57 protein-coding genes and 1 tRNA gene (1 of these 58 running past the window's edge) are annotated in these 55358 nt (G+C 65.3%); 21 read left to right on the plus strand and 37 right to left on the minus strand.

Annotated elements, in window-relative coordinates; genetic code table 11:
* Nucleotides 1–499 precede the first annotated feature (499 nt).
* From MMB92_RS17005 to MMB92_RS17020, 4 genes are all read left to right on the plus strand, one after another.
* Nucleotides 500–1717, plus strand: a complete 1218-nt coding sequence (locus tag MMB92_RS17005) for a DUF2863 family protein (RefSeq protein WP_059721334.1) — start codon at nt 500–502, stop codon at nt 1715–1717.
* 216 nt (nt 1718–1933) lie between these two features.
* Nucleotides 1934–2770 carry a response regulator transcription factor gene (locus MMB92_RS17010; protein ID WP_006496994.1) on the plus strand — a complete coding sequence of 279 codons (837 nt, stop codon included), beginning with the start codon at nt 1934–1936 and terminating at the stop codon, nt 2768–2770.
* A 76-nt stretch (nt 2771–2846) separates the two neighbouring features.
* Nucleotides 2847–3521 carry an energy-coupling factor ABC transporter permease gene (locus MMB92_RS17015; protein WP_006484865.1) on the plus strand — a complete coding sequence of 225 codons (675 nt, stop codon included), beginning with the start codon at nt 2847–2849 and terminating at the stop codon, nt 3519–3521.
* A 142-nt stretch (nt 3522–3663) separates the two neighbouring features.
* Nucleotides 3664–4320 carry a hypothetical protein gene (locus MMB92_RS17020; RefSeq protein ID WP_034201515.1) on the plus strand — a complete coding sequence of 219 codons (657 nt, stop codon included), beginning with the start codon at nt 3664–3666 and terminating at the stop codon, nt 4318–4320.
* 87 nt (nt 4321–4407) lie between these two features.
* Here the strand turns inward: MMB92_RS17020 and MMB92_RS17025 are convergent, their stop codons facing one another.
* A complete protein-coding gene (locus tag MMB92_RS17025) occupies nt 4408–5562 on the minus strand; it encodes a M14-type cytosolic carboxypeptidase (protein ID WP_034201514.1) in 1155 nt (384 codons plus the stop codon).
* Nucleotides 5563–5701: 139 nt separating this feature from the next.
* Nucleotides 5702–6484, minus strand: a complete 783-nt coding sequence (yaaA, locus tag MMB92_RS17030; RefSeq protein WP_062884413.1) for a peroxide stress protein YaaA — start codon at nt 6482–6484, stop codon at nt 5702–5704.
* A gap of 57 nt (nt 6485–6541) precedes the next feature.
* Between yaaA and MMB92_RS17035 the strand changes: the two genes are divergently transcribed.
* Complete coding sequence (locus MMB92_RS17035; RefSeq protein WP_006484880.1) at nt 6542–7039, plus strand: putative toxin-antitoxin system toxin component, PIN family; 498 nt, start codon at nt 6542–6544, stop codon at nt 7037–7039.
* Nucleotides 7040–7072: 33 nt separating this feature from the next.
* On the plus strand, nt 7073–8245 hold the full coding sequence (locus tag MMB92_RS17040) for a pyridoxal phosphate-dependent aminotransferase (RefSeq protein ID WP_020979891.1): 1173 nt from the start codon (nt 7073–7075) through the stop codon (nt 8243–8245).
* Between the two features lie 39 nt (nt 8246–8284).
* Here the strand turns inward: MMB92_RS17040 and MMB92_RS17045 are convergent, their stop codons facing one another.
* Entirely contained in the window at nt 8285–8941 is a 657-nt protein-coding gene (locus tag MMB92_RS17045; protein ID WP_006496998.1) for a glutathione S-transferase, read from the minus strand.
* A 202-nt stretch (nt 8942–9143) separates the two neighbouring features.
* Between MMB92_RS17045 and MMB92_RS17050 the strand changes: the two genes are divergently transcribed.
* Nucleotides 9144–9935, plus strand: a complete 792-nt coding sequence (locus MMB92_RS17050; RefSeq protein WP_062911304.1) for an enoyl-CoA hydratase — start codon at nt 9144–9146, stop codon at nt 9933–9935.
* Between the two features lie 219 nt (nt 9936–10154).
* Nucleotides 10155–10847, plus strand: a complete 693-nt coding sequence (locus MMB92_RS17055) for a glutathione binding-like protein (protein WP_006484871.1) — start codon at nt 10155–10157, stop codon at nt 10845–10847.
* 47 nt (nt 10848–10894) lie between these two features.
* Here the strand turns inward: MMB92_RS17055 and MMB92_RS17060 are convergent, their stop codons facing one another.
* From MMB92_RS17060 to MMB92_RS17195, 28 genes are all read right to left on the minus strand, one after another.
* Nucleotides 10895–11371, minus strand: a complete 477-nt coding sequence (locus tag MMB92_RS17060) for a MaoC family dehydratase (protein WP_006496999.1) — start codon at nt 11369–11371, stop codon at nt 10895–10897.
* A complete protein-coding gene (locus MMB92_RS17065; protein WP_006484884.1) occupies nt 11368–11829 on the minus strand; it encodes a MaoC family dehydratase in 462 nt (153 codons plus the stop codon). The genes MMB92_RS17060 and MMB92_RS17065 overlap by 4 nt, the downstream gene beginning before the upstream one ends.
* 38 nt (nt 11830–11867) lie before the next feature.
* Nucleotides 11868–13001, minus strand: coding sequence for an acyl-CoA dehydrogenase family protein (locus MMB92_RS17070; protein WP_048984886.1), 1134 nt, complete (start codon nt 12999–13001; stop codon nt 11868–11870).
* A gap of 19 nt (nt 13002–13020) precedes the next feature.
* Nucleotides 13021–14217: an acyl-CoA dehydrogenase family protein gene (locus MMB92_RS17075; RefSeq protein ID WP_006484866.1), complete on the minus strand. Its 1197-nt coding sequence runs from the start codon at nt 14215–14217 to the stop codon at nt 13021–13023.
* A 54-nt stretch (nt 14218–14271) separates the two neighbouring features.
* Nucleotides 14272–14694, minus strand: a complete 423-nt coding sequence (locus tag MMB92_RS17080) for a DUF1178 family protein (RefSeq protein ID WP_006484892.1) — start codon at nt 14692–14694, stop codon at nt 14272–14274.
* Nucleotides 14695–14830: 136 nt separating this feature from the next.
* Nucleotides 14831–15421 (minus strand): NUDIX hydrolase, encoded by a 591-nt coding sequence (locus MMB92_RS17085; protein WP_006484889.1) that lies wholly within the window; start codon nt 15419–15421, stop codon nt 14831–14833.
* 39 nt (nt 15422–15460) lie between these two features.
* Nucleotides 15461–15757, minus strand: a complete 297-nt coding sequence (locus tag MMB92_RS17090) for a DUF2818 family protein (RefSeq protein WP_006484867.1) — start codon at nt 15755–15757, stop codon at nt 15461–15463.
* Nucleotides 15757–17211 carry an NADH-quinone oxidoreductase subunit NuoN gene (gene nuoN, locus MMB92_RS17095; protein WP_171983970.1) on the minus strand — a complete coding sequence of 485 codons (1455 nt, stop codon included), beginning with the start codon at nt 17209–17211 and terminating at the stop codon, nt 15757–15759. Before nuoN ends, MMB92_RS17090 begins: the two co-directional genes overlap by 1 nt.
* Nucleotides 17212–17247: 36 nt before the next feature.
* Nucleotides 17248–18738, minus strand: coding sequence for an NADH-quinone oxidoreductase subunit M (locus tag MMB92_RS17100; protein ID WP_006484881.1), 1491 nt, complete (start codon nt 18736–18738; stop codon nt 17248–17250).
* 16 nt (nt 18739–18754) lie between these two features.
* A complete protein-coding gene (nuoL, locus tag MMB92_RS17105) occupies nt 18755–20809 on the minus strand; it encodes an NADH-quinone oxidoreductase subunit L (RefSeq protein ID WP_006484887.1) in 2055 nt (684 codons plus the stop codon).
* Nucleotides 20810–20826: 17 nt separating this feature from the next.
* Nucleotides 20827–21132: an NADH-quinone oxidoreductase subunit NuoK gene (nuoK, locus tag MMB92_RS17110; RefSeq protein WP_006478272.1), complete on the minus strand. Its 306-nt coding sequence runs from the start codon at nt 21130–21132 to the stop codon at nt 20827–20829.
* A gap of 18 nt (nt 21133–21150) precedes the next feature.
* Nucleotides 21151–21801, minus strand: coding sequence for an NADH-quinone oxidoreductase subunit J (locus MMB92_RS17115; protein WP_006484877.1), 651 nt, complete (start codon nt 21799–21801; stop codon nt 21151–21153).
* A gap of 105 nt (nt 21802–21906) precedes the next feature.
* On the minus strand, nt 21907–22395 hold the full coding sequence (nuoI, locus tag MMB92_RS17120; RefSeq protein WP_006484869.1) for an NADH-quinone oxidoreductase subunit NuoI: 489 nt from the start codon (nt 22393–22395) through the stop codon (nt 21907–21909).
* Nucleotides 22396–22405: 10 nt separating this feature from the next.
* Complete coding sequence (gene nuoH, locus MMB92_RS17125) at nt 22406–23473, minus strand: NADH-quinone oxidoreductase subunit NuoH (protein WP_006484885.1); 1068 nt, start codon at nt 23471–23473, stop codon at nt 22406–22408.
* Entirely contained in the window at nt 23474–25804 is a 2331-nt protein-coding gene (gene nuoG, locus MMB92_RS17130; RefSeq protein ID WP_058901652.1) for an NADH-quinone oxidoreductase subunit NuoG, read from the minus strand.
* Nucleotides 25805–25886: 82 nt separating this feature from the next.
* On the minus strand, nt 25887–27197 hold the full coding sequence (nuoF, locus tag MMB92_RS17135; RefSeq protein ID WP_006478267.1) for an NADH-quinone oxidoreductase subunit NuoF: 1311 nt from the start codon (nt 27195–27197) through the stop codon (nt 25887–25889).
* Entirely contained in the window at nt 27194–27679 is a 486-nt protein-coding gene (nuoE, locus tag MMB92_RS17140) for an NADH-quinone oxidoreductase subunit NuoE (RefSeq protein ID WP_006478266.1), read from the minus strand. Before nuoE ends, nuoF begins: the two co-directional genes overlap by 4 nt.
* Before the next feature lie 172 nt (nt 27680–27851).
* The gene (locus MMB92_RS17145) at nt 27852–29105 is read right to left on the minus strand and encodes an NADH-quinone oxidoreductase subunit D (RefSeq protein WP_006478265.1); all 1254 of its coding nucleotides are present in this window, start codon (nt 29103–29105) and stop codon (nt 27852–27854) included.
* Nucleotides 29106–29114: 9 nt separating this feature from the next.
* Nucleotides 29115–29717 (minus strand): NADH-quinone oxidoreductase subunit C, encoded by a 603-nt coding sequence (locus MMB92_RS17150; RefSeq protein WP_006478264.1) that lies wholly within the window; start codon nt 29715–29717, stop codon nt 29115–29117.
* Nucleotides 29718–29738: 21 nt separating this feature from the next.
* Nucleotides 29739–30218 (minus strand): NADH-quinone oxidoreductase subunit B, encoded by a 480-nt coding sequence (locus tag MMB92_RS17155; protein WP_006398799.1) that lies wholly within the window; start codon nt 30216–30218, stop codon nt 29739–29741.
* A 62-nt stretch (nt 30219–30280) separates the two neighbouring features.
* The gene (locus MMB92_RS17160) at nt 30281–30640 is read right to left on the minus strand and encodes an NADH-quinone oxidoreductase subunit A (protein WP_006398798.1); all 360 of its coding nucleotides are present in this window, start codon (nt 30638–30640) and stop codon (nt 30281–30283) included.
* 153 nt (nt 30641–30793) lie between these two features.
* Nucleotides 30794–30878 (minus strand) — tRNA-Leu (locus tag MMB92_RS17165).
* A 111-nt stretch (nt 30879–30989) separates the two neighbouring features.
* Nucleotides 30990–31367, minus strand: a complete 378-nt coding sequence (gene secG, locus MMB92_RS17170; RefSeq protein WP_034201508.1) for a preprotein translocase subunit SecG — start codon at nt 31365–31367, stop codon at nt 30990–30992.
* 72 nt (nt 31368–31439) lie between these two features.
* Nucleotides 31440–32195, minus strand: a complete 756-nt coding sequence (gene tpiA / locus MMB92_RS17175) for a triose-phosphate isomerase (protein WP_006484882.1) — start codon at nt 32193–32195, stop codon at nt 31440–31442.
* A 140-nt stretch (nt 32196–32335) separates the two neighbouring features.
* On the minus strand, nt 32336–33355 hold the full coding sequence (locus MMB92_RS17180) for an NAD(P)H-quinone oxidoreductase (protein WP_034201507.1): 1020 nt from the start codon (nt 33353–33355) through the stop codon (nt 32336–32338).
* A gap of 148 nt (nt 33356–33503) precedes the next feature.
* Entirely contained in the window at nt 33504–35651 is a 2148-nt protein-coding gene (gene pnp / locus MMB92_RS17185) for a polyribonucleotide nucleotidyltransferase (RefSeq protein WP_034178497.1), read from the minus strand.
* 290 nt (nt 35652–35941) lie between these two features.
* Nucleotides 35942–36211, minus strand: coding sequence for a 30S ribosomal protein S15 (gene rpsO, locus MMB92_RS17190; RefSeq protein WP_006398792.1), 270 nt, complete (start codon nt 36209–36211; stop codon nt 35942–35944).
* 106 nt (nt 36212–36317) lie between these two features.
* Nucleotides 36318–37577: a branched-chain amino acid ABC transporter substrate-binding protein gene (locus MMB92_RS17195; protein ID WP_109341535.1), complete on the minus strand. Its 1260-nt coding sequence runs from the start codon at nt 37575–37577 to the stop codon at nt 36318–36320.
* 165 nt (nt 37578–37742) lie between these two features.
* Here MMB92_RS17195 and MMB92_RS17200 point away from each other — a divergent pair, with 165 nt between their 5' ends.
* From MMB92_RS17200 to MMB92_RS17210, 3 genes are all read left to right on the plus strand, one after another.
* A complete protein-coding gene (locus MMB92_RS17200) occupies nt 37743–38255 on the plus strand; it encodes a hypothetical protein (protein ID WP_006484895.1) in 513 nt (170 codons plus the stop codon).
* Nucleotides 38256–38638: 383 nt separating this feature from the next.
* A complete protein-coding gene (locus MMB92_RS17205; RefSeq protein ID WP_006497012.1) occupies nt 38639–39280 on the plus strand; it encodes a carbonic anhydrase in 642 nt (213 codons plus the stop codon).
* 40 nt (nt 39281–39320) lie between these two features.
* Nucleotides 39321–40871 carry a SulP family inorganic anion transporter gene (locus tag MMB92_RS17210; protein WP_277562807.1) on the plus strand — a complete coding sequence of 517 codons (1551 nt, stop codon included), beginning with the start codon at nt 39321–39323 and terminating at the stop codon, nt 40869–40871.
* 71 nt (nt 40872–40942) lie between these two features.
* On the opposite strand, the gene MMB92_RS17215 is transcribed toward MMB92_RS17210, so the two are convergent.
* The 6 genes from MMB92_RS17215 to MMB92_RS17240 all read right to left on the minus strand — a co-directional run bounded on the left by MMB92_RS17215 (nt 40943) and on the right by MMB92_RS17240 (nt 47959).
* Complete coding sequence (locus MMB92_RS17215) at nt 40943–42487, minus strand: 2-isopropylmalate synthase (protein ID WP_006491031.1); 1545 nt, start codon at nt 42485–42487, stop codon at nt 40943–40945.
* A 323-nt stretch (nt 42488–42810) separates the two neighbouring features.
* Complete coding sequence (gene pssA, locus MMB92_RS17220) at nt 42811–43683, minus strand: CDP-diacylglycerol--serine O-phosphatidyltransferase (protein ID WP_006491034.1); 873 nt, start codon at nt 43681–43683, stop codon at nt 42811–42813.
* A 15-nt stretch (nt 43684–43698) separates the two neighbouring features.
* Nucleotides 43699–44343 (minus strand): phosphatidylserine decarboxylase, encoded by a 645-nt coding sequence (locus MMB92_RS17225; RefSeq protein ID WP_006497014.1) that lies wholly within the window; start codon nt 44341–44343, stop codon nt 43699–43701.
* A 127-nt stretch (nt 44344–44470) separates the two neighbouring features.
* Entirely contained in the window at nt 44471–45487 is a 1017-nt protein-coding gene (gene ilvC, locus MMB92_RS17230; RefSeq protein ID WP_006491032.1) for a ketol-acid reductoisomerase, read from the minus strand.
* A gap of 105 nt (nt 45488–45592) precedes the next feature.
* A complete protein-coding gene (ilvN, locus tag MMB92_RS17235; RefSeq protein WP_006398781.1) occupies nt 45593–46084 on the minus strand; it encodes an acetolactate synthase small subunit in 492 nt (163 codons plus the stop codon).
* Between the two features lie 111 nt (nt 46085–46195).
* Nucleotides 46196–47959 carry an acetolactate synthase 3 catalytic subunit gene (locus MMB92_RS17240; protein ID WP_012492736.1) on the minus strand — a complete coding sequence of 588 codons (1764 nt, stop codon included), beginning with the start codon at nt 47957–47959 and terminating at the stop codon, nt 46196–46198.
* 354 nt (nt 47960–48313) lie between these two features.
* On the opposite strand from MMB92_RS17240, the gene MMB92_RS17245 reads away from it, so the two are divergent.
* The 10 genes from MMB92_RS17245 to MMB92_RS17290 form a co-directional block, all read left to right on the plus strand.
* Nucleotides 48314–48877, plus strand: a complete 564-nt coding sequence (locus MMB92_RS17245) for an RNA polymerase sigma factor (RefSeq protein WP_006491033.1) — start codon at nt 48314–48316, stop codon at nt 48875–48877.
* Nucleotides 48874–49293: a DUF3619 family protein gene (locus MMB92_RS17250; RefSeq protein WP_006497015.1), complete on the plus strand. Its 420-nt coding sequence runs from the start codon at nt 48874–48876 to the stop codon at nt 49291–49293. The genes MMB92_RS17245 and MMB92_RS17250 overlap by 4 nt, the downstream gene beginning before the upstream one ends.
* Nucleotides 49294–49319: 26 nt before the next feature.
* A complete protein-coding gene (locus MMB92_RS17255) occupies nt 49320–50087 on the plus strand; it encodes a DUF3106 domain-containing protein (RefSeq protein WP_020979871.1) in 768 nt (255 codons plus the stop codon).
* Between the two features lie 6 nt (nt 50088–50093).
* Entirely contained in the window at nt 50094–50600 is a 507-nt protein-coding gene (locus tag MMB92_RS17260; protein ID WP_006488204.1) for an RDD family protein, read from the plus strand.
* 226 nt (nt 50601–50826) lie between these two features.
* On the plus strand, nt 50827–51765 hold the full coding sequence (locus MMB92_RS17265; protein WP_006478246.1) for a UDP-2,3-diacylglucosamine diphosphatase: 939 nt from the start codon (nt 50827–50829) through the stop codon (nt 51763–51765).
* A gap of 28 nt (nt 51766–51793) precedes the next feature.
* Nucleotides 51794–52828, plus strand: a complete 1035-nt coding sequence (locus tag MMB92_RS17270; RefSeq protein WP_006497019.1) for a glycosyltransferase family 1 protein — start codon at nt 51794–51796, stop codon at nt 52826–52828.
* Nucleotides 52825–53358 carry a diacylglycerol kinase gene (locus MMB92_RS17275; protein WP_006488206.1) on the plus strand — a complete coding sequence of 178 codons (534 nt, stop codon included), beginning with the start codon at nt 52825–52827 and terminating at the stop codon, nt 53356–53358. The genes MMB92_RS17270 and MMB92_RS17275 overlap by 4 nt, the downstream gene beginning before the upstream one ends.
* Before the next feature lie 201 nt (nt 53359–53559).
* Nucleotides 53560–54318, plus strand: a complete 759-nt coding sequence (locus MMB92_RS17280; RefSeq protein ID WP_006488215.1) for a TetR/AcrR family transcriptional regulator — start codon at nt 53560–53562, stop codon at nt 54316–54318.
* The gene (locus MMB92_RS17285) at nt 54315–54896 is read left to right on the plus strand and encodes a TIGR00730 family Rossman fold protein (protein WP_006497020.1); all 582 of its coding nucleotides are present in this window, start codon (nt 54315–54317) and stop codon (nt 54894–54896) included. The genes MMB92_RS17280 and MMB92_RS17285 overlap by 4 nt, the downstream gene beginning before the upstream one ends.
* 22 nt (nt 54897–54918) lie before the next feature.
* Nucleotides 54919–55358 carry the 5' portion of an SDR family oxidoreductase gene (locus tag MMB92_RS17290; RefSeq protein WP_006488202.1) on the plus strand. Its footprint extends 322 nt past the window's final position, so the window shows 440 of its 762 coding nt (coding positions 1–440); the start codon lies at nt 54919–54921; its stop codon lies off the right edge, out of view.

Below are 55358 nucleotides of genomic sequence, written 5' to 3' on the forward strand. Positions count from 1 at the left end.
TTCATAAACCTGACTTACTTTAGTGTGAGACTCTTGATACTTTTGCTATCTGATCCGAGGATCAGCTCGCTGTCATCAAGCGCCCACACTTATCGGCTGTTAATTTTTAAAGAGCATGTCTGCGAGGAATCTTGAACCCCTCAGCAGCGCTGCGTTCTCAGCAGCAGAGAAGCGAGATTATGAACCGTGTTTCGCAGTTCGTCAACAACTTTCTGAACGACTTCGTTGCGACTGCGGGGCTCAACTTCCGTACCGCCGAGGCTCGCTACCTTCCGAACTCCAACGGCACTGCTTCCCTTCCTTCCACGCCGTGTTTCCGTTAGCGCGAAAGAGGCGTGATTCTATGCAGCTCACGGCGATCGCGCAAGGGGCTTGAAGCAACTTTTTTACGAGCGCCGCATTTCGGCCGTCCGGCCATGCCTGGGCACGAGGCCGCTTATGGTGCAAAGAACGGACTAGAATGTGAGGTTCTTCGCCTCTTTCTATATACGTCTTTAATATGCGCCAGCGAATCGCCAAACGCCTCCCCCCCGATGCCGACAAACTGGTCGGTCTGTCGCTTGCGCTCTTCGCGTCGGGCAGCCGCATCGAGGATCGCTTCTGGGAAGCGAAGCTCGACGCGCTGCTCGCCAAGATCGTCCGCAACGGCAATCAGACCACGCTCGACGCCGCGCTCGACCATCTTCAGCAGAATCATCCCGACGCCTACGGCGCGCTCGCCGACATGGCCGAGACACACAGCGAGTCGATGGTGATCGACCACGACGGCCAACCGTACGATGCGCTGCTGGTCGCCGTCCCGGTGCTCGCCTGGACGCGCTACATGATTCCGTCGGGCCCGCTGAAGGGCGACGTTGCCGACGCGCTGCGCACGCACCTGCAGGCGCACGTGCTCGCAAACGGCACCCTCGTCGGACTTGCTCCCTTCCTCTACAGCATCGACCAGCTGCCGCGGCACCACGTGGAAACCTACCGGCTGGCCCAGCAGCTCGCGCATGCGGCGATCGGTCAGCACACCCCGAAGCTGAGCTTCGGCGACCTGCCGGAAACCTCGCCGATCCTGGCCGATCCGCGCTTCCTGCTGGCGGTCGTCGCCGCGCCGACCGGCGCGGCGCTGTTCCGTTGGCAGGAAGAAGAAAACGGCAGCCGTATCGAGCGCGGCCAGTGCCTCGAACAGTGGACGGCACAGGGCGGCCCGAACCTGTCGATCGCGCTGCCCGGCTGCGAGTTCGAATGCCTGCTTCCGGACGCGTACTACTCGGCCTGTCGCGATGCGGACGAACGCGTGCGTCCACACACCGTCCGAACGGCCATTCGTTATCTATTCGACACACTTGGTGCAGCGCCGCAGGAGTTGCGCGCGGTGGTCGCCGGCTTCGGCGAACGCCGTATCGACGAGTATCGGGTCGGCTTCACGCGGCGTGCCAGCAACGATGTGATCTACGGCGTCGTGTGGCCGCTCTACGGCCGTGAAAACGGCGACGTTTCGATCGACAGCGCGACGCTCGAAGGCGAAGCGCCGATCGAAGGGCCGCTCGAGGAAATCGTAAGCCTGCTGAAGGAATGCGGCGTAACCGACGTCCGCCGGCACGCGGGCCGCTTCGAACCCGAATACTGCGACGACTGCGGTGTGCCGCTGTACGCCGATCCGCTCGGCGAAATCGTCCATGCGGAAATGCCGGAAGACGCGTCGCCCGCGCAGCCGCATTTCCACTGACTCGCCCCCGCAGGCCCTGCAGCCTGCCCCGCCAAAAGCCGCTTCCGGTGCCTGCCGAAGCGGCTTTTTTTCTTGTCCGATGTTCTGTCGCCCAAAATTTCGAACTTTTCCTAAGCCTTTCAGCCAAGCAGACATCGTGTAAGGTCTTTGTCATTATCGGGGCCAGCTTATATCCCCCCCGACAGCAGTCAATGACTCACCTTATGGAGATTGAATATGCGATTCTTGGTGCTTAACTCAGACGCCGAACGGCGTGACGGACTGAAGGCCCTGTTGCGGCAGATCGACCGGCACGCCAGCATCAACGATGCGCCTGACGGTTTCCAGGCGCGCCGGCTGCTGCGCACCCAGCGTTTCGACCTCCTCGCGATCGACTGGCTCGACGTGGGCCGGCTCAGCGAGCTTCAGGCGCTCGGCAACGCGTGCTCGCCGACACCGGTCGCCGTCCTGGTCGACGAGATCTCGCCCGAAGCCATCCAGCGTTTCTTCAACTACGGCGTCGCGGGCGTGATCCCGCATTCCACGCGGCCGCACCTCATCGTGCGCGCGCTGGAGATCGTCCTGCTGGGCGGGCACTACATTCCGCCGATCGCCCTCAGCCTGCTACCGTCCACGGCGACGGCGCGCCACGATGCCCATTTCCAGACGCTCGCCGGCTCGCTGCCCCGCCGCCCGCCGAGCGGCCTCCTGTCGCCGCGACAAGCGCAGATCATGCGGTTCGTCCACATGGGCAGCACGAACAAGATGATCGCGCGTACGCTCGGCATCAGCGAAGGCACCGTGAAGATCCACCTCGCGAGCATCTTCCAGCAGCTTGGCGCCGCAAACCGCGCCGCCGCGGTCGCGATCTACAACGGCTGGCTGTCGCCCCATCTCGAGGTGCTGCTGGCGAACCGCAACCGCGCCCGCAAGCCGGCCATCGGCGAACACGGCCCGGTTCCGCTGCGGACACAACGGCATGACCGTCCGTACCCGTTGCCTACCGCGAATGCCGGCACGCACGATCTGCCGCTCGCCGCCGAGCCACCGGCACGGTTCCGGCGCGGACGCTAGGCAAACAGTCTCGATATTGCGACGGTCGCGCATGCGCCGGCTCCCACCTTTGATGCTCAACGAGTAATATGGACGCATGGGTTTTCTTTTCACACCGCTTCCGCTCTGGGTTGGCATCGGTGGCTGGATCGCCGCCGTGGCCCTGCTCGCGCTCGCGATCTGGAATCGCCCGTTCGTACGCCTGCAAGACGCCACGCTTCAGCACGTGTGGCTCGCACTCGTCACTGCGATCACGGTCCTGTGGGCTTCGAACGCATGGCTCGAAGACGGCATCGTCATGCATCTGCTTGGCGCAACGCTGCTCGTCACGCTGTTCGACTGGACGCTCGCCCTGGTTGCGATGGGCGCCGTCACGGCGATTGCCGCGGTCATCTTCGACGCGCCGTGGCAAGGCATCGGCCTGACCTATCTGATCTACGGTGCGCTGCCTGTCGCCGTGTCGGCGTTGCTGCAACGCGCCGCGCTCGCGTGGCTGCCGCACAACCTCGCATCGTTCATCACGGGGCAGGGCTTCCTGTCGCCGGCCATCGCGATCGTCGCGGTCGCCGCTGCGGCGGCCGGTGTCCAGCTCGCGCTTGCCGACGGCGTGCCCGTCGTGATTCCGGCCGGCTATCTGCTGAACACCGCGCTGCTCGCGCTCGGCGAAGCGTGGTTCACCGGCATGGCGACGGCACTCATCGCCGTCTATCGCCCCGCGTGGGTCACGACCTTCGACGTCCGGCGCTACCGCCTCGGCGGCCCGCGCGCCTGACTTTCCCCTCCGGACCAGCTCGGCGCACACATGTGCCGGCGGCACCGTCCACGACGCGCGCCGAATACGCCACCTACTGCCGCACAACTTTTTTACGCTAAGATTGAACTCCTGTTCTTCATCGGGCATCTATACGTGCCCGATGTCTCCTTCGCTCCTCACCAATAACCAGATGGACAGCTCACCTGCCTCGCTCCGGATTTTCCGGGCGCTCGGCAAGCTGGCAGCCTGTATCGCGGGCCTGTCGCTTGCGCTTCCCGCTCCGGTATTCGCCGACCTGCTCGACCAGCGCTCCGAACTGATCAACAAATTCGTCAACGAGATGCATGCCGATCCGCTCGCCGCCGATTGTGCGGCGCACGGCAGCTTCATCGCCAGTACGTCGACCGCGTTCGACCGCGTCGAGTTCGCGCCGAACGCATTCGACAGCGGCAATGCGACCATCACGCCGTGGAACGACTCGTTCGACCAGGGCAAGCAGCGCGTGAAGGTCGACAACATCGTCACCGTCGACGGGCTCGGCATCCACAGCAACGGCAGCGATCCGACGCCGCTGAAATTCCGTTGCGGCTATGTCGGCCAGCAAATGCTCGCGTTCAGCTGGAACGACCCGGTCCCGCCGCTGAAGCCGCGCGTCGAACGCTCGTCGTCTTCGACGAAGAAGTTCAAGGGCAAGTCGCACCGCGGCAAAGCCAAGGCGAAGGCATCGAGCCGCACCGGCAGCAAGAAGGCCGTCGCGACGAAGAAATCCAGCGGCCAGAAGAAGGCCGTGAAGAAAAAAACCGCGAAGAAGTCCTGATACGACGGAGCGGCAACGACAGCGGCAAAAAAGCCGGCGCATCACGAGATGCGCCGGCTTTTTTCATGCGACGACGAACGGCTGCGCTTACGCGAACGTGTCGACGTGCACCAGGATCGCAGCCAGCATCGCCGCGCCGAGCGCCGCGCTGCGCTCGCCGTTCCAGCCGACGCGCTCGTCGGGCAGGTTCGCGTTGTCCTTGAACGGCATTTCGAGCGTCAACGACAGGCAGCCGAACTGATGGCCGATGTACTTCGACGCGAGCTTCAGCGCATCTTCCTTGTACTTGCTCGCCGCGTAGCCATGCTCGGTCTGGAAGTCGGGGCTGGCGACCTTGAACGCGTCGATGAACGCGGCCTGCTCCTTGCCCTGCTGCTCGGTAAAGCTCGGCAGCATCTCCGAGCCGGCGACGAACACGTACGGCAGATCCTCGTCGCCGTGAATGTCGAAGAACATGTCGCAGCCGATCGCGTGGATCGCATCGCGCACGGCCAGCACTTCGGGGCTGCGCTCGGCATCGGGCGCCATCCACTCGCGGTTCAGGTTCGCGCCGGCCGCATTGGTGCGCAGGTTGCCGTGCACGCTGCCGTCCGGATTCATGTTCGGGACGATGTAGAACGTCACGCGATCGTAGAGCTTGCGCGCCACCGGATCGCCGGCCCAGTCGCCCCATCCCGCCAGCCGCTTGACCAGGCCTTCGACGAACCACTCGGCCATCGACTCGCCCGGATGCTGGCGCGCGATGATCCATACCTTCTTCTTCGGCGCATCGTCGGTTTCCGGCGTGCCGAGCGTCAGCAGCGACATCGGACGGCCTTCGACCGTGCGGCCGAGCTCGACGATGCTCGCCTGCGGCAACTGCTGGACCGCGCCGAGAAACGCCGCGTGACGCTCTTCCGAGTACGGTTCGAAATACGCGTAGTAGATGCTGTCGAACTCGGGTGTATGGTCGATGGTCATCGTCTTGCCGTCGAACGTCGTCGGCACGCGGAACCAGTCGACCCGGTCGTAGCTCGCCACCGCGTGATAGTTGCGCCAGCCCGACGGGTATGCGCATTCGGCTGCGTTCTCGAACGTCATCACGCACCGCTCGCCACGCGCGCCCGTCAAGCGGTAGTAAAACCATTGCGCGAACTCCGACCGATTGTCGCCGCGCACGCGCAGCCGGATCGCGTCGGGGCGCTCGCACGACACGACGTCGATGGCGCCTGCGTCGAAATTACTGGTGATCGAAAGGGTCATCTGTCTCTCTCCGTTATCGACCGGCGTTAGCGCTTTAGCGCTTACGCCGGCCCCATGCAAAGCGGTTGACCGAAGCACGCGGCGTACCGCCTGTCCGGCCTCATGCAGGCGCCGGCCGTCTCGTGAACGGCCGGCAGGGTCACTCGCCGATGCGCCGGCGATATACGTAAGTCGAATCGTTCGACGCCGCCGCATCGAACGCATAGCCTTCGGTCGCGAATGCCTTCAGCGCCTTCGGGTCGGTGATACGGTTCTCGACGACAAAACGCGCCATCAGGCCGCGCGCGCGTTTCGCATGAAAGCTGATGATCTTGTAGCGGCCGCCCTTCCAGTCCTCGAATACCGGCGTGATGACCGGTGCGGCCAGCAGCTTCGGCTTGACCGACTTGAAGTATTCGGTCGACGCGCAGTTGACCAGCACGCGTGCGGCGCCGCTGCGCGTCTCCAGCTGCTCGTTCAGCGCCCGCGTGATGCGGTCGCCCCAGAACGCATACAGATCCTTGCCGCGTGCGTTCGCGAACCGCGTACCCATCTCGAGCCGGTACGGCTGCAGCAGGTCGAGCGGACGCAGCAGCCCGTACAGGCCCGACAGCACGCGCACGTGCTGCTGCGCATAGTCGAGATCGGTGGACGACAGCGATTTTGCGTCGAAACCCTCGTAGACGTCACCGTTGAACGCCAGCACGGCCTGCTTCGCGTTGGCCGGCGTGAAGGTCGGCGACCAGTCGGCGTAGCGCTGGAAATTCAGGCGCGCGAGCGGATCGGAGATATCCATCAGCGTCGCGATGTCCTGCGGCGACAGCTTGCGCAGGCCGCGGATCAGTTCCGACGCGTCGTCGACGAATGCAGGCAACGTGTAAGACGGGACGTGCGCGGGCGTATCGTAGTCGAGGGATTTGGCGGGAGAGAGAACGATTATCATAGAGGCTCGCTGGCACGCCGTGCCTTGCGGTCAGACGAAAACCACCGATTGTAACGAATGAGCCGCTCTCTCGCCCCGCATGCCGCGCACCGCGTCGTGCTCGACTCGAACGTCTGGATCGACATCCTCGTATTCGACGACCCCGCTACGCGCCCGATCCGCGCCGCGCTGGAATGCGGCACGCTGGCCGCCGTGATCGACGGCCGCTGCCTGACCGAGCTCGAATACGTGCTCGACTATCCGCAGTTCCAGTCGCGCGCGATCGACAAGGCGGCCGCGCTCGCGACCGTCGCCCGTCTCGCGAACCTCGTCGAACCGCCGCCCGTCGACGCCGGCGCGCCGCCGCTGCCGAAGTGCAAGGACCGCGACGACCAGAAATTTCTCGAGCTTGCCCGCGCCGCGCAGGCCGACTGGCTCGTGTCGAAGGACCGCGCGCTGCTGAAGCTCGCGAAACGCACCGCACGCGACTTCGGTTTCCGGATCGCGCAGCCCGCTCCCTTTACCGAGGCCTGCGCGCTCGACGCGACGCCGGCCGCCCCGACCACGCCAGCCTGACGCACACGGCCCCACCCGATTTCGACCGTATCGATGAACGCTCCTTCAGATATGCCAACGACGCCCGTTTTCCCCTCGCGCCTGCCGAACGTCGGCACGACGATCTTCACGGTCATGAGCGCGCTTGCCGCCGAAAAAGGGGCGGTGAACCTCGGCCAGGGTTTCCCGGATTTCGATTGCGATCCGCGCATCGTCGATGCGGTCTCGGCCGCGATGCGCAACGGGCACAACCAGTATCCGCCGATGGCCGGCGTCGCGCCGCTGCGCGACGCGATCGCCGACAAGATCGCGCAGGTGTACGGCCGGCGCTACGATCCGGCCAGCGAAATCACCGTGACGGCCGGCGCGACGCAGGCGCTGCTGACGGCGATCCTGTGCGCGGTGCATCCGGGCGACGAAGTGATCGTCGTCGAGCCGACCTACGACAGCTACCTGCCGTCGATCGAGCTCGCGGGCGGCAAGCCGGTGTTCGTCACGCTGGAGGCGCCCGACTATGCGATCCCGTTCGACCGCCTCGCGGCCGCGATCACGCCGAAAACGCGGATGATCCTGATCAACACGCCGCACAACCCGACGGGCACCGTGTGGCGCGAGGCCGACATGCGCAAGCTCGAGGACATCGTGCGCGGCACCAACGTGCTGATCCTGTCCGACGAGGTGTACGAACACATGGTCTACGACGGCGCGCGCCACGAGAGCGTCGCGCGCTACCCGGAACTCGCCGCGCGCAGCTTCATCGTGTCGAGCTTCGGCAAGACCTATCACGTGACGGGCTGGAAGGTCGGTTACGTCGCGGCGCCTGCCGCGCTGACCGCGGAATTCCGCAAGGTCCACCAGTTCAACGTGTTCACGGTGAACACGCCGATGCAGATCGGGCTCGCCGACTACCTGCGCGACCCGGCGCCGTACCTGTCGCTCGCGGGCTTCTATCAGCACAAGCGCGATTTCTTCCGGGCCGGCCTCGAACGCACGCGCTTCAAGCTGCTGCCGTGCACGGGCACGTACTTTCAGTGCGTCGACTACTCGGCGATCAGCGACCTGCCCGAAGCGGAATTTTCGAAGTGGCTCACGTCGGAGATCGGCGTGGCCGCCATTCCGGTGTCGGCGTTCTATCACGAGCCGCACGAATCGGGCGTCGTCCGCTTCTGCTTCGCGAAGCAGGAAAGCACGCTCGCCTCCGCGCTCGAACGGCTCGCCCGCCTGTAAGACCGCCACGGGCGGCCGCACGCCGCCCGTCAGAAACGCTTACGAACGCACGACGTTCGCCGCTTCGATATACGCCTTGCGCTCGGCTGCCACGCGTTGCGCGGCCGGGCGCTCACCCACCGTCTTCGCGTGCGCCTTCCAGTCGATGCCTGCATCGAGCAGGAAGTCGCGGCCGAATATGGCCTTCGTCGCCATGCCGATGACCGGCAGATGGACCCACGCCGCAATGTCCGCGAGGCCGAACGATTCGCCGAGCACATACGGCGAAAACCGCGTCATCTGCTTGAAGGCATCGATCGCGCGCGGCAGACGCTTCTCGACGTGCGCCTTCATCCCGTCGCTGACCTTGCCGCCGAAAAACGCTTCCGTATAGACCTCGCGCGCCATCCATTCGAGATACAGCTCAAGCGTCTCGACCAGTTCGCGCACCTTCGCGGCCGCGAACGGGCTTGCGGGCAAAATACCTTTTTCGGGATAGCGCGCCGCCAGGTATTCGACGATCACCTGCGACTCGAACAGCGCGCCCTCTTCGGTCTTCAGGAACGGAATCTTGCCGAGCGGCGAATCGGCAAGCTGCGCCGGATCGCTGATCGGCAAACCGCACACCGACTCCTCGAACGGAATGTCGTGCTCGAGCAGGACGAACTTCACCTTGTTGTAGTAGTTGGACAACGGGATACCGCACAGCTGTAGCATCGGAGTCTCCTTCCTGGCTGAAGCGCGGCCGCCTCGACGCCGGCCGCATCGGGATTCATCGCGCTGAAAAGCACGTTCGTGCTAGTCTAAAGCAAGTTTTGCGTTCGTCACGACAACATTACCGCCGCTGCGGCGACGGCGCCGCCTGTCCACGCGACACACGCGGCGTCACAGCCGCGCCATCCGATGGAGACACGCTCCCATGAGTGCTGAACTGCTGGCCTCGCGTCCGCCCGAGAGCGAAGCGACGCTCGTCCTCACACTGTCCAATCCCGGCGCGCGCAACGCGCTGCATCCCGACATGTACGCGGCCGGCATCGAAGCGCTCGCCACCGCCGAGCGCGATCCGGCGATTCGCGCCGTCGTGCTGACAGGTGCCGACCGCTTCTTCTGCGCAGGCGGCAACCTGAACCGGCTGCTCGAGAATCGCTCGAAGGAGCCGTCCTTTCAGGCCGACAGCATCGATCAGCTCGCGGCATGGGTAACGGCGATCCGCGCAGCCACGAAGCCGGTGATCGCAGCCGTCGAAGGCGCCGCGGCCGGCGCGGGCTTCTCGCTCGCGCTCGCGTGCGACCTGATCGTCGCCGCACATGATGCGAAATTCGTGATGTCGTATGCGCGCGTCGGCCTGACGCCCGACGGCGGCGGCTCGTGGTTTCTCGCCCGTGCGTTGCCGCGCGCGATCGCGGCCGAGATCCTGTTCGAAGGCAAGCCGGTTGCCGCCGAACGCCTGCATGCGCTCGGCGTCGTCAACCGGCTCGCCACGCCCGGCACGGCACTGAGTGACGCACTGGCATGGGCCGACACGCTCGCCGGCATCTCGCCGAATGCGCTCACGCGCATCAAGTCGTTGCTCGACGACGCGACCGCGCAACCGCTGGACGCGCACCTCGGCACCGAGCGCGATCATTTCGTCGCGTCGCTGCATCATGCGGACGGGCTCGAAGGCATCACCGCCTTTCTCGAGAAGCGCCCGCCGCGCTACAAGCGCTGATCCGCCGCGTCGGCCTTCGAACCGACGCCACGCCGCCGCGTCCCTCCGATGCGCATGTCGCCGTCGCACGCAATGCCGACGGCGATCTCCCGCCCGGCCTTGCCTGCCCGTCGGCACACGCGTTTGCGTCGCCAGCAGCCCGTGTCGATCCATGCTCTAATGACCGCCTGTCGCGGCGCCGCCGGCGCCGTTTTCGCGCAAGCCTCACAGGAGTTGACGATGATCGACGTCTATAGCTGGGCGACCCCGAATGGCCACAAGGTGCACATCATGCTCGAGGAAACGGGCCTCGCATATCGTGCCCATCCGATCGATATCGGCGCGGGCGACCAGTTCGAGCCCGCGTTCCTGAAGATCAGCCCGAACAACAAGATCCCCGCGATCGTCGATCCGGACGGCCCCGGCGGCCAACCGATCTCGCTGTTCGAATCGGGCGCGATCCTGATCTACCTCGCGGAGAAGACCGGCAAGTTCCTGCCGACCGATCCGGCCGCACGCTATGCGACGCTCGAGTGGCTGATGTTCCAGATGGGCGGTGTCGGCCCGATGCTCGGGCAGGCGCACCACTTCCGCCTGTATGCGCCGGAGAAGATCGAGTATGCGGTCAACCGCTACACGAACGAAGCGAAACGCCTGTACAACGTGATGGAAAAGCGCCTCGGCGAATCCGAGTATCTCGCGGGCGACACGTACACGATCGCGGACATTGCGACGTTCCCGTGGACACGTTCGTGGCAGAACCAGGGCATCGTGCTCGACGCCTTGCCGAACGTGAAGCGCTGGCACGAGGCGATCGCCGCGCGACCGGCCGTGCAGCGCGGCGTCGAGGTGCTCGCGTCGATGCGCAAGCCGCTGCAGGACGACAAGGCGCGCGAGGTGCTGTTCGGCGCGACGCAATACGCGAAGCACTGACCCGCACGCGGCGGGCGGAGCGGCATCCGTGCATGCCGCTCCGTGCCTCAGAAGTAATGCAGCGTGATGAACTCCGCCGCGCACACCGGCAGCGGCGCGTCGGGGCGCTCGACCTGCACCGATACGGACCACGTCACCTGAATGCCGCCACGCGCAGCGTCGGCGGTTTCCTTCACCGCGAACAGCGCACGCACGCGCGCACCGACCGGCACCGGCTTCAAAAACCGCACGCGGTTCAGCCCGTAGTTCACGCCCATCTTCTGCTCGAAGCGCATCGCGTCGGTCATCAACGCGGGAATCAGCGACAGCGTCAGGAACCCGTGCGCGATCGGTCCGCCGAACGGCGACTCGCGCCGCGCGCGCTCGGGGTCGACGTGAATCCATTGATGGTCGCCGGTCGCGTCGGCGAAACCGTCGACGCGCGGCTGGTCGATCTCGATCCAGCCGCTCGCGAGCGGCTCCGCGCCGACCCGCGCCTGCAGCGCCTGCGCCGATGCGATCAGCGGCAAGGTCACGTCGGTCATATCTTCGCGCCTCCCGGATGGCGCAGCCCGAAAATCACCTTGGTGTGCACGGTGATCACCGTCTCGCCGGCTTCGTTCACGCCGACCCATTCCGTCGATACGATGCCGCGATCGGGCTTGCTCTCCGACACGCGCTTGTCGTGCACCTTCTGGTACATCGTGATCGTGTCGCCGGCGCGCACCGGCTTCAGCCAGCGAATCGAATCGATGCCGGGCGAGCCCATGCTGGTCGAATCCGGTCCGAGCTTCTGGATCAGCAGGCTCATGAACACCGAGCACGTATGCCAACCGCTCGCGACGAGGCCGCCGAAATGCGACGCCTTCCCCGCTTCCTCGTCGAGATGGAACGGCTGCGGATCGTAGCGCTTCGCGAACGCCTTGATGTCGTCAGGCTCGAACGTATAGCGGCCCACTTCGGTGGTACTGCCGACCACCAGATCTTCGTAACTGATGCCCACTGATAAGTCTCCTTGTCTCGCGCGCTCGCGCGTCGCCATCATGCTACGTCGGTCTGCGCGAAATCGGGCAGCGCCGCGATGCGGGCGAGGTGATGATCGGTATCGCCGAGTGTCGTCTCGATGATCGACAGCCGTTTGAACAGGTGCGCGGCGGCCACCTCGTTGGTCACGCCCATGCCGCCGTGCAGCTGGACCGCCTGCTGGCCGACGAAGCGTGCGGCCGACCCGACCCGCGCCTTCGCGGCCGACACGGCCTTGCGCCGCGCATCGGCGTCGCCGTTCGCGTAGCGCACCGCCGCGAGATAGGTCAGCGAACGCGCCTGCTCGGCATGGATCAGCATGTCGACCATTCGGTGCTGCAGCGCCTGAAAACGCGCGATCGGCACGCCGAACTGCTCGCGCGTCTTCGTGTATTCGACCGTCGCGCGATTGAGTTCGTCGAGCGCGCCGACCGCTTCCGCGCACAGCAGGAAAGTCGCGTAATCGGCAATCTGCTCGAGTGCCGCCGCGTCGCGCGCGCCACCCGTCAGCAATCGGGCCGGCGTGTCGTCGAAGGAGATCGTCGCGGCACGCTGGCCATCGATGGTCCGGTAGTCGACCACCTTCGCGTTCGCTGCATCGTGTTCGACGACAAAGAGGCCGATGCCGCCGCCGTCGACCCGCGCAGGCACGATCCACGCATGCGCCTGGGCGCCGTGCTGAACCACCGACTTCGCGCCGGTCAGCCGGTACGTGCCGCCCTGCTCGCGCGCATGCGTGTCGAGTGCGTACAGGTCGTAGCGCGCTCGCGGTTCGTGGAACGCGACCGCCACGCGCTTGTGCCCCTGCGCGACCGCCTCCAGCAACGCGGCATCTTCGCCTGCGCCGGAGCCGGCGATCCGCAACGCCTCGACGCCGACTGCCGTGGCCCAGTACGGCTCGATCACGAGTGCGCGGCCGAGCTCCTGCATCACGACCAGCATGTCGACCGGGCCGCCGCCGAAGCCGCCCTGCGCGTCCGGCACGGGCAACGCGGTCAACCCGAGTTCGGTGAATGCGCTCCATTGCGCGTCCGATACGCCGGCATCGCTGCGCACGATCGCCTGGCGCGCTTCGAAGCCGTATTGCTCGCCGAGATACCGGCGCAGCGCGTCGGCGAACTGCTGCTGCTCATCGGTAAAGCTGAAATCCATGGTTGTCTCCGTTCCCTGATCACAGCCCCAGAATCATCTGCGCGATGATGTTCTTCTGGATCTCGTTCGAACCGCCGTAGATCGACGTCTTCCGGTAATTGAAGTAGTACGCGGCGAGCGGCGCCGCATCGTCGTCGCCCGCGATGCTGTGCTCGCGCTCGCCGTCGAGGAACGGCACGTCGAACGGTGCGGCCAGCGGACCGATCGCCTCGACCATCAGCTCGGTGAGCGCCTGCTGCACCTCGGTGCCCTTGATCTTCAGCATCGACGCTTCGGGGCCGGGCCCCTTGCCGCTCGTCTCGCGGCTGACGACGCGCAGCACCGTCACCTCGAGCGCCATCAGCTCGACTTCGAGCGCCGCGACCTTCGCAGCGAACACGGGATCGGCGAGCAACGGCTTGCCGTTCTTGCGCTGGTTCGATGCGACACGCTTCAGGAACGCGAGCTCCCGCTTCGACGCGCCAACGCGCGCGATGCCGGTGCGCTCGTGGCCGAGCAGGTATTTCGCGTAGGTCCAGCCGCGGTTCTCGTCGCCGACGAGGTTCTCGACCGGCACCTTCACGTCCTCGAAGAACACCTCGTTGACCTCGTGGTCTTCGTCGAGCATCACGATCGGACGCACCGTGATGCCGGGCGTCTTCATGTCGATCAGCAGGAACGAGATACCCTCCTGCTTCTTCGCGGCCGGATCGGTACGCACGAGGCAGAACATCATGTCGGCGTACTGGCCGAGCGTGGTCCAGGTCTTCTGGCCGTTGACGACGTAGTGATCGCCGTGGCGCTCGGCGCGCGTGCGCAGCGACGCGAGGTCGGATCCGGAGCCCGGCTCCGAGTAACCCTGACACCACCAGTCCGAGCCGTCGAGAATACGCGGCAGATAGTGGCGCTTCTGCGCTTCGCTGCCGTATTTCATCAAAACCGGCGCGACCATCGACACCCCGAACGGCAGCACGGTCGGCGCACCGATCCGCGCGCATTCCTCGTCCCAGATGTGTCGCTGCGTCGCGTTCCAGCCCGGGCCGCCATATTCGACCGGCCACGCGGGCGCGGACCAGCCGCGCTGGCCGAGAATCCGGTGCCAGCTCGCGAAATCCTCGCGGTCGAGTCGTTTGTGATCGAGTACCTTGGCGCGCAGAGCATGAGGCAGGTGGGCCTCGAGCCAGGCGCGGACGTCAACGCGGAACGCGTCGTCGGCGGGGGAATAGTCCAGATCCATGCGCAGTGTCTCCTGACCGCGGCCGTCCGGCCCGGCCAGGACTCACTGCATACGTCATTGCAGCGGTTCTTTCAGCGCGGCAGGAATCGGCAGCGGCATCACGTCGATGCCTTCTTCGACCAAGGATTGCGCGTCTTCCGGCGTCGTGACGCCACGAATGCTGCGTGCGGGCGCCTCGTTGTAATGGATGCGCCGCGCTTCCTCGGCGAAGCGCTCGCCCACGTTCTCGGTCTTCTCCAGCACCTCGCGCAGCGCGCGCATCACCTGCGCCTGCAGCGCACGCGGATCGGCCGGCCGGGCCTGCGTCGCCCCCGACAGATTCAGGCGCGGCGCCGACGGCAGACGGTTGACCTCGGTCGTCCCGCACACCGGACATTCGACCAGCTTGCGGGACAACTGCGCTTCGAATTCATCGGCGGAAGCGAACCAGCCTTCGAACCGATGACCGTGCGGACACTGTAAATCGAGGACCTTCATGCTGAATCAGGGCGTGTGACGAGTGTAGCGCAAAAAGCGATTTTGTGAACGATCGTGCTAAATCCCGATCGCGCGGCACGGGTGCGCCGCGTCACCAGATTGTAACGCGGTGCCCCGCTCGCCGCTGACGCTGCACTCAGGGCGTGACGACCGGGCCGAGCGGCCACGTGCCGGACAGCACCTTGTCGAGCCACATCGTGCCGATGATCGTCTTCACGTCGGAGATCTGGCCCGTGCGCACCCATTCCTGCAGGTCGGCCAGCGTCGCGGTGAAGGTTTCGAGGAATTCGCCTTCGTCGAGCTTGCGCTCGCCGGCCGTCAGCCCGCGCGCGAGGTACAGGTCGATGAATTCGGTCGAATAGGAAATGATCGGGTGAATGCGGGCGAGGAACACGTATTCGCGTGCCGTGTAGCCGGTTTCCTCGCGCAGTTCGCGCACCGCGCACGCGAGCGCACCTTCGTTCGGGTCGAGCTTGCCGGCCGGGAATTCGGCCATCACCTTGCCGATCGGATAGCGATACTGGCTTTCCATCAATACGCGGCCGTCGTCGAACAGCGGGATCACCATCACCGCGCCCGGGTGCTGCACGTACTCGCGCGTGGCCTTCTTGCCGTCCGGGAGACGGACGGTATCGCGCTTGAGCTTGAGGAACGCGCCGTCGAAGATTGCCTCGCTCTCGAGGCAGGTTTCGGTCAGTGCGGCGTCGTGATTGGGTAGTTCGGCCATCGGCGGCTCCTGGATGAGCACGACGGACGGCCGAAGCCGTCAGCGTCGTTTGACGAGATACTGGAACGTGAAGCCGGGAAACGCGAACACGACGAACAGACTGAACGTGATCGCGTAAAACTGCCAGCCCTGTTCGAAGCGGTTGCCGGCGCGCGACTCGAGCCAGAAGCCGAGCGCGCCGACGATGAAGTACAGCACGATCAGCTCGCCGATCCGCACCCACGCGTTCTTCTTCGTCGCGCCGAACGGCACGACGGCGAAGAGGCGTTGGTTCAGGAACGGCAGGTTGGCGCAGACGAGCGCCAACAGCACGATGAACCAGCCGGCTGCCGACATTACAGCGGCAGCGTGTGACGGATTGCCTGCAGGCAGGCGGTCAGCAGCGGGCTCGGGATCAGGCCGAGCACGACGACCGCCAGGCCGTTCAGCACGAGGATCGTGCGCTTGCAGAAGTCGCCCGAGATCGGCGTCGAATCCTGCGGCGCATCGAAGTACATCAGCTTCACGATGCGCAGGTAGTAGAACGCGCCGAACAACGACGTGATCACGGCCAGCACGGCCAGCCACGTGAGGCCCGCGTTGACGGTCGCCTCGAGCACGGCCAGCTTCGCGTAGAAGCCGACGGTCGGCGGGATGCCGGCCAGCGAGAACATCATGACCATCATCACGAACGCGAACACCGGGCTGCGCTTGTTGAGGCCCTTGAAGTCGTCGATCGTTTCCGCTTCGAAATCGCGGCGCGCGAGCAGCATCACCACGCCGAACGAGCCGAGCGTCGTGATCAGGTAGACGATCGCGTAGAACATCGCCGAGCTGTAGGCGTTCGCCGGTGCCGCCGCGTCGCCCTTCACGATGCCCGCGAGCAGGCCGAGCAGCACGAAGCCCATGTTCGAGATCGCCGAGTACGCGAGCATCCGCTTGATGTTGCGCTGGACGATACCGGTGATGTTACCGACGATCAGCGACAGCGCGGCCAGGATCACGAGCGCGGTCTGCCAGTTCTGCGCGAGCGGCAGCAGGCCCATCACCAGGAAGCGCAGGCCCCACGCGAACGCGGCAACCTTCGGGCCGCCGCCGACGAACAGCGTCATCGCGGTCGGTGCGCCCTGGTAGACGTCAGGCACCCACATGTGGAACGGTACGGCGCCGAGCTTGAACGCGATACCGGCGACGATGAAGATCACGCCGAACATCAGCACGGCCGCGTCGGTGTTGCCGCCGACCGCCTTGTACACTTCGCCGAGCTCGAGCGAGCCGGTCGCGCCGTAGAGCATCGAGATGCCGTACAGCACGAAGCCCGACGCGAGCGCGCCCAGCACGTAGTACTTCATCGCGGCTTCGCTCGACTGCGCGGCATCGCGACGCAGCGCGATGACCGCATACAGCGACAGCGACATCAGTTCGAGACCGAGGTACAGCGTCAGGAAGTTGTTGCCCGACACCATGACCAGCTGACCGAGCAGCGAGAACATGCCGAGCAGGAACACGTCGCCGCGGAACATGTCGCGGTCTTCGAGGTACTTGCGCGAATAGACGAGCGAGACCGCGAAACCGAACGACACGACCGCCTTCATCATGCTCGCGAACGAGTCGACGACGACCATCTTCGAGAAGAAGTAGTACTGGTGCGGGTCGAGCGCCTGGACCGCGAACCACACGCCGGCGACGACCGACGAGACGACCGCGATCAGATAGGTCAGGCGGCGGCCGGAAGCACCGGTAAAGGTGTCGTTCAGCCATGCGACGACGATGGCGGCCATCACCAGCGCGTCAGGCAACAGGACATTCATAGGAGCGTTCATGATCTTGATTTCCTCCGCTCGCGATTACTGGGCCAGCGGCAGCTTCGACTGCGCGACGTGGGAGAGGAGGTTTTCGACGGAAACGTGCATCACGTCGGTGAAAGGCTTCGGATACAGGCCCATCAGCAGCGTGAACGCGGCGAGCACGGCCAGCATCAGGAATTCGCGACGGCCGATGTCCTTCAGCTTGGCAACGTGATCGTTCGCGACCGCGCCGAAATACACACGCTTGTACATCCACAGCGTGTAGGCCGCGCCGAGGATCAGCGTGAATGCCGCGCCGAATGCGATCCAGAAGTTGTACTGGACGGCCGCGAGAATCACCATGAACTCGCCGACGAAACCCGACGTACCCGGCAGGCCGCAGTTGGCCATCGAGAACAGCATCGCGAATGCCGCGAACTTCGGCATCACGTTGACGACGCCACCGTAATCGGCGATCTGGCGCGAGTGCACGCGGTCGTACAGCACACCGATGCAGAGGAACATCGCGCCCGACACGAAGCCGTGCGAGATCATCTGGATGATCGCGCCTTCGACGCCGAGCTGGTTGAAGATGAAGAAGCCGAGCGTGACGAAGCCCATGTGCGCGATCGACGAATACGCGACCAGCTTCTTCATGTCGGCCTGCACCATCGCGACGAGGCCGATGTAGATCACCGCGATCAGCGACAGCGTGATCACGACGGGTGCCAGGAAGTGGCTCGCGTCAGGCGTGATCGGCAGCGAGAAGCGCAGGAAACCGTACGCGCCGAGCTTCAGCATGATCGCGGCCAGCACGACCGAGCCGCCCGTCGGCGCTTCCACGTGCGCGTCCGGCAGCCACGTGTGCACCGGCCACATCGGCACCTTCACCGCGAACGCGAGGAAGAACGCAATGAACAGCAGGATCTGTGGCGTCATCGCGATCTTCGCGTTCTGCCACGTCGCGAGGTCGAACGAGTGCGTTTCCGTGTACAGGTAGATCAGCGCGACCAGCATCAGCAGCGAGCCGGCCAGCGTGTACAGGAAGAACTTGAACGCCGCATACACGCGGTTCGGGCCGCCCCACACGCCGATGATGATGTACATCGGGATCAGGGTCGCCTCGAAGAATACGTAGAACAGCAGGCCGTCGGCCGCCGAGAACACGCCGATCATGATCCCGGACAGGATCAGGAACGCCGCGAGGTACTGCGCGACGTTCTCGGTGATCACTTCCCACGCGGCGATCACGACGATCACGGTGATCAGCGCGGTCAGCACGACGAACCACATCGAGATGCCGTCGACGCCGAGGTGATACGCAATGTCGAAGCGTTCGATCCAGGTCGACTTCTCGACGAACTGCAGCGCAGCCGTGCTCGAGTCGAAGCCCGTGATCAGCGGGATCGTGACCGCGAGGCCGAGCAGCGCACCGATCAGCGCAACCCAGCGGGCCGTCCCCGGATTTTTGTCGTTACCTACCGCAAGCACGAGGAGGCCGAAAACGATCGGCAGCCAGATCGCGGTACTGAGAATCGGAAAAGCGTGCATTAGTTGTCCCCCCGCCTTATTTGCCGCCGAGCGTTACAAACAGGGTCAGGAGCCCCAGCATGCCGATGATCATGGCGAACGCGTAGTGATAGATGTAACCGGATTGGAGGAAGCGGATCACGCCGGCGAACCAGCCGATGAACCGGGCGCTGCCGTTGACGAGGCCGTCGATCACGACGACGTCGCCCTCCTTCCACAGGCCGCGGCCGATCGCCACCGAACCGCGGGCGAACACCACTTCGTTGATCTTGTCCATGTAGTACTTGTTGTCCAGCAGCGTGTAGATCGGGCCGAACGCGCGGCGGATCGACGCCGGCAGCTCCGGACGCTTCAAGTACAGGAACCACGCGACGACGACACCGGCGAGCGCCAGCCACACCGGCAGGCCCGACACCGAATGCAGGCCCATGCCGACCCAGCCGTGGAACTCTTCGGCCATCTCGGCCAGCGCCGGATGGTTTTCGCCGATGAAGATCACCTTGTCGAATGCAACGCCGTGCTGGAAGAAATCGCCGAACAGCATCGGGCTGATCGCGATCGCGCCGATGATCACCGACGGGATCGCCAGCAGGACCAGCGGCACCCACACGACCCACGGGGTCTCGTGCGGCTCGTGCGCGTGGTCGTCATGACCGTGGCCATGGCCGTGGTCGTCGTGGCCGTGCGCGGCCGCCATGCCCATCGGCGATTCCGGATGCTTCGGCTGGCGGAAGCGCTCTTCGCCGTGGAACACCAGGAAGTACATGCGGAACGAGTACAGCGCCGTGACGAACACGCTCGCGACGACCGCGAAGTACGCGAAGCCCGAACCCGGCAGGTGCGACAGCTTCACCGCGTCGATGATCGAGTCCTTCGAGTAGAAGCCCGAGAAGAACGGCGTACCGATCAGCGCGAGCGAGCCGACGAGCGACGTGATCCACGTGATCGGCATGTACTTGCGCAGGCCGCCCATGTTGCGCATGTCCTGGTCGTGGTGCATGCCCATGATCACCGAGCCGGCGCCGAGGAACAGCAGCGCCTTGAAGAACGCGTGCGTCATCAGGTGGAACACGGCGACCGGGTAAGCGGACACGCCGAGCGCGACGGTCATGTAGCCGAGCTGCGACAGCGTCGAGTACGCCACCACGCGCTTGATGTCGTTCTGGACGATGCCGAGGAAGCCCATGAAGAGCGCCGTGATCGCGCCGATCACCGTGATGAAGGACAGCGCGGTATCCGACAGCTCGAACAGCGGCGACATGCGCGAGACCATGAAGATGCCGGCCGTGACCATCGTCGCCGCGTGAATCAGCGCCGAGATCGGGGTCGGGCCTTCCATCGAGTCCGGCAGCCACACGTGCAGCGGGAACTGCGCCGACTTACCCATCGCGCCGATGAACAGGCAGATACAGGCAACGGTCAGCAGGCCCCAGTCGGTGCCCGGGAAGTGCAGGCTCGCGAGTTCCGCGCGCTTCGCGAACACTTCGCCGTAGTTCATCGAGCCGGCGAACGCGAGCAGCAGGCCGATGCCGAGCAGGAAGCCGAAGTCGCCCACGCGGTTCACGAGGAACGCCTTCATGTTCGCGTAGATCGCGCTCTCACGCGTGAAGTAGAAACCGATCAGCAGGTACGACACCAGACCCACCGCTTCCCAGCCGAAGAACAGCTGCAGGAAGTTGTTGCTCATCACGAGCATCAGCATCGAGAACGTGAACAGCGAGATGTACGAGAAGAAGCGCTGGTAGCCGTCCTCTTCCGCCATGTAGCCGATCGTGTACACGTGCACCATCAGCGAGACGAAGGTCACGACGACCATCATCATCGCGGTCAGCGAATCGACGAGGAAGCCGACTTCGAGCTTCAGCGAGCCGACGTTCATCCATTCGTAGACGGTCGCGTTGAAGCTCGCACCGCCCATCACGTCGAAGAAGACTTTCGCCGACAGGAGGAACGCGATCAATACGCCGAGGATCGTGATCCGGTGTGCGCCCTTGCGCCCGACTGCGTTCCCGAACAGCCCCGCAATCAGCGAGCCGGCCAGCGGAGCGAGCGGAATCGCCAGCAGCAGGTTTTCATTGAGTGTCGTTGACATAACAGCGTTGCCTGAAATTAACCTTTGAGCTGATCGAGATCCTCGACATTGATCGTGTCGAGCTTACGGAACAGGGTCACCAGAATCGCGAGACCGATCGCGGCTTCCGCTGCGGCGACGGTCAGCACGAAGAACACGAAGATCTGGCCGTGCACGTCACCCAGATAGTGCGAGAACGCGACGAAGTTGGTGTTCACCGCCAGCAGCATCAGTTCGATCGACATCAGGATGATGATGACGTTGCGGCGGTTCAGGAAAATCCCGACGATCGCGATCGCGAACAGGATCGCGCCGAGCACAAGGTAGTGAGCAAGAGTCAGCATGGTTTTCTTTTCCTCCGCTTAGCCGTTGGTGCCCGAACCGGCTTCGCTTTGCGCCGCTTCCGGCTGCGGCTTGTCCGCTTCCATCTTCACGAGGCGCACGCGGTCGTTGCGGCGCACCTTGACCTGATCCGACACACGCTGGCGCTTGCTGTCCTTGCCCTTGCGCTCGGTCAGCCCGATCGCGGCGATGATCGCGACCAGCAGCACGAGGCCGGCGATTTCGAACGCGAAGATGTAGTCGGTGTAGATCACCTTGCCGATCAGGCGCGTGTTCGACCAGTTGGCCATCTCGCCCGTCGCCATCGCATGCACGGTGTGCGTGTCGCCGTAACCGCGCCACAGGATCAGCGCGGTTTCGATCACGATGATCGCGCCGACCACGGTGGCCATCGGTACGAAGCGCTTGAAATCGCGGCGCAGGTAGTCGATGTTGATGTCCAGCATCATCACGACGAACAGGAACAGCACCATCACCGCGCCCACGTAGACCAGCACCAGCAGGATCGCGAGGAACTCCGCCTCCAGCAGCATCCAGATCGCGGCGGCGTTGAAGAACGCCAGCACAAGGAAAAGCGCAGACGCCACCGGGTTGCGCGAAGTGATCACCTTCAGCCCTGATACCACCAGGAGCAGCGCGAAGATGTAGAACAGTACGGTCGTGAATTCCATGATTACCGGTTCATCGTTAGGCCATAGTCAGGCGCGGCTTGCGGGACGCCCGCACCCGTCGCGGCGGCTCGGCCCGTTCATGCCGGGCCGGCACTGCAAACACAATCAACGATACGGCGCGTCGGCAGCCTTCGCCGCGGCGATGTCCTTCTCGTAGCGGTCGCCCACCGCGAGCAGCATATCCTTCGTGAAATACAGGTCGCCGCGCTTTTCGCCGTGGTACTCGAGAATCTGCGTCTCGACGATCGAATCGACCGGGCAGCTCTCTTCGCAGAAACCGCAGAAGATGCACTTCGTCAGGTCGATGTCGTAGCGCGTCGTGCGGCGCGTGTTGTCCGCGCGCGTTTCCGATTCGATCGTGATCGCCAGCGCGGGGCACACGGCCTCGCACAGCTTGCACGCGATGCAGCGCTCTTCGCCGTTCTCATAGCGGCGCAGCGCGTGCAGCCCGCGGAAACGCGGCGAAATCGGGGTCTTCTCTTCCGGGAACTGCACGGTGAACTTGCGCTTGAACGTGTAACGACCGGTCAGCGCGAGCCCCTTCAGCAGCTCGGTCAGGAAGAAAGTCTTAAAGAAGTGTTGGATAGCCGTCATGATTTCGTCCTTACTTCACCCAGATGTTCAGCGGCGACATCATCCAGCAGCCGACCACGACCACCCAGATCACCGTGACCGGCAGGAACACCTTCCAGCCCAGACGCATGATCTGGTCGTAACGGAAGCGCGGGAACGTCGCACGCACCCAGATGAACACCGACAGCAGTGCGAAGACCTTCAGCACCAGCCAGAAGATGCCCGGGATGAACGACAGGAATTCGAACGGGGCGTCCCAGCCGCCGAGGAACAGCGTCGCAGCCAGCGCCGAGATCACGATCATGTTGATGTACTCGGCGAGGAAGAACAGCGCGAACGCCATACCCGAGTAATCGATCATGTGACCCGCGACGATCTCCGACTCCCCTTCCACCACGTCGAACGGGTGACGGTTCGTTTCGGCGATGCCCGAGATGAAGTAGACGACGAACGCCGGCAGCAGCGGCAGCCAGTTCCACGACAGGAAGTTCACGCCGTGGCCGGCGAAGAAGCCGTGCTGTTGCGAGCCGACGATTTCCGACAGGTTCAGGCTGCCGGCCGTCATCAGCACCAGCACCAGCGCGAAGCCCATCGAGATTTCGTACGACACCATCTGTGCCGCGGCGCGCATCGCACCGAGGAACGCGTACTTCGAGTTCGACGCCCAGCCGGCGAGAATCACCGCGTACACGCCGATCGACGAGATCGCCATCGCGTACAGCAGGCCCGCGTTCACGTTCGCGAGCACGGCTTCGGCCTGGAACGGGATCACCGCCCACACGGCGAACGCCGGCACGACGGTCATGATCGGCGCGATCAGGTACAGCCAGCGGCTGGCGGCGGTCGGCTGGATGACTTCCTTCAGCAGCAGCTTCAGCACGTCGGCGATCGGCTGCAGCAGGCCGCCGGGGCCGACGCGGTTCGGGCCGAGACGTACGTGCATCCAGCCGATCAGCTTGCGTTCCCACAGAATCAGGTACGCGACGCACAGCAGGATGACGACGGAGACGACGAGGATGCGCACGACTGCCCACACCGTCGGCCACGCGAAGCCGAGAAGCTGGGCCCCGCCCGCGTTGATCGTATCGAACAAGCTCATTTACGCCTTCTCCACCACCAGTTCACCGGACAGGCTGCCGAGCGCTGCGCCGGCAGGCGTCGCCGCCGACACGCGAACGACCGTCTCCGCAAGATTCGCGTCGCGCACGGCCGGCAACTGCACCGCACGCTCGCCCTGGCGCACGCGCACCGCGTCGCCTTCCTTCAAGCCCAGCTTGTCGAACAGCGCGGCCGGCAGGGCTGCGACGTTCGCCGCCTTCGCGGCGGCCGTCAAGTGCAGCGCACCTGCTCGGCGCACGAGTGCGTCGGCGTGATAGATCGGCACATCGGCCAGGCGCTCGAAACCACCGTTCGCGGCGTTCGCCGTGGCACGGGCCGGCGCGACCGACGTCTGGTTCGACAGGCGACCCGCGACGCCGGCGTCGCCGAGCGCGGCGACACGCACTTCTTCCGCGGTCTCGTATTCGAAGTTCGGCAGACCGAGCAGGCTGCCGAGCACGCGCAGCACCTTCCACGCCGGACGCGTGTCGCCGAGCGGGCGCACGACGCCGTTGAAGCTCTGCACGGTGCCTTCCGCGTTGACGAACGTACCGGCCGTTTCGGTGAACGGCGCAACCGGCAGCAGCACGTCGGCGTAGTCGAGGCCGTGCTTGAACGGCGACATCACGACGACCATCTCCGCCTGGTTCAGCGCGGCCAGTGCCTGCGCCGGGTCGGCCGTATCGAATTCCGGTTCGACGTTCAGCAGCACGTAGCCCTTGCGCGGCTGCGCGAACGCTTCGCGTGCGTTCAGGCCACCTTCGCCCGGCAGTGCGCCGACCACGTGCGCGCCGACCGTGTTCGCCGCTTCCGTCAGGAAGCCGAACGTGGCGCCGGTGTTGTCAGCGATCCACTGGGCGACGGCGTGCAGCTTCGCGAATTGCGGATGACGGACCGCGACGTTGCCGAGCAGCACCGCGCGGCGTTCGCCGTTCGCGAGCGACTGCGCGACAGCCTGGGCGGCCGGCGATGCCGTGACGCCCGCGAGCGCGTCGGGCAGCGCGACGCCGCGCAGTTGCGCGACGGCCGCGGCGATGCCGGCCAGCTCGTCGAGCCATGCGGACGGCGCGGCGACGATGCGTTGCGCGGTCGGGATCAGCGAATCGTCGCCGGTCGCGTGCAGGAAGTGCAGCTTCGCACCGTTCTTCGCAGCCTGACGCAGGCGCGATGCGAACAGCGGGTGGTCGCGGCGCAGGAACGACCCGACGACGAACGCGGCGTCCACGTTCGACAGATCGGCGATCGGCATGCCGAGCCACGGCGCGCCCTGGACCGGTGCCGAGAAATCCTGCTGACGCAGACGGAAGTCGACGTTCGGCGTTTTCAGTTCGTTGGCGAGCTGCTTCACGAGGAACAGCTCTTCGGCCGTGCTGTGCGCGCTCGCGAGCATCGCCAGCGCGTTCGCGCCGTGATCCGCGGCGATGCCCTTCAGGCCCTTCGCGACGTATTCGAGCGCGGTCTGCCAGTCGGTCTCGATCCACTGGCCGCCCTGCTTCAGCATCGGCTTCGTCAGGCGCTCTTCACTGTTGAGGCCTTCATACGAGAAGCGGTCCTTGTCCGAGATCCAGCATTCGTTGATCGCTTCGTTCTCGAACGGCAGCACGCGCATCACGCGGTTGTTCTTCACCTGCACGACGAGGTTCGCGCCGACGGAATCGTGCGGGCTCACCGACTTGCGACGCGACAGCTCCCAGGTACGGGCGCTGTAGCGGAACGGCTTGCTGGTCAGCGCGCCGACCGGGCACAGGTCGATCATGTTGCCCGACATTTCGGAGTCGACCGTCTTGCCGACGAACGTCGTGATTTCCGAATGCTCGCCGCGGCCCAGCATGCCGAACTCCATCACGCCGGCGATTTCCTGGCCGAAGCGGACGCAGCGCGTGCAGTGGATGCAGCGCGACATTTCTTCCATCGAGATCAGCGGGCCCACGTTCTTGTGGAACACCACGCGCTTTTCTTCCGAGTAGCGCGACGACGACTTGCCGTAGCCGACCGCCAGATCCTGCAGCTGGCATTCGCCGCCCTGATCGCAGATCGGGCAATCGAGCGGGTGATTGATGAGGAGGAATTCCATCACCGACTGCTGCGCCTTCACAGCCTTGTCGGACTGCGTGCGGACGATCATGCCGGCCGACACGGGGGTCGCGCAGGCAGGCACGGCCTTCGGCATCTTCTCGACTTCGACGAGACACATCCGGCAGTTGGCCGCAACCGACAGTTTCTTGTGATAGCAGAAGTGAGGAATGTACGTATCCGCCTTGTGCGCAGCCTGGATCACCATGCTGCCTTCGGGCACCTCGACCTTCTTGCCGTCTATTTCAAGTTCAACCATGATGGTGAATGGTCCTTAACCTATTTCCGCCCGTTCGCGCCTTCGCCCGACCGTGCGCTCAAATTCCGCAACCGGGTGCGCTTCAGGCTGCCGCCGCGTGCGCGTGGCCGCCGACCATGCAGTGCTTGTGCTCGACGTGGTACGCGAATTCGTCCCAGTAGTGCTTCAGCATCCCGCGTACCGGCATCGCCGCCGCATCGCCGAGCGCACAGATCGTGCGGCCCATGATGTTCTCGGCCACCGAGTTCAGCAGGTCCAGATCTTCCTGGCGGCCTTCGCCGTGCTCGATACGGTTCACGACGCGATACAGCCAGCCGGTGCCTTCACGGCACGGCGTGCACTGACCGCACGATTCCTCGTAGTAGAAGTACGACAGGCGCAGCAGCGAGCGCACCATGCAGCGCGTCTCGTCCATCACGATCACCGCGCCGGAACCGAGCATCGAGCCCGCCTTCGCGATCGAGTCGTAGTCGAGATCGGTCTGCATCATGATGTCGCCCGGGATCACCGGCGCCGACGAACCGCCCGGAATCACGGCCTTGATCTTCTTGCCGCCGCGCATCCCGCCGGCGAGCTCCATCAGCGTCGCGAACGGCGTGCCGAGCGGCACCTCGTAGTTGCCCGGGCGCTCGACGTCGCCCGACACCGAGAAAATCTTCGTGCCGCCGTTGTTCGGCTTGCCGATCTCGAGGTAATTCTGCGGCCCGATGGACAGCAGGAACGGCACCGCGGCGAACGTCTCGGTGTTGTTGATCGTGGTCGGCTTGCCGTACACGCCGAAGCTCGCCGGGAACGGCGGCTTGAAGCGCGGCTGGCCCTTCTTGCCTTCGAGCGACTCGAGCAGCGCCGTTTCCTCGCCGCAGATGTACGCGCCGTAACCGTGGTGCGCGTGCAGCTGGAACGAGAATTCCGAGCCCATGATGTTGTCGCCGAGGAACCCGGCGGCGCGTGCCTCATCGAGCGCGGCTTCGAAGCGTCGATACACTTCGAAGATTTCGCCGTGGATGTAGTTGTAGCCGACGGTGATGCCCATCGCGTACGCGCCGATGGCCATGCCTTCGATCAGCGCATGCGGGTTCCAGCGCAGGATGTCGCGATCCTTGAACGTGCCCGGCTCGCCTTCGTCCGAGTTGCAGACGAGGTACTTCTGCCCCGGGAACTGGCGCGGCATGAAGCTCCACTTCAGGCCGGTCGGGAAGCCCGCACCGCCGCGACCGCGCAGGCCCGACGCCTTCACGTCGGCGATCACCTGCTCGGGCGGAATCTTTTCTTCGAGAATGCGGCGCAGCTGCTTGTAGCCGCCGCGCGCAACGTAGTCTTCGAGGTGCCAGTTCTCGCCGTTCAGACCAGCGAGGATCAGCGGTTTGATGTGACGGTCGTGGAGGGACGTCATTTCGAGAGCTCCTCAAGCAGCTGGTCGATCTTCTCGCGGCTCATGAAGCTGCACATTCTGTGATTGTTCACCAGCAGCACCGGCGCATCGCCGCACGAGCCCATGCATTCGCCTTCCTTCAGCGTGAACTTGCCGTCGGGCGTGGTCTCGCCGAAGCCGATGCCCAGCTTCTGTTTCAGGTAGTCGGCAGTCGCTTCCGCGCCGCCGTGCGGGCCGAGCTGGCACGGCAGGTTCGTGCAGAGCGTGATCTTGTGCTTGCCGACCGGTTTGAGCTCGTACATCGTGTAGAACGTCGCGACTTCCTGCACGGCAACGGCCGGCATGCCGAGATAGTCCGCAACGAACTGCATCAGTTCGGGCGACAGCCAGCCGTGCTCTTCTTGAGCCACGGCCAACGCCGACATCACGGCGGACTGTTTCTGATCGGCGGGATACTTCGTCAACGCTCGATCGATTTCCTTCAGGCCTTCAGCTGAGATCATTTTCAGACACGACTCTTTCAATTCCTACCGAACGAACAACCTGCCGCACACTGGGGTGCATGGACGGCAGACCTGGCGCTCACTCTGTTGACAGCTTGCGAAGCCGCGCCGGTTCAGCGCGCATCGCGTGTGACTTACTGCTCGCCGCCCGCGCTCGCGGGCGGCGCAACCATTAGCGATCGATTTCGCCGAACACGATGTCCTGCGTACCGATGATCGTGACGGCGTCGGCGATCATGTGACCGCGCGCCATTTCGTCGAGCGACGCCAGGTGCGCGAAACCCGGTGCGCGAATCTTGAGGCGATACGGCTTGTTGGCGCCGTCCGACACGAGGTAGATGCCGAATTCACCCTTCGGATGCTCGACCGCCGCGTACGCTTCGCCTTCCGGCACATGGAAACCTTCGGTGAAGAGCTTGAAGTGGTGAATCAAGTCTTCCATGTTGGTCTTCATGCCGACGCGCGACGGCGGGGCAACCTTGTGATTGTCCGTCATCACCGGGCCCGGATTCTTGCGGAGCCACTCAATACACTGTTTCGCGATGCGGATCGACTGGCGCATTTCTTCGACGCGCACCAGATAGCGGTCGTAGCAATCGCCGTTCACGCCGACCGGCACGTCGAAATCCATCCGATCGTACACTTCGTAGGGCTGCTTCTTGCGCAGGTCCCACGCGATGCCCGAGCCGCGCAGCATCGGGCCCGTCAGGCCCATCTGCAGCGCACGTTCCGGGCTCACCACGCCGATCCCGACCAGACGCTGTTTCCAGATCCGGTTGTCGGTCAGCAGCGTTTCATATTCGTCGACGCACTTCGGGAAGCGCGTGAAGAAATCGTCGATGAAGTCGAGCACCGAACCACTGCGCGCTTCGTTCATCTTCGCGAGCGCCTTCTCGTTGCGAATCTTCGACGCCTTGTATTGCGGCATTGCGTCAGGCAGATCGCGATAGACGCCGCCCGGACGATAGTAGGCCGCGTGCATCCGGGCGCCGGACACCGCTTCGTACACGTCCATCAGGTCTTCGCGCTCGCGGAACGCGTACAGGAACACGGCCATCGCGCCGACGTCGAGTGCGTGCGCGCCGATCCACATCAGGTGGTTCAGCACGCGCGTGATTTCGTCGAACAGCACGCGGATGTACTGCGCGCGCTCCGGCACTTCGATGCCGAGCAGCTTTTCGATCGCGAGCACGTAGCCGTGCTCGTTGACCATCATCGACACGTAGTCGAGACGGTCCATGTACGGCACGGACTGGATGAAGGTCTTGGATTCCGCGAGCTTTTCCGTCGCGCGGTGCAGCAGGCCGATGTGCGGATCGGCACGCTGGATGACTTCGCCGTCGAGCTCGAGCACGAGGCGCAGCACGCCGTGCGCTGCCGGGTGCTGCGGGCCGAAGTTGAGCGTGTAGTTCTTGATTTCTGCCATGACGCCCCCTTAATGTTTCAGACCGCCATAGCGATCCTCGCGGATCACGCGCGGCGTGATTTCGCGCGGCTCGATCGTCACCGGCTGGTACACGACCCGCTTCTCTTCCGGGTCGTAACGCATTTCGACGTAGCCCGACACCGGGAAGTCCTTGCGGAACGGGTGACCGATGAAGCCGTAGTCGGTGAGGATGCGGCGCAGGTCGGGGTGGCCTTCGAACACGATGCCGTACAGGTCGAACGCTTCGCGCTCGTACCAGTTCGCCGAGGTCCAGATGTCGACCAGCGACGCCACGATCGGCAGATCGTCGTCCGGCGCGAATGCGCGCAGGCGCAGGCGCCAGTTGTTCGTGACCGACAGCAGGTGCGACACGGCCGCGAAGCGCGGGCCGTCGTAGGCGCCGTCGCCGAAGGTCTGGTAGTCGACGCCGCACAGGTCGATCAGTTGCTCGAAACGGAGCTTCGGATCGTCGCGCAGCGTCTTTGCGACTTCGAGGTAATCGCTCGCCTTCACGACGAGCGTCAGTTCACCGATCGCTTCGGTGAGGCTCACCACGCGCGCGCCGAGCGCGGCTTCGAGGTTTGCCTTGAGGGTCTCGATTTTGCTTGCCATATTGAGGGGACGCTCGGGGCTTTATTGACGGGCGATGGTATTGGTGCGGCGGATCTTCGCCTGAAGCTGGATCACGCCGTAGACCAGCGCCTCGGCCGTGGGCGGACAGCCCGGCACGTAGACGTCGACCGGCACGATCCGGTCGCAGCCGCGGACCACCGAGTACGAGTAGTGGTAGTAACCACCCCCGTTTGCGCACGACCCCATCGAGATCACCCAGCGCGGCTCGGCCATCTGGTCGTACACGCGGCGCAGCGCGGGCGCCATCTTGTTGCACAGCGTGCCGGCCACGATCATCACGTCCGACTGACGCGGGCTCGGACGGAACACGACGCCGAACCGGTCCAGATCGTAACGGGCCGCGCCCGCATGCATCATCTCGACGGCGCAACACGCGAGCCCGAACGTCATCGGCCACAGCGAGCCGGTACGCGTCCAGTTGATCAGCTTGTCAGCCGTCGTGGTGACAAACCCTTCCTTCAAGACCCCTTCGATACTCATTTGCTTTCCACTCCAGACGAGCGACCGAGCGTGGCCGCCCATGCAAACCGGCGATTAACCCATCACTCCCAGTCGAGGCCGCCTTTCTTCCAGATATAGGCAAAGCCCAGCAGGAATTCGAGCAGAAAAATCATCATTGCGATGAAACCCGGCCAGCCGATGTCCCGGAGCGCGACGCCCCACGGAAACAGGAATGCGGTTTCGAGATCGAAGATGATGAACAGGATGGCGACGAGGTAATACCGAACGTCGAATTTCATCCGGGCGTCTTCAAAGGCTTCGAAGCCGCACTCGTACGGTGCGTTCTTCTCGACGTCCGGCTTGTTGGGACCAAGGAGCTTGCCGATGCTGACCAGCGCTATACCTAAACCAGTGCCCACGAGGAGAAACAACAAGACGGGGTAATAGGCTGCGAGGTTCAAGGCAATCCTCTATCGGTTGGTTCTGAGCGTCCGGAGAATACCACTTCCGGCGGAAGGAATCATTTCGGAGTACAGGCGATCGCAAGACAACCGCAAGCACACCCCAGAAATGAAAAATGCCAGCCACTAGAAGCGGCTGGCATTGAGTAACTTTGGTGCCGACGGCGAGACTCGAACTCGCACAGCTTTCGCCACTACCCCCTCAAGATAGCGTGTCTACCAATTTCACCACGTCGGCACTGCATGCAACTCGGGTTGTGCTGCTCGTTTCCCGCGAATCGCTTCAAGAATTAAATTCTAACCCGAGTTCCAGATTTGTTCAACGCACAAACGCAAAAAATTTAACTTTTTATTTCGGGACATCCTGGCCCGGCGCGCTTGCGGCCGAACCGGCGGCAGCGGACGCCGCGACGGCCGGTGCCGACGCTGCAGGCGCCGAGGCCGGCGCGGTCACGGCCGTGCCGAGCACGCCCGCCGACGGCGTCGACTTGTACGAACCGAGGTACGTCAGCGCGAGCGTCGCGACGAAGAAGATCGTCGCGAGAATGCCCGTCGTACGCGACAGGAAGTTCGCCGAGCCCGTCGCACCGAACAGGCTGCCCGACGCGCCGCTGCCGAATGCGGCGCCCATGTCGGCCCCCTTGCCGTGCTGCAGCAGCACGAGCCCAATCACACCGAGTGCAGACAGCACCTGCACCACAATAATCAGCGTCTTGAATAACAGCATCACACCCACCCGATTGGATCGGGCGACCGGACCGACCGGCCGCCGTCATGGTTCAATTCGATCTCGGACCGCTCAACGCGCGGCCCGGCAGATCGCCAGGAAATCTTCCGCCTTCAGCGACGCGCCGCCGATCAGGCCGCCGTCGATGTCCGGCTGCGCGAACAGCTCTTCCGCGTTGTCCGGCTTCACGCTGCCGCCGTACAGCACGGACACGTCCGCCGCACCCTTTGCCGCAAGACGCGTACGCAGGAACGCGTGCACGTCCTGCGCCTGCGCCGACGTCGCGCTCTTGCCCGTGCCGATCGCCCAGACCGGCTCGTACGCGACGACGATGCGCGCGGCCTCGTCAGCCGTCAGCACGGCCAGCACCGCGTCGAGCTGCGCACCGACGACCTGCTCGGTCGCACCCGACTCGCGCTCGTCGAGCGTCTCGCCGACGCACACGACCGGCGTGAGGCCCGCCGCGAGCGCGCGCTGCGTCTTCGCCGCGACCGTCTCGCTGCTTTCGCCGTGATACGCGCGACGCTCCGAATGGCCGACGATCGCGTACCGCGCGCCGAACTCCGCCACCATCGCGGCCGCCACTTCGCCGGTGAACGCGCCTTGCTCGTGCGCGGACACGTCCTGCGCACCGAACGCGACACGGCCACCGCCGAGCTGCGCCTGAACCTGCGCGAGATACGGGAACGGCACGCACACGCCGATCGACGTTTCAGCCGCCACCGCGCCCGCACCCTGCACCACTTCGTTCAGCAGCGCCTGGTTGCCGGCCAGCCGGCCGTGCATCTTCCAGTTGCCGATCACTCGCTTTGTTCGTTGTTTCGACATCGTGTCCGTCTCGTCACTATCTTGTCATTAACGTGCCGGAACCCGGCCGTCAGGTTGGATCTGGCGAAGCAAACCCGCGATTTTACTGCGCGGGGCTTGAACCGGTCAAACCGCGCATGTCAAGCCCGCCGCACGGGGCGTCAGGCGTTCGCCCCCCAATCGAGCACGATCTTGCCGGTATGCTCGCTGCTTTCCATCAGCGCATGCGCCTGCGCGGCGTCCGCGGCGGGCAGCACGCGATAGATCACCGGCTTGATGCGGCCGTCGGCGAGCAGCGGCCATACGCGCGCCTTCAGCTGCGCGGCGATACGGGCCTTGAATTCGACCGGGCGCGGGCGCAGCGTCGAACCGGTGATCGTCAGCCGGCGGCGCAGGATCTCGCCGAGGTTGACGTCGGCCTTCGCGCCGCCAAGCAGCGCGATCAGCACGAGACGGCCGCCGTCCGCGAGCGCGGACAGCTCGCGCGGCACGTACGAGCCCGCCACCATGTCGAGGATCACGTCGACGCCGCGATCGTGCGTCAGCGACTTCACGACTTCGACGAAGTCTTCGGTCTTGTAGTTGATCGCGCGCTCGGCGCCGAGCGCCTCGCACGCACGGCACTTGTCGGCGGTGCCGGCCGTCGCGAACACGCGAAAACCGAGCGCATGCGCGATCTGGATCGCCGTCACGCCGATGCCGCTGGAGCCGCCCTGCACGAGCAGCGTCTCGTGCTCGCCGCCCTCGCCCGCGCCGAGCTGCGCACGGTCGAACACGTTGCTCCACACGGTGAAAAACGTTTCGGGCAGCGACGCGGCCTCGATATCGGTGAGGCCGCCCGGCACCGGCAGGCACTGCGGCAGCGGCGCGACCGCATATTCGGCATAGCCGCCGCCCGCGAGCAACGCGCACACGCGGTCGCCGAGCTTCAGGCCGAACGGGTTCAGCACCGCATCGGACAGATCGCCGCCGACGATCTCGCCCGCGACCTCGAGGCCCGGCAGATCCGACGCACCCGGCGGCGGCGCATAGGCGCCCTTGCGCTGGAACACGTCGGGCCGGTTCACGCCGGAAGCCGCCACCTTGATCAGCACCTCGCCGCGCTTCGGTTCGGGGCGCGGACGCTCCGCGAGCTTCAGCACGTCGGGGGCGCCGAATTCGGTGATTTCGATGGCTTTCATGGTGAAAATCGCTCCAGGATCGGAATCGGATGGCACGCCCGCGCGCACGGCGTGGACGCCTCGCCGGCGCTGCTGCGCCGCACAACGATGCTACAGAAAAAACGGCCGGCACGCTTTCGCACTGCCGGCCGTTGATCCGCCTGTCCGCTTACTGCTGCGGCGGCGTATCCGACTGCGCTGCAGCCGCTGCTTCATTCAGCAGCGCCTTGGCCGACAGACGCACGCGCCCCTTCTCGTCCGTCTGGATCACCTTGACCTTCACCTGCTGACCTTCCTTCAGGTAGTCGTTGATGTCCTTCACGCGCTCGTTGACGATTTCCGAGATGTGCAGCAGGCCGTCCTTGCCCGGCAGCAGGTTCACGATCGCGCCGAAATCGAGCAGCTTGAGCACCGTGCCTTCGTACACCTGGCCGACTTCGATCTCGGCCGTGATCTGCTCGATGCGCTTCTTCGCTTCGGCCATGCCGTCGCTGCTCGTGCTCGCGATCGTCACGACGCCGTCGTCCGAGATGTCGATGGTCGTGCCCGTTTCTTCCGTCAGCGCGCGGATCACCGAACCGCCCTTGCCGATCACGTCGCGGATCTTTTCCGGATTGATCTTGATGGTGATCATGCGCGGCGCGAATTCCGACAGTTGCGTGTTCGCACCCGACACCGCCGAGGTCATCTTGCCGAGGATGTGCATGCGGCCTTCCTTCGCCTGCGCGAGCGCGACCTGCATGATTTCCTTCGTGATGCCCTGGATCTTGATGTCCATCTGCAGCGCCGTCACGCCTTGCTCGGTGCCGGCCACCTTGAAGTCCATGTCACCGAGGTGATCTTCGTCGCCGAGGATGTCGGTCAGCACCGCGAACTTGTTGCCTTCGAGAATCAGGCCCATCGCGATACCCGCGACGTGCGCCTTCATCGGCACGCCGGCGTCCATCAGCGCGAGGCAGCCGCCGCACACCGATGCCATCGACGACGAACCGTTCGATTCGGTGATTTCCGACACGACGCGGATCGAGTAGCCGAATTCGTCGGCGCTCGGCAGGCACTTGACCAGCGCGCGCTTGGCCAGCCGGCCGTGGCCGATTTCGCGGCGCTTCGGCGAACCGACGCGGCCCGTTTCGCCGGTCGCGAACGGGGGCATGTTGTAGTGAAGCATGAAGCGCTCGCGGTATTCGCCTTCGAGCGCGTCGATGATCTGCTCGTCACCCTTCGTGCCGAGCGTCGCGACGACCAGCGCCTGCGTCTCGCCGCGCGTGAACAGCGCCGAGCCGTGGGTACGCGGCAGCACGCCGGTGCGGATTTCGATCGGGCGCACGGTGCGCGTGTCGCGGCCGTCGATGCGCGGCTCGCCGTTCAGGATCTGCGAGCGGACGATCTTCGCTTCGATGTCGAACAGGATATTGCCGACGGTGGCCTTGTCGGCCGCGACCGTGCCGGCCGCCAGCGCGTCTTCCTCGAGCTTCGCCGAGGTCGCCGCGTAGACTTCCTTCAGCTTCGCCGAACGTGCCTGCTTGTCGCGCAGCTGGTAAGCGGCGAGCAGATCGTTCTGCGCCAGCTCGGTCACGCGTGCGATCAGCGCCTCGTTCTTCGGCGCCGGCTGCCAGTCCCACTCGGGCTTGCCGCCGTCGCGCACCAGTTCGTGGATCGCGTCGATCGCGATCTGCATCTGCTCGTGGCCGAACACCACCGCGCCCAGCATCACGTCTTCCGACAGTTGGTCGGCTTCCGATTCGACCATCAGCACGGCGCGCTCGGTACCCGCGACGACGAGGTCGAGGCTCGATGCCTTGATCTGGTCACGCGTCGGGTTCAGCACGTACGCGTTGTCGATGTACGCGACGCGTGCGGCGCCGACCGGGCCGTTGAACGGCAGGCCCGACACGGCGAGCGCAGCCGATGCGCCGATCAGCGCGGGGATGTCCGCCGGGATTTCCGGGTTCACGGACAGCACGTGGATCACGACCTGGACTTCGTTGTAGAAGCCTTCCGGGAACAGCGGGCGCAGCGGACGGTCGATCAGGCGCGACGTCAGCGTCTCGTGCTCCGACGGACGGCCTTCGCGGCGGAAGAAGCCGCCCGGGATCTTGCCGGCCGAATAGGTTTTCTCGAGGTAGTCGACGGTCAGCGGGAAGAAGTCCTGGCCCGGCTTCGCCGACTTCGCGCCGACGACGGTCGCGAGCACGACGGTGTCTTCGACGTCGACGATCACGGCGCCGCTCGCCTGGCGAGCGACTTCACCGGTTTCGAGGCGCACCTTGTGCTGGCCCCACTGGAATTCCTTCACGACCTTGTTGAACATGGACATGGTTGCTCCTTTGTATTCATGCATTTCATTCGCCGCGCCGGCGATCCCGCGCGGCGGCGTCCCGACCGAATCACCCGGAGCAAGGTGTGTTTTTTATGCCATTCCAGCGCGGCGCTCAGGCAGCGACGCGCTGGAATGACACAAATCCCGCCCCGGTATCGATCGTTGCGGCAGGCCGGCACGAACGTGCCGGACAGCCTGCGATGCGTGTGACGCTACGCACCGCGCAAAAACAAAATGCCTGTATCAGCGGACTGACACAGGCATCTTGCTGGCGGCAATCGCCTCGATTACTTACGCAGACCCAGCTTCTCGATCAGTGCGCGGTAACGGTCGGCATCCTTGCCCTTGAGGTAGTCGAGCAGCTTGCGGCGGCGGCTCACCATGCGCAGCAGGCCGCGGCGGCTGTGGTGATCCTTCGCGTGGGTCTTGAAGTGACCCGTCAGTTCGACGATACGTGCGGTCAGCAGTGCGACCTGGACTTCGGGCGACCCCGTGTCGTTGGTACCGCGGGCGAACTGAGCAACGACTTCCGACTTCTTGATATCTGCAACAGACATGTGATTTCCTTTCTAACTGAACAGGCGGACACGGAAGAATGGCCGTGCCGTGACTTACAACCGGCGCGCATTGTAGCACAACTCGATGCCGTTCTTACCGCTCCCGTCACGGACGCGTCATCGAACACGTCGACGGCATCTCCGTGCGCTGCGCCGGCACCGCGAGCACCGTCCGGAAGCCGTAGCCCGACCCTTCGTTGTCGAAGCGCACGCCCGGCGCGCCGACCTTGTCCATGTCCATCACGTAAAGGGGCTGGATCAGCTGGTGATCCTGCGCGCGCATCCGCGACGCGTGGAAGCCGTCGTCGAACGACAGGCCTTCGAGCGCACGCGCGACCGCGACCGGGTCGGCCGCCCCCGCGCGGGTCATCGCGGCGGCCAGCATCTCGATCATCTGGCTCATCCGCCGCACCGGATAGTCGTCCTGCGCGGCCGGGAAACGGGTCCGGAACGCGCGGTAGAACGCGTCGGATTTGGCCCCGCCCGCGTTCGGATGCCAGTCGGCCACGGCCACCACGCGGCCGACGCCCGCGTCGCCCAGGGCCGCCGGCGCGCCGAGGCTGTTGCCGTAGAACGTATAGAACTTCGCGTCGAGCCCCTGTTCGCGCGCCGCCTTCACGAGCAGCGTGAGGTCGTTGCCCCAGTTGCCGGTCACGACGGCGTCCGCGCCGCTGGCGCGGATCTTCGCGATATACGGCGAGAAATCCTTGATCCGGCCGATCGGGTGGAATTCGTCGCCCGCGATCGTCACGTCCGGGCGCCGCGCGGCCAGCGCCTGCCGTGCGAGGGTGCTGACGTCGTGGCCGAAGCTGTAGTCCTGGTTCAGCAGATAGACCTTGCGCAGCGCGCGATCGCGCGCCATCACGTCCGCGAGCGCGGCCATCCGCATGCCGGCATGCGCATCGAAGCGGAAATGCCAGAAACTGCAACGCGCGCCGGTCAGCGCCGGATCGTCGGCCGAATAGTTCAGGAACAGCATCCGGCTGTCCGGATTGCGCGCGTTCAGCTTGTCGAGCGCCGCGACGAGCGCGGCCGCGACGGCCGAGCTGTTGCCCTGCGCGACAAAGCCGATATGGCGGTCGGCCGCCGCGCGCAACTGCACGAGCGCCTCCTCCGGGCTGCCCTTGCTGTCGAGCACGACGAGTTCGAGCGGATGCGCGCCATCGCGCAGCTTCACGCCGCCCGCCGCGTTGACCTGCTCGACACCGAAACGCAGGTTGCGCTCGACCGCCGCCCCCGCGTTCGCGAACGGGCCCGACATCCCTTCGATCAGCGCGATCCGCACCGGCTCGCCACCGGCAAACGCGGACGACGCCAGCATCCACCCCGCGCTCCACGCGAGCGCGCACCGCTTCCAACCCTGCATCGGCCACCTGCCCTTCAATCTGCCCGAGAAGCGCGGATCATAGGCCGCCGCGACCGCCGCCCGCAAGCGCGACAGCTGCGATCCGCACCGATTTTTCGCATGCGATGCGCCGTCGCGCGCCGTCCGTGATAAAACGGGACTTGTTTCCGTGTTCTGGAGAATCCGATGCGCATTCGCATTCCCGCGCGCCTGCCGGTGCTGGCCGTCTGCGCTACCGCGCTGCTGGCCGGTTGCGCGCAACCGTGGCAGCAATACCAGGCCGGCCAGGACGAGTCGGCGATCGTCGCACGCATGGGCCCGCCGCGCGAGATCTACGACCTGCCCGGCGGCGGCAAGCGCCTGATGTGGCCGACCCAGCCAATGGGCGAAATCACGGTCGCGGCCGACGTCGATGCGGCCCACCGGATCGTCAACGTGCGTCAGGTGCTGCAGCCGAGCGAGTTCTATCGCGCGGAGATCGGCAAGTGGACGAAGACCGACGTCCTCGTCAATTTCGGACGCCCGGTCGAGACGTCCTACTTCCCGCTGATGAAACGCGAGGTGTGGACGTACCGGTATCTCGAGGACAACGTCTGGTACATGATGTACAGCTTCTACTTCGATCCGCAGGGCATCCTGCGCACCACGCAGAAAACGCCGGACCCGCTGCACGATCCCGATCGCCGCACCCTGTTCTGACCGATTGCGCATTCAAGCGCAATTGTCGCAATGGCCATTTACGAATTATTGCGTGAATGGCCATTTCATTTTTTCCGTCGTCTTATTTAATTCGAAGAACAAGACGGAAATCTTTTCCGATTCCTGACATTCCGATGGCAAGCCGCTGAACGCCCCGTCAAGCGGGCCACTGCGCGCATACAGGCATGGGCCGTGCATGTCATGCGTCGCGCTGGTGCATGCAATGCACTATGCCCAATCAATTTGAAACAATTTGTTTCAGTTCACCCGGAGTGCTAGGGCATACCCCTAATATCAGTCGAAATTCAACCTTTCAATTTAGAAAGAATTCGCTTGCGCCATTTCGGCCGATATTTATTTGCCTTTATCACAAAGGAGTCCTCATGAATCGCCCCAAGAGCATGCTGGTTGCCAACATTGCCTGGGCCCGCGAGACGCGCGAACACACGCCCGGCTTCTTCGACGCGCTCGCGCGCGGCCAGAACCCGCGCGTCCTGTGGATCGGCTGCGCCGACAGCCGCGTGCCGGCGGAAACCATCACGCACTGCGCGCCCGGCGAGCTGTTCGTCCATCGCAACATCGCGAACCTGTTCCATCCCGACGACGACAATTCCGCCAGCGTGCTCGAGTACGCGGTGCGGGTGCTGAAGGTCGATCACGTGATCGTGTGCGGCCACTACGGATGCGGCGGCGTGCGCGCATCGCTGCTGCCGCCGCCCGCCGACCTGCCGCACGTCGCGCGCCGCATCGCACCGCTCTGCGCGCTCGCGCGGCGCCATCGCGACACGCTCGACGGGCTCGACGACATGGCCGCCGCCGACCGCCTCGCCGAGCTGAACGTGCTCGAACAGGTGCGGCTGCTGCGCGCGTCGCCGATCGTGCGCGGTCGCGAACGGCCGCCGCTCGTGCACGGCTGGATCTTTTCGCTCGCCGACGGCCGCCTGAAGGAGCTCGATTCCGGCTATGCGGCATTGCCGACCGAAGCCGAGCCCGAACCTGTCGCGACCGCCGCCGCGCTCGGTTGACCCGCGCCCTGCCCTTCCTGCCAACGAAACCACCCCAACCATGAAACTGAACGAGCGCCTGTCCACCCTGCCGCGCGACATCGTCGCCGGCATCGTCGTTTTCCTCGTTGCGCTACCGCTCTGTCTCGGTATCGCCAACGCCTCCGGCGTCGAGCCGTTCGCCGGGCTCGTGTCGGGCATCGTCGGCGGCATCGTCGTCGCGCTGCTGAGCGGCTCGTCGCTGTCCGTCAGCGGACCGGCCGCCGGCCTCGTCGTGATCGTCGTCGAAGGGATCGCGCAACTCGGCAGCTTCTCCGCGTTCCTGCTCGCGGTGCTGCTGTCCGGCGTGCTGCAGTTCGGCTTCGGCATGCTGCGCGCCGGCCGCTTCGCCGCGTACGTGCCGTCGCCCGTCATCAAGGGCATGCTCGCCGCGATCGGCCTGCTACTGATCGTGAAGCAGATTCCGTTCGCCTTCGGCATTGGCGGCTCGGCCGCGCAATCGTTTGCGAACTGGCCGGGGCTGCCGGTCGCATGGGCCGCCACGGCCATCGCGCTCGCGTCGCTCGCGCTGCTGGTGGCATGGGACACCCCCGCGCTGCGCCGCTTCGCGCTGGTGCGCTCGGTGCCCGCGCCGCTCGCGGTGGTCGTGCTCGGCATCGGCGCGACGCTGGTGCTGGGTGTCGTCGCGCCCGCGGTCGCGCCGGGCGCCGCCCACCGCGTCACCTTGCCCGAACTCGGATCGTTCACCGCCTTCGCGGCATCGCTCAAGCACGCGGAGCTCGGCCCCAACTTCGCGCAGCTCGTCAATCCGGACGTGTGGCGCGTCGCGATCACGCTCGCGGTCGTCGCCAGTCTCGAAACCCTGCTGAGCCTCGAAGCGGTCGAACAGATCGACCCGAAGCACCGGCCGGTGCAACCCGACCGCGAACTGAAGGCCCAGGGCGTCGGCAATCTCGTCGCGGGCGCGGTCGGCGGCCTGCCGATCACGTCGGTGATCGTGCGCAGCTCGGTGAACGTCAACGCGGGCGCGCAAAGCCGGATGTCGGCGATCGTCCACGGGGTGCTGCTGCTCGCCAGCGTGTTCGCGCTCACCGGGCTGATCAACCTGATCCCGCTCGCGAGCCTCGCCGCGATCCTGATCCACACGGGCTTCAAGCTGGCGAAGCCGGCGCTGTTCCGCTCGGTGATGAAACAGGGGCCGGCCGCGTTCGTGCCGTTCGCCGCGACGATCGTCGGCGTGCTGGCGGTCGACCTGCTGTTCGGCATCGCGCTCGGCCTCGCGTGCAGCGTGCTCGCCGTCGCCGTCGCGAACCTGAAGAGCCCCGTCACGCTCGCGCAGCATGACGACCACTTCCTGCTGTCGTTCCGCAAGGACGTGTCGTTTCTGGGCAAGGTACAGGTCAAGCACCATCTGCGGCACATTCCGGACCGCGCGGCGGTGATCATCGACGCGACGCGCGCCGACTACATCGATCACGACGTGCTCGAACTGCTCGATGCGTTCGTCGCCGATGCGCCGCGGCGCGGGATCGCGGTCGAGTTCCGCCGGCGCCAGCCGGCGCCACGCACGGCGGCGCGCCGCTGGCTGTTCCGCGCGCCGGCCGCCGAATGAGCGGCCGATGAAAAAACACCCCGGCGGCGCAGGGCCGCACGGGGCGTTTCGGACAACGTGACGCGCGGCGCTTACGAGCGCTGCGGGTTGACCTTGTCGTCCTTCGAGTGCAGCTTGTTCAGCGCGGAAATGTACGCCTTCGCGGACGCGGCGACGATATCCGGATCGGTGCCGACGCCGTTGACGATCCGCCCGCTCTTCGACAGCCGGACGGTCACTTCGCCCTGCGCCTGCGTGCCGGTCGTGATCGCGTTCACCGAGTACAGCAGCAGCTCGGACCCGCTGCCGACCTCACCCTCGATCGCATTGAACGTCGCATCGACCGGGCCGTTGCCGCGCGCCTCGCCGGTCACTTCCTTGCCTTCGACCGCGAACACGACCTTCGCCTGCGGCTGCTCGCCCGTTTCCGAACGCTGCGACAGCGACACGAACTTGAAGTGCTCCTGCTCCTGCGCGAGCGCCGACTCCTCGGACACGATCGCGATGATGTCCTCGTCGAAGATCTCCGCCTTGCGGTCGGCCAGATCCTTGAAGCGCATGAACGCGGCATTCAATTCCGCTTCGCTGTCGAGCGACACGCCGAGCTCCTGCAGGCGCTGCTTGAACGCGTTGCGGCCCGACAACTTGCCGAGCACGATCTTGTTCGCGGTCCAGCCCACGTCTTCCGCGCGCATGATCTCGTAGGTGTCGCGCGCCTTCAGCACGCCGTCCTGGTGAATGCCCGACGCGTGCGCGAATGCGTTCGCGCCGACCACCGCCTTGTTCGGCTGCACGACGAAGCCGGTGATCTGCGACACGAGCTTCGACGTCGGCACGATCTGCGACGTGTCGATGCCGACGTCGAGGCCGAAATAGTCCTTGCGGGTCTTCACGGCCATCACGATTTCCTCGAGCGACGTATTGCCCGCGCGCTCGCCGAGACCGTTGATCGTGCACTCGACCTGACGCGCGCCGCCGATCTTCACGCCGGCGAGCGAGTTCGCGACCGCCATCCCGAGGTCGTTGTGGCAGTGCACCGAAAAGATCGCCTTGTCCGAGTTCGGAATGCGCTCGCGCAGCGTCTTCACGAGGTTGCCGTAGAGTTCCGGCACGCCGTAGCCGACCGTATCGGCGATGTTGATCGTCGTCGCGCCTTCCGCGATCACGGCTTCCAGCACGCGGCACAGGAAATCCATGTCCGAGCGGCTGCCGTCTTCCGGCGAGAACTCGACGTTGTCGGTGAACTTGCGTGCGAAACGCACCGCGAGGCGCGCCTGCTCGAACACCTGGTCGGGCGTCATCCGCAGCTTCTTCTCCATGTGCAGCGGCGACGTCGCGATGAACGTGTGGATCCGGAAGCTGTTGGCCGGCTTCAGCGCGTCGGCCGCGCGCTGGATGTCCTTGTCGTTGGCCCGCGCCAGCGAGCAGATCGTGCTGTCCTTCACGAGACCGGCGATCGTGTGGATCGCGTCGAAATCGCCGTTCGAGCTGGCGGCGAAGCCGGCCTCGATCACGTCGACCTTCATCCGCTCGAGATTCTTCGCGATACGGATTTTCTCTTCCTTCGTCATCGATGCACCGGGCGATTGCTCGCCGTCACGCAACGTCGTATCGAAAATGATCAGCTTGTCTGTCATGGGGGGCTCCAGGGCTCTTTTATACGGAAGTCAAACGTAACGAGATCGCGCCACCGCTGGCGACGCTCAACAACAGACGAGGCTTGAGACGGAGGGCGAGAACGGTCAGCGCGGCAGGCGCGCCAAAGCTGGCGCGCGTAGCGGCGCACCGGCTAGAAGGAGGGAGAGGCGGGGAAATGCAGTCATGCCAAAGACTATAGCGACATTCGGTTGGCCGCGCAATCGGACGGCACCCGGGGATCGACGCGCCCCCGGCTCGAAAAAGGGGCACATGAAAACGGCGGCCCCGAGGCCGCCGTTTTCGGGCAAATCGCGCGCCGGCGTCAGTGATCGCGCTGCGACGAGCGCGCCGGATTGGCGCGCCCGCGGATGGCCTGGTAGGCCCAGAACACGTAGCCGGACAGCCCGTACAACACGAACAGGCAGAACAGCATCAGCGGCGGATCGGACGACACGAGCACGAACGCGACCACGACGAGCAGGATGGCCGCGAACGGCACACGGTGCCGCACGTCGAGCGCCTTGCCGCTGTAGAACGGCGCGTTCGACACCATCGTCACGCCCGCGTAGATCGTCAGCGCGAACGCGACCCACGGCAGCCAGCCGAGCTTCATCGGCACGCGGTTGTCGGTCGCGAGCCACACGAAGCCCGCGATCAGCGCGGCGGCGGCCGGGCTCGGCAGCCCCTGGAAGAAGCGCTTGTCGACCACGCCGATGTTCGTGTTGAAGCGCGCGAGGCGCAGCGCGGCGCCCGAGCAATAGACGAACGCGGCGAGCCAGCCCCAGCGGCCCAGATCCTTCAGTACCCACTCGTACATCACGAGCGCGGGCGCGACGCCGAACGACACCATGTCCGACAGGCTGTCGAACTGCTCGCCGAACGCGCTCTGCGTATGGGTCATGCGCGCGACGCGCCCGTCCATCCCGTCGAGCACCATCGCGACGAAAATCGCGATCGCGGCGATCTCGAAGCGCACGTTCATCGCCTGCACGACCGCGAAGAAGCCGCAGAACAGCGCGGCGGTCGTGAATGCGTTCGGCAGCAGATAGATGCCGCGCGTCTTCAGGAACCGCTGGCGCGCGGCGCGGCGGCTTTCGAGCGGCGCCGGATCGGGCGCCATCACCTTGTTGCGGCGGAACGGGCGTGGCGTCTGGCCGGAGCCGTTGCGCGGCCGACGCGGTTTGAATGCGGCCATCGTGCGCCCCGCCGCTTACTGCTCGAGCTCGGCGAGGATCGTCGACGACGCGTAGACCTTCTCGCCGATCGACACCTTCGCGCGGCTGCCGAGCGGCAGGTACACGTCGACGCGCGAACCGAAGCGGATGAAACCGTAGCGCTGGCCGCGCGACAGCGGCTCGCCGGCGCGCACGTAGCAGAGGATCCGGCGCGCGATCAGGCCGGCGATCTGCACCGAGGTGACGGTCTTGCCGCTCGCCGTCTGGATCACGACCGCATTGCGCTCGTTCTCGGTCGACGCCTTGTCGATCGCCGCGTTCAGGAACGCGCCCGGGAAGTACTCGACCTTGCTGATCGCGCCATCGACCGGCGAGCGCTGCGAATGGACATTGAAGACATTCATGAACACGCTGATCTTCAGCGCTTCGCGGTTCGCGTACGGATCCTGCGCGATCTCGACCGCGACGATGCGGCCGTCCGCCGGGCACAGCACCGCGTTCGGCTGCGCCGGGATCGGGCGCTGCGGGTCACGGAAGAACTGGACGACGAAGACGAGCAGCAGCCAGAACGGCCACGCGAAGCCGAAGCCCCCGACGGCATGGATCAACAGCGCGATGACGGCTGCAATCGCGATGAACGGCCAGCCTTCGCGCGCGATGATCGGATGAGGATAGTTCATGGATTCGTTCTGTGTTCGGTGAATTGCAAAGCCCGTAGCATAACAAAAGCCGCCCGGGGCACTGCTGCCTTCGGACGGCTTTTTGATACCGGCCCTTCGCTCGAAGGGCCGGAACAGCACGGGATGCTCAGTTCTTCGTCTGGTCGACGAGCTTGTTCTTCGCGATCCACGGCATCATCGCACGCAGCTTCGCACCGACCTGCTCGATCTGGTGCTCGGCCGTCAGGCGGCGGCGCGACTGCAGCGTCGGGGCGCCTGCCTTGTTCTCGAGAATGAAGCTCTTCGCGTACTCGCCCGTCTGGATGTCGGTCAGGCACTGCTTCATCGCCTTCTTCGTCTCTTCCGTGACGATGCGCGGGCCCGTCACGTACTCGCCGTACTCGGCGTTGTTCGAGATCGAGTAGTTCATGTTCGCGATGCCGCCTTCGTAGATCAGGTCGACGATCAGCTTCAGTTCGTGCAGGCACTCGAAGTACGCCATTTCCGGCGCGTAGCCGGCTTCGACCAGCGTCTCGAAACCTGCCTTGATCAGCTCGACCGTGCCGCCGCACAGCACGGCCTGCTCGCCGAACAGGTCGGTTTCGGTTTCTTCACGGAAGTTCGTCTCGATGATGCCGGCACGGCCGCCGCCGTTCGCTGCCGCGTACGACAGCGCGATGTCGCGCGCCGCGCCCGACTTGTTCTGCGCAACCGCGATCAGGTGCGGCACGCCGCCACCTTGCGAGTACGTGCCGCGCACGGTGTGGCCCGGTGCCTTCGGCGCGATCATGATCACGTCGAGGTCGGCGCGCGGGATCACCGCGCCGTAGTGGACGTTGAAGCCGTGCGCGAACGCGAGCGCCGCGCCCTGCTTGATGTTCGCGTGGACTTCCTTCGCGTACACGTCGGCGATCTGCTCGTCCGGCAGCAGCATCATGACGACGTCCGCGCCCTTCACCGCTTCCGCGACTTCCTTGACCGACAGGCCGGCGTTCTCGGCCTTGCTCCACGACGCGCCGCCCTTGCGCAGGCCGACCGTCACGTTCACGCCGCTGTCCTTCAGGTTCAGCGCGTGTGCATGGCCTTGCGAGCCGTAGCCGATGATCGTGACTTGCTTGCCCTTGATGAGGGAGAGGTCAGCGTCTTTGTCGTAGAAAACGTTCATGATGGTTCCTTCGCTAATTCAAAAAATTCAATAATTCGTTCGGATGGAGTACTGCGGGCCGGGACATGACGGCGCACCCGGCGTGCCTCTTTGGCTATGTCGGCATCACACCTTCAGGATGCGCTCGCCGCGTCCGATGCCGGAGCTGCCGGTGCGCACGGTCTCGAGGATCGCGCCCGCGTCCAGCCCCTGGATGAATGCGTCGAGCTTGTCGCTCGCGCCCGTCAATTCGATCGTGTAGGTCTTCTCGGTCACGTCGATGATGCGGCCGCGGAAAATGTCCGACATCCGCTTCATTTCTTCGCGCTCCTTGCCCACTGCACGTACCTTGATCAGCATCAGCTCGCGTTCGATGTGTGCACCGTCGGTCAGGTCCACCACTTTCACCACCTCGATAAGGCGGTTCAGATGCTTCGTGATCTGTTCGATCACGTCGTCGGAGCCAATGGAAACGATGGTGAGCCGCGACAGCGATTGATCTTCGGTCGGCGCCACCGTCAAGGTTTCGATGTTGTAGCCGCGTGCGGAAAACAGGCCGACCACGCGCGACAGCGCGCCCGGTTCGTTCTCCAGCAGGACGGAAATGATGTGTCTCATGTTCGCTTCTTCCAGAATGTGTCCGTGTCGATTCACTCGCGCCGCGCGCCGCCGCGTGCCGCACCGCCCTTCGTGAAGGCGGCCGCATCGGGCCGGGCGCGCGTCGCGCCGTTACAGATCTTCCGATCCGAGCAGCATCTCGGTGATGCCCTTGCCGGCCTGTACCATCGGCCAGACGTTTTCGGTCGGATCGGTCTGGAAGTCGAGAAACACGGTGCGGTCCTTCAGGCGCAGCGCTTCCTTCAGCGCCGGCTCCACATCCGAAGTCTTTTCGATCCGCATGCCGACATGGCCGTACGCTTCGGCGAGCTTCACGAAATCCGGCAGCGCATCCATGTACGAATGCGAATAGCGCTTGCTGTATTCGATCTGCTGCCACTGGCGGACCATGCCGAGGTAGCGGTTGTTCAGCGAAATGATCTTCACGGGCGTGTCGTACTGCAGGCAGGTCGACAGTTCCTGGATGCACATCTGGATCGAGCCTTCGCCCGTGATGCACAGCACGTCGTCGTCCGGATGGGCCATCTTGACGCCCATCGCCGCCGGCAGGCCGAAGCCCATCGTGCCGAGGCCGCCGGAGTTGATCCAGCGACGCGGCTTGTTGAAACGGTAGAACTGCGCGGCCCACATCTGGTGCTGGCCGACGTCCGAGCACACGAACGCATTGCCGTCCGTCAGCTCCCACGCCTTCTCGACCACGTACTGCGGCTTGATGATCTCGCTTTCGCGGTCGTACTTCAGGCAGTCCTTCGCGCGCCAGCCTTCGATGTCCTTCCACCATTGCGCGAGCGCTTCGGTGTCGGGGCCATGCTCGGCCGTCTGCAGCTGCTCGATCAGCTCCTTCAGCACTTCCTTCACGTCGCCGACGATCGGGATGTCGACCTTCACGCGCTTCGAGATCGACGACGGGTCGATGTCGATGTGAATGATCTTGCGCGGGCGCGACGCGAAGTGCGCCGGGTCGCCGATCACGCGGTCGTCGAAGCGGGCGCCGATCGCGATCAGCACGTCGCAGTGCTGCATCGCCATGTTCGCTTCGTAGGTGCCGTGCATGCCGAGCATGCCGAGGAATTTCTTGTCCGACGCGCGATAGCCGCCGAGGCCCATCAGCGTGTTCGTGACCGGGTAGCCGAGCAGGTCCGCGAACTGGTTCAGTTCACGCGACGCGTCGGCGAGGATGATGCCGCCCCCCGTGTAGATGTACGGACGCTTCGCCGTCAGCAGCAGCGACACGGCCTTGCGGATCTGACCCGAATGGCCCTTCGTGACGGGGTTGTACGAACGCAGCGACACGCTCTTGATCGGCTCGTACTGGCACGGCGTCTTCGAGATGTCCTTCGGGATGTCGATCAGCACCGGGCCCGGACGGCCGGTGCGGGCGATATAGAACGCCTTCTTGACGGTTTCCGCGAGGTCGCGCACGTCCTTCACGAGGAAGTTGTGCTTCACGCACGGACGCGTGATGCCGACGGTGTCGCATTCCTGGAACGCATCCTGACCGATCGCGGCCGTCGGCACTTGGCCGCTGATCACGACCATCGGGATCGAATCCATGTAGGCCGTTGCGATGCCGGTCACCGCATTGGTGACACCGGGGCCCGACGTCACGAGGCAGACGCCGACGTTGCCGGTGGAGCGCGCATACGCATCGGCTGCGTGCACGGCCGCCTGTTCATGGCGCACCAGCACGTGCTGAATCTTGTCCTGCTTGTACAGCTCGTCGTAGATGTAGAGAACCGAGCCGCCGGGGTAGCCCCAGATGAATTCGACGTTTTCGTCGGCCAGTGCCTTCATGAGCACGGTGCCGCCGATGGAGTCGCTATCGGGAGGGGAAAGGGGTTCCGACGTGGAGAATTCCGCGCTGGGCATGTTCATTTTGACCTTTCGAATTTTCGGCAAAAAATTGATCGGGTGCTCTCTGCCGGGCTTGTGGCTCGGGTTCAAGCGGCGCGTCCAGTTTGAAGGGCGGGCTTCTTGGGCCAGCCTCAAATGAGACCATCATTTCATGTTGCGAATCGCTGACGATAGCGGGTCGTGATGGGGCCGTCAAGCAAAATATCCCGCAGCGCATCATGCGCGCCGCCCGGCGCCCCGCCGGCGCGGCTCGCGCGCAACTGCGGCGCCCGACCCGGTGCCAAGCCGCGCGAAAATTTGATAGCATCCGCGGGTTTTACGAAATTTTTCGACCTTTTACACCACGCAGCGGGCCGCAGCGCATACCTTCACGGAATGGCATCAGACAAGGAACTCGCCGACTTTCTGGCGGGCGTCGAAAGGCGCGCGTTCAAGCAGGCTGCGTACGCCGTGCGTGACGACGATGCATCGCTCGACATCGTGCAGGACGCGATGATCAAGCTCGCGGAGAAGTACGGCGACCGGCCGTCGGCCGAGCTGCCGCTGCTGTTTCAGCGGATCCTGCAGAACGCGATCCACGACTGGTTCCGCCGGCAGAAGGTCCGCAATACGTGGGTGACGCTCTTCTCGTCGCTGAACAACACCGACGACGACGACTTCGACCCGCTCGAAACGCTCGAATCCGCGGATGACAACGCGGGCGTCGAAAGCAGCGAACACCGCCTCGAAAGAGAGCAGGTTCTGGCCCTGATCGACGAAGAAATCCAGAAGCTTCCGACGCGTCAACGGGAAGCGTTCCTGATGCGTTATTGGGAAGATATGGATGTCGCCGAGACTGCCGCCGCAATGGGGTGCTCCGAGGGCAGCGTGAAGACGCACTGCTCGCGAGCCACTCACACCCTGGCGCAAGCGCTCAAGGCCAAAGGAATCACGCTATGAGCTCCGCAAACCGAGAACACGAATTCGCGCTGAAGGTGCGCCGCGCGCTGGACGAGCGCGCGGCCGCCCTGCCTGCCGCGACCACCGATCGGCTGGCCGTCGCCCGCCGGGCCGCGCTCGCGCGCAAGAAGCCCGAAGCCGCGACCGCGCCGGTGTTCGTGCCGGCCTTCGCCGGCGCGGCCGGTGCCTACGGCCCGACGCCCGCGAATCGCCGGCCGACGTCGTTCGCGCGCCGCCTGCTGCGCGCGTGGCCGCTCGCATTGCTGCTCGCGGGGCTCGTCGGCATCGCGTACTGGGAAGACATGCAGCGCACCGCCGAACTCGCCGACATCGACGCGGCGATGCTCAGCGACGACCTGCCGCTCAACGCGTATCTCGACCACGGGTTCAACGCGTATCTTTCACGCGCTCACTAACAGACAATAACGAGGGGATCGTACGGGTGAGTCAGAAGCGCGGCCTGGCCGTATTTTTCGGATGCGTGATCGCGATCGCCGTTTCCTACGTCGCCACGTATCCCCGATTCCACCCGGCCCCCGCGACGACGCCCGTCGCGACCGCCAACCCTGCCGCGCCGGCATCGGCCGCGGCCGGACTCACCACCGAACTGCCCCCGCTGCCCCTGCCCTTGCCGCTGCCGGCCGCCGCCGGCCCGCTGGCGTGGGCGCGCCTCACGCCGGCGCAGCACGCGGCCCTCGCGCCGTTCGCCGACCAGTGGGACGGCTTCAGCGATGCTCGCAAGCGAAAATGGCTGAAGATCGCATCGCGTTTCGCGAAGTTGTCGCCGGATGACCAGAAGCGCCTGCAGGAGCGCATGGCCGAGTGGGCGAAGATGACGCCCGAGCAGCGCCGCGTCGCGCGCGAGAACTACCAGAGCGCGAAGGAGCTGTCCGCGCAGGCGCGCGAGCGCGCATGGAAGGCCTACCAGCAACTCCCCGAGGAGCAGAAGGAACGGCTTGCCGCCGCCGAGCGCCGCCGCAAGCCGAGCGTCGTCAGCGCGCCGCCGACCGTCGCGGACCGCGACGTCCGCCGCCTCGTCAACTCGCACGAACACCCGGCGAGCGGCGCGGCCGCCGCTCCGGCGCCCGCGTCGACCGGCGCCGCCGCGCAGCCGGTGCCCGCGTCGTCGACGTCCGGCACCGCATCGGCCCCGGCCGCCGTGGCGCCGGTGTCGCCCGCCGACGCGCCTTCGCTGTTCAAGGGCTCCTGAGCGGCCGTGGCGAACGCCCGCGCTTCCGAGACCCCGGCCGCCGCGCCGTCCGTGCGGCGGCGCCTCGCCGCACTGCTCTACGAAGGCGTGCTGCTGTTCGGCGTCGTGTTCTTCGCGGGGCTCGCGTTCAGCCTCGCGACGCAGCAACGCAACGGCCTCGTTCATCACAACCTGCTTGCCGCGTGGATCGCGCTCGTCGTCGGCGCGTATTTCGTCTGGTTCTGGACACACGGCGGCCAGACGCTGCCGATGAAAACCTGGCGGCTGCGGCTCGAATCGGCGAACGGCCGGCCGTTGAGCGCCGGCCACGCGCTCGTCCGCTACGTGCTCGGCTGGCTGTGGTTCCTGCCGCCGCTCGCGCTGCATCCGCTCCTGGGCCTGTCGGTACCCGTCACGCTTGCGCTCGCCGCCGCATGGGTCGTCGCGTGGGCCGGCGCCGCCCGGTTGCACGCCGGACGCCAGTTCCCGCACGACCGGATCGCCCGCACGCGCGTCGTCGCGATACCACGCTGACGCGTCGCCGCATTCACCAGACGAAAGCCCCTCGCCCGGCGCCCTCATCGAGCCGCGGAGCCTGGCCTGACACGCCCCGAGCGTTCAGTGCGACAGGTTACGCAACGCCCGTTCATTCACTGCTAAACACCCTTCGACGGTCGTAATAAGAACGTCTCGTGACTGTCACGGCACAGTCACGCCCGCATGGCGGAATGCCGGTAATGTCAACCGGCGCGAGTCATGCATGGGCCAGAAAACGTCCGCGACCTCACTGTTTCGCCACCCCATCGGCGCCCGCGCCGCCACTGCGTTCCTGTCCGGCTCGGGGGCAACCGACGGCGTGGTGTCGCACAAGCCGCCCGTTGCGCACACCACCCAGCACGAGGACCCGGAGCCGTCCGCCCACCGCTACCGCACCATCTGGCTGTCCGACATCCACCTCGGCTCGAGCGGCTGTCAGGCGCCCTACCTGCTGGATTTCCTGCGTCACAACGATTCGGAATACCTGTACCTCGTCGGCGACATCATCGACGGCTGGCAGCTGAAGAAAGGCTGGTACTGGCCGCAGGCGCACAACGACGTCGTGCAGAAGATCCTGCGCAAGGCGCGCAAGGGCACGCAGGTCGTCTACATCCCCGGCAACCACGACGAAGGCGCGCGGCAGTTCTGCGATCTCGCGTTCGGCGACATCCAGGTGCGCGGCGAGGCATTTCACACGACGCTCGCAGGCAAACGTTTGTGGATCGTGCACGGCGACCTGTTCGACGGCGTGATCCAGCACGCGAAATGGCTCGCGTACCTCGGTGACACGCTCTACACGCTGATCCTCGTGCTGAACCGCTGGTTCAACCGGATCCGCAGCCGGCTCGGCTTCCAGTACTGGTCGCTGTCGCAGTACCTGAAGCACCAGGTCAAGAACGCGGTCAATTTCATCTCGCAGTTCGAGACCGTGATGACCGACGAGGCGCGCCGCCGCGGCTGCGACGGCGTCGTGTGCGGCCACATCCACAAGGCCGAGATCCGCGACATCGACGGCGTGCTGTACTGCAACGACGGCGACTGGGTCGAAAGCCTGTCCGCGCTCGTCGAAACGATGGAAGGCGAACTGAAGATCGTCTACTGGACGGTGATGCGCACCGCACCGTCGGAGACCACGTCGCGCAAGGCCAAGGCCGCTGCCTGACACAACCCTACTTACAGGACATGCCGCGATGAAGATCATGATCGTCACCGACGCGTGGGAACCGCAGGTCAACGGCGTCGTGCGCACGCTGAAGAGCACGGCGCGCGAACTCACGGCGCTCGGCCACCGCGTCGAGCTGCTGACGCCGCTGGAATTCCGCACGGTGCCCTGCCCGACCTACCCCGAGATCCGCCTGTCGATCCTGCCGTACCGCAAGCTGCGCGCACGGATCGATGCGTTCGCACCCGACGCGCTGCACATCGCGACCGAAGGCCCGCTCGGCCTCGCCGCACGGCGCTATGCGCGCGCCCGCAAGCTGCCGTACACGACCGCGTATCACACGCGCTTTCCGGAATACGTGCAGGCGCGCTTCGGCATCCCGCTCGCGGCGACCTACCGCTTCCTGCACTGGTTCCACGGCCCGTCGCTCGCGGTGATGGCGCCGACCCCGGTCGTCAAGCAGGACCTCGAGAAATTCGGCTTCACGAACGTCGTGCTGTGGACCCGCGGCGTCGACCTCGACATCTTCCGGCCGATGGAGTCGAAGGTGCTCAACACCGCGCGGCCGATCTTCCTGTACGTGGGCCGCGTCGCGATCGAGAAGAACGTCGAGGCGTTCCTGCGCCTCGACCTGCCCGGCTCGAAGTGGGTCGCGGGCGAAGGCCCCGCGCTCGCGGAACTGAAGTCGCGCTACCCGGAGGCGAACTATCTCGGCGTGCTGTCACAGGCGGAGCTCGCGAAGGTGTATGCTGCGGCCGACGTGTTCGTATTCCCGAGTCGCACCGACACGTTCGGCCTCGTGCTGCTCGAAGCCCTCGCCTGCGGCACGCCGGTGGCCGCATATCCCGTCACGGGTCCGATCGACGTGCTCGGCGAAGGCAATGCCGGCGCGATGCACGAGGATCTGCAGGAAGCCTGCCTCGAGGCGCTGAAGATCGAACGCACGACTGCGCGCGCGTGGGCCGAACGCTTCTCGTGGCGCGCGGCATCCGAGCAGTTCGCGTCGCATCTGAAGCCGCTGCCGAAGACCGCGTACTCGCCAGCCGAAGGTGCCGCCGTTTGAAACGAGACCTGAACGACAAGATCCCGCCCCCCGCCGCGACGCCGCGGCACCGCCCGTTCGACGAGGAAGAGCCGCACGCCGACGCGGACGTGCACGCGCACGAACCGCTCGGCCCCGACGACCGGCTCGCGCCGCTGCCGCCGAACCCGTACAAGCGCCACCGCGGCATCACGCGCGCGTGGTTCGCCCTCAAGCATTCGCTGAACGGGTTTCGCGTCGCGATCCGCGAGGAAAGCGCGTTTCGCCAGGAGCTCACGCTCGCCGCGCTGATGCTGCCGATCGGCGCATTCGCGCCGGTGCCGGCCGCGTCGCGCGCGCTGCTGATCGGCTCGGTGCTGCTGGTGCTGATCGTCGAGCTGCTGAACTCGAGCGTCGAAGCCGCGATCGACCGCATCTCGCTCGAACGTCACGAACTGTCGAAACGCGCGAAGGACCTCGGCAGCGCGGCCGTGACGGTCGCGCTGTTCGCGTGCGTGACGACCTGGGGCTTCGTGCTCGGGCCGGTCGTCGCACGCTGGCTCGGCTTCTAGGCAACCGCCCGGCGCCATTCCCGCTGCCCGCGTGCGGCGCTGCACCATGCGCCGCGCGGGGCCGCGATCACGAAATGCCCCGATGTGGCGAAACCCCGGTTTATAATCGTCCGCTAGACATAGAACAGCAACCCGCGCCGGACGAATCACGCAGCATCGATTGCAGCGCCCGCCAGTCCGGCACACACAGGGCCGGACGACATGGAAGCGAAACCTCCCCGCCGCACCCGCGAACGGATTCTCGAGTTGTCGTTGAAACTCTTCAACGAGATCGGCGAGCCGAACGTCACCACCACGACGATCGCCGAGGAAATGGAAATCAGTCCAGGCAACCTGTACTACCATTTCCGCAACAAGGACGACATCATCAACAGCATCTTCGCGCAGTTCGAGCAGCAGATCGAACGGCGGCTGCGCTTCCCCGAAGATCACCGTCCGACGATCGACGAAACCTGGTCGTACCTGCAGTACATGGCCGATTTCATGTGGACCTACCGGTTCCTGTATCGCGACCTCAACGACCTGCTCGCACGCAACCGCACGCTCGAGACACACTTCAAGCAGATCATCAGCCACAAGGTGCGCTTCGCACACGACATGTGCGAGCTGCTCGTCTCCGATGCCGAAATGGTCGCGACGCCCGCCGAGATCGAAGTCATCGCCACCAACATGGCCGTGATCTCGACGTACTGGCTGTCGTATCAGTACGTGATGCATCCGCGCAAATACAACGACCAGGACGCGATCCGCGAAGAGCTGCACCAGGTGAGCATGCACGTGATCTCGATCATGGCCCCGTACCTGCGCGGCCGTTCGCGCCAGCTGTTCGACGACCTCGTCTCCGGCAAGCTGCCCAAGCGCCAGTTCACCGACTACCTGCCGCCGCGCGACGGTTCGCCGCGCCCGGCCGGCAGCCCCGTCTCCGGTGGGCAGGCCCCCGCCAAGGACGCGAAGCAATGAAGGCAGTCTGCGTTTACTGCGGTTCGTCGTCCGGCGTGCGGCCGGTCTATGCCGATGCCGCGCGCGCGTTCGGCCGCGCGCTCGTCGACGCGGGCCTCACGCTCGTGTACGGCGGCGGCCGCGTCGGCCTGATGGGCGTGATCGCCGACGAAGTGATGGCGGCCGGCGGCCGTGCGGTCGGCGTGATCCCCGAGCTGCTCGTCGACAAGGAAGTCGGCCATACGGGGCTGTCGGAACTGCACGTCGTGCCCGACATGCACCATCGCAAGAAAATGATGGCCGACCTCTCCGACGCGTTCGTCGCGATGCCCGGCGGCGCCGGCACGCTCGAGGAGCTCTTCGAGGTCTACACGTGGGCGCAGCTCGGCTATCACCGCAAGCCCGTCGCGCTCTACAACATCGATTCGTTCTACGATCCGCTGATCGCGCTGCTGCGCCATACGGTCGACGAAGGCTTCATGCGGCCGGCCTATTTCGACGCGCTGTGCGTCGAATCCGAACCCGTCGCGCTGATCGAGCGGCTGCGCCGCTACCAGCCGCCCGCGCGCGACAAGTGGGCGCCCGACGCAGCGAAGTGACCCTCACCGGAACCCGCACGCGATGACCGCATCGTCCGACCGCAAGGCCGTCCTCATCACCGGCGCGAGCCGCGGCATCGGCCGCGCGACCGCCGTGCTCGCGGCCGAACGCGGCTGGGACGTCGGCATCAACTACGCGCGCGACGCGGCGGCGGCCGAACTGACCGCGCAGGCCGTGCGCGACGCGGGCGGCCGCGCGTGCATCGTCGCGGGCGATGTCGCGAACGAGGCGGACGTCGTCGCGATGTTCGATACCGTTGCGGCCGCGTTCGGACGCCTCGACGCGCTCGTCAACAACGCGGGCATCGTCGCGCCGTCGATGCCGCTCGCCGACATGCCGGTCGACCGGTTGCGGCGGATGTTCGATACCAACGTGCTCGGCGCCTACCTGTGCGCGCGCGAAGCCGCGCGCCGGCTGTCGACCGACCGCGGCGGCCGCGGCGGCGCGATCGTCAACGTGTC

It is taken from the genome of Burkholderia sp. IO2, assembly GCF_029522185.1.
In the GTDB taxonomy this organism is placed as follows: Bacteria; Pseudomonadota; Gammaproteobacteria; order Burkholderiales; family Burkholderiaceae; genus Burkholderia; species Burkholderia cenocepacia.

What these genes read in the sequence shown, in the direction of transcription:
- MMB92_RS17005 (WP_059721334.1), top strand. Translation starts at nt 500, where the DNA reads ATGCGCCAGCGAATCGCCAAACGCCTCCCCCCCGATGCCGACAAACTG.
- MMB92_RS17010 (WP_006496994.1), top strand. Translation starts at nt 1,934, where the DNA reads ATGCGATTCTTGGTGCTTAACTCAGACGCCGAACGGCGTGACGGACTG.
- MMB92_RS17015 (WP_006484865.1), top strand. Translation starts at nt 2,847, where the DNA reads ATGGGTTTTCTTTTCACACCGCTTCCGCTCTGGGTTGGCATCGGTGGC.
- MMB92_RS17020 (WP_034201515.1), top strand. Translation starts at nt 3,664, where the DNA reads ATGTCTCCTTCGCTCCTCACCAATAACCAGATGGACAGCTCACCTGCC.
- MMB92_RS17025 (WP_034201514.1), bottom strand. Translation starts at nt 5,562, where the DNA reads ATGACCCTTTCGATCACCAGTAATTTCGACGCAGGCGCCATCGACGTC.
- yaaA (WP_062884413.1), bottom strand. Translation starts at nt 6,484, where the DNA reads ATGATAATCGTTCTCTCTCCCGCCAAATCCCTCGACTACGATACGCCC.
- MMB92_RS17035 (WP_006484880.1), top strand. Translation starts at nt 6,542, where the DNA reads ATGAGCCGCTCTCTCGCCCCGCATGCCGCGCACCGCGTCGTGCTCGAC.
- MMB92_RS17040 (WP_020979891.1), top strand. Translation starts at nt 7,073, where the DNA reads ATGAACGCTCCTTCAGATATGCCAACGACGCCCGTTTTCCCCTCGCGC.
- MMB92_RS17045 (WP_006496998.1), bottom strand. Translation starts at nt 8,941, where the DNA reads ATGCTACAGCTGTGCGGTATCCCGTTGTCCAACTACTACAACAAGGTG.
- MMB92_RS17050 (WP_062911304.1), top strand. Translation starts at nt 9,144, where the DNA reads ATGAGTGCTGAACTGCTGGCCTCGCGTCCGCCCGAGAGCGAAGCGACG.
- MMB92_RS17055 (WP_006484871.1), top strand. Translation starts at nt 10,155, where the DNA reads ATGATCGACGTCTATAGCTGGGCGACCCCGAATGGCCACAAGGTGCAC.
- MMB92_RS17060 (WP_006496999.1), bottom strand. Translation starts at nt 11,371, where the DNA reads ATGACCGACGTGACCTTGCCGCTGATCGCATCGGCGCAGGCGCTGCAG.
- MMB92_RS17070 (WP_048984886.1), bottom strand. Translation starts at nt 13,001, where the DNA reads ATGGATTTCAGCTTTACCGATGAGCAGCAGCAGTTCGCCGACGCGCTG.
- MMB92_RS17075 (WP_006484866.1), bottom strand. Translation starts at nt 14,217, where the DNA reads ATGGATCTGGACTATTCCCCCGCCGACGACGCGTTCCGCGTTGACGTC.
- MMB92_RS17080 (WP_006484892.1), bottom strand. Translation starts at nt 14,694, where the DNA reads ATGAAGGTCCTCGATTTACAGTGTCCGCACGGTCATCGGTTCGAAGGC.
- MMB92_RS17085 (WP_006484889.1), bottom strand. Translation starts at nt 15,421, where the DNA reads ATGGCCGAACTACCCAATCACGACGCCGCACTGACCGAAACCTGCCTC.
- MMB92_RS17090 (WP_006484867.1), bottom strand. Translation starts at nt 15,757, where the DNA reads ATGTCGGCAGCCGGCTGGTTCATCGTGCTGTTGGCGCTCGTCTGCGCC.
- nuoN (WP_171983970.1), bottom strand. Translation starts at nt 17,211, where the DNA reads ATGAATGTCCTGTTGCCTGACGCGCTGGTGATGGCCGCCATCGTCGTC.
- MMB92_RS17100 (WP_006484881.1), bottom strand. Translation starts at nt 18,738, where the DNA reads ATGCACGCTTTTCCGATTCTCAGTACCGCGATCTGGCTGCCGATCGTT.
- nuoL (WP_006484887.1), bottom strand. Translation starts at nt 20,809, where the DNA reads ATGTCAACGACACTCAATGAAAACCTGCTGCTGGCGATTCCGCTCGCT.
- nuoK (WP_006478272.1), bottom strand. Translation starts at nt 21,132, where the DNA reads ATGCTGACTCTTGCTCACTACCTTGTGCTCGGCGCGATCCTGTTCGCG.
- MMB92_RS17115 (WP_006484877.1), bottom strand. Translation starts at nt 21,801, where the DNA reads ATGGAATTCACGACCGTACTGTTCTACATCTTCGCGCTGCTCCTGGTG.
- nuoI (WP_006484869.1), bottom strand. Translation starts at nt 22,395, where the DNA reads ATGACGGCTATCCAACACTTCTTTAAGACTTTCTTCCTGACCGAGCTG.
- nuoH (WP_006484885.1), bottom strand. Translation starts at nt 23,473, where the DNA reads ATGAGCTTGTTCGATACGATCAACGCGGGCGGGGCCCAGCTTCTCGGC.
- nuoG (WP_058901652.1), bottom strand. Translation starts at nt 25,804, where the DNA reads ATGGTTGAACTTGAAATAGACGGCAAGAAGGTCGAGGTGCCCGAAGGC.
- nuoF (WP_006478267.1), bottom strand. Translation starts at nt 27,197, where the DNA reads ATGACGTCCCTCCACGACCGTCACATCAAACCGCTGATCCTCGCTGGT.
- nuoE (WP_006478266.1), bottom strand. Translation starts at nt 27,679, where the DNA reads ATGATCTCAGCTGAAGGCCTGAAGGAAATCGATCGAGCGTTGACGAAG.
- MMB92_RS17145 (WP_006478265.1), bottom strand. Translation starts at nt 29,105, where the DNA reads ATGGCAGAAATCAAGAACTACACGCTCAACTTCGGCCCGCAGCACCCG.
- MMB92_RS17150 (WP_006478264.1), bottom strand. Translation starts at nt 29,717, where the DNA reads ATGGCAAGCAAAATCGAGACCCTCAAGGCAAACCTCGAAGCCGCGCTC.
- MMB92_RS17155 (WP_006398799.1), bottom strand. Translation starts at nt 30,218, where the DNA reads ATGAGTATCGAAGGGGTCTTGAAGGAAGGGTTTGTCACCACGACGGCT.
- secG (WP_034201508.1), bottom strand. Translation starts at nt 31,367, where the DNA reads ATGCTGTTATTCAAGACGCTGATTATTGTGGTGCAGGTGCTGTCTGCA.
- tpiA (WP_006484882.1), bottom strand. Translation starts at nt 32,195, where the DNA reads ATGTCGAAACAACGAACAAAGCGAGTGATCGGCAACTGGAAGATGCAC.
- MMB92_RS17180 (WP_034201507.1), bottom strand. Translation starts at nt 33,355, where the DNA reads ATGAAAGCCATCGAAATCACCGAATTCGGCGCCCCCGACGTGCTGAAG.
- pnp (WP_034178497.1), bottom strand. Translation starts at nt 35,651, where the DNA reads ATGTCCATGTTCAACAAGGTCGTGAAGGAATTCCAGTGGGGCCAGCAC.
- rpsO (WP_006398792.1), bottom strand. Translation starts at nt 36,211, where the DNA reads ATGTCTGTTGCAGATATCAAGAAGTCGGAAGTCGTTGCTCAGTTCGCC.
- MMB92_RS17195 (WP_109341535.1), bottom strand. Translation starts at nt 37,577, where the DNA reads ATGCAGGGTTGGAAGCGGTGCGCGCTCGCGTGGAGCGCGGGGTGGATG.
- MMB92_RS17200 (WP_006484895.1), top strand. Translation starts at nt 37,743, where the DNA reads ATGCGCATTCGCATTCCCGCGCGCCTGCCGGTGCTGGCCGTCTGCGCT.
- MMB92_RS17205 (WP_006497012.1), top strand. Translation starts at nt 38,639, where the DNA reads ATGAATCGCCCCAAGAGCATGCTGGTTGCCAACATTGCCTGGGCCCGC.
- MMB92_RS17210 (WP_277562807.1), top strand. Translation starts at nt 39,321, where the DNA reads ATGAAACTGAACGAGCGCCTGTCCACCCTGCCGCGCGACATCGTCGCC.
- MMB92_RS17215 (WP_006491031.1), bottom strand. Translation starts at nt 42,487, where the DNA reads ATGACAGACAAGCTGATCATTTTCGATACGACGTTGCGTGACGGCGAG.
- pssA (WP_006491034.1), bottom strand. Translation starts at nt 43,683, where the DNA reads ATGGCCGCATTCAAACCGCGTCGGCCGCGCAACGGCTCCGGCCAGACG.
- MMB92_RS17225 (WP_006497014.1), bottom strand. Translation starts at nt 44,343, where the DNA reads ATGAACTATCCTCATCCGATCATCGCGCGCGAAGGCTGGCCGTTCATC.
- ilvC (WP_006491032.1), bottom strand. Translation starts at nt 45,487, where the DNA reads ATGAACGTTTTCTACGACAAAGACGCTGACCTCTCCCTCATCAAGGGC.
- ilvN (WP_006398781.1), bottom strand. Translation starts at nt 46,084, where the DNA reads ATGAGACACATCATTTCCGTCCTGCTGGAGAACGAACCGGGCGCGCTG.
- MMB92_RS17240 (WP_012492736.1), bottom strand. Translation starts at nt 47,959, where the DNA reads ATGAACATGCCCAGCGCGGAATTCTCCACGTCGGAACCCCTTTCCCCT.
- MMB92_RS17245 (WP_006491033.1), top strand. Translation starts at nt 48,314, where the DNA reads ATGGCATCAGACAAGGAACTCGCCGACTTTCTGGCGGGCGTCGAAAGG.
- MMB92_RS17250 (WP_006497015.1), top strand. Translation starts at nt 48,874, where the DNA reads ATGAGCTCCGCAAACCGAGAACACGAATTCGCGCTGAAGGTGCGCCGC.
- MMB92_RS17265 (WP_006478246.1), top strand. Translation starts at nt 50,827, where the DNA reads ATGGGCCAGAAAACGTCCGCGACCTCACTGTTTCGCCACCCCATCGGC.
- MMB92_RS17270 (WP_006497019.1), top strand. Translation starts at nt 51,794, where the DNA reads ATGAAGATCATGATCGTCACCGACGCGTGGGAACCGCAGGTCAACGGC.
- MMB92_RS17280 (WP_006488215.1), top strand. Translation starts at nt 53,560, where the DNA reads ATGGAAGCGAAACCTCCCCGCCGCACCCGCGAACGGATTCTCGAGTTG.
- MMB92_RS17285 (WP_006497020.1), top strand. Translation starts at nt 54,315, where the DNA reads ATGAAGGCAGTCTGCGTTTACTGCGGTTCGTCGTCCGGCGTGCGGCCG.